Source organism: Leisingera sp. SS27 (genome assembly GCF_028368855.1).
In the GTDB taxonomy this organism is placed as follows: domain Bacteria; phylum Pseudomonadota; class Alphaproteobacteria; order Rhodobacterales; family Rhodobacteraceae; genus Leisingera.
In genome coordinates, this window is the sequence record NZ_JAQNCY010000012.1 from 54,730 (window position 1) to 109,145 (window position 54,416).

57 protein-coding genes and 1 pseudogene (2 of these 58 only partly in view) are annotated in these 54,416 nt (G+C 60.9%); 24 read left to right on the forward strand and 34 right to left on the reverse strand.

Annotated features, from left to right (window positions below; genetic code table 11):
• The 5 genes and pseudogenes from N6L27_RS19355 to N6L27_RS19375 all read left to right on the forward strand — a co-directional run.
• Positions 1 to 785 carry the 3' portion of an aspartate aminotransferase family protein gene (locus N6L27_RS19355; protein ID WP_271909022.1) on the forward strand. Its footprint begins 610 nt before the window's first position, so 785 of the gene's 1,395 nt are visible here — the last part of the coding sequence; the start codon falls outside the window, past its left edge; its stop codon occupies positions 783 to 785.
• Between the two features lie 351 nt (positions 786 to 1,136).
• Positions 1,137 to 2,237, forward strand: coding sequence for an ABC transporter ATP-binding protein (locus N6L27_RS19360; protein ID WP_271909023.1), 1,101 nt, complete (start codon positions 1,137 to 1,139; stop codon positions 2,235 to 2,237).
• 77 nt (positions 2,238 to 2,314) lie between these two features.
• The gene (locus N6L27_RS19365) at positions 2,315 to 3,415 is read left to right on the forward strand and encodes an extracellular solute-binding protein (protein WP_271909024.1); all 1,101 of its coding nucleotides are present in this window, start codon (positions 2,315 to 2,317) and stop codon (positions 3,413 to 3,415) included.
• 89 nt (positions 3,416 to 3,504) lie between these two features.
• Positions 3,505 to 4,776: an ABC transporter permease gene (locus tag N6L27_RS19370; RefSeq protein WP_271909025.1), complete on the forward strand. Its 1,272-nt coding sequence runs from the start codon at positions 3,505 to 3,507 to the stop codon at positions 4,774 to 4,776.
• 14 nt (positions 4,777 to 4,790) lie between these two features.
• A pseudogene (locus tag N6L27_RS19375) lies at positions 4,791 to 5,636 on the forward strand (ABC transporter permease); the annotation flags it as partial.
• A 121-nt stretch (positions 5,637 to 5,757) separates the two neighbouring features.
• On the opposite strand, the gene N6L27_RS19380 reads toward N6L27_RS19375, so the two are convergent.
• Positions 5,758 to 7,086 carry a lytic murein transglycosylase gene (locus N6L27_RS19380; RefSeq protein WP_271909028.1) on the reverse strand — a complete coding sequence of 443 codons (1,329 nt, stop codon included), beginning with the start codon at positions 7,084 to 7,086 and terminating at the stop codon, positions 5,758 to 5,760.
• Between the two features lie 99 nt (positions 7,087 to 7,185).
• The gene (locus N6L27_RS19385; protein WP_271909030.1) at positions 7,186 to 7,890 is read right to left on the reverse strand and encodes a helix-turn-helix transcriptional regulator; all 705 of its coding nucleotides are present in this window, start codon (positions 7,888 to 7,890) and stop codon (positions 7,186 to 7,188) included.
• A 133-nt stretch (positions 7,891 to 8,023) separates the two neighbouring features.
• Here N6L27_RS19385 and N6L27_RS19390 point away from each other — a divergent pair, with 133 nt between their 5' ends.
• Both N6L27_RS19390 and N6L27_RS19395 read left to right on the forward strand, forming a co-directional pair.
• Positions 8,024 to 8,677: a glutathione S-transferase family protein gene (locus N6L27_RS19390; RefSeq protein WP_271909031.1), complete on the forward strand. Its 654-nt coding sequence runs from the start codon at positions 8,024 to 8,026 to the stop codon at positions 8,675 to 8,677.
• A complete protein-coding gene (locus tag N6L27_RS19395; protein WP_271909033.1) occupies positions 8,674 to 9,096 on the forward strand; it encodes a DUF1801 domain-containing protein in 423 nt (140 codons plus the stop codon). The genes N6L27_RS19390 and N6L27_RS19395 overlap by 4 nt, the downstream gene beginning before the upstream one ends.
• Positions 9,097 to 9,128: 32 nt before the next feature.
• On the opposite strand, the gene rnr is transcribed toward N6L27_RS19395, so the two are convergent.
• From rnr to dapE, 4 genes are read right to left on the reverse strand one after another with little or no spacing between them, the layout of a single operon-like run.
• The gene (gene rnr / locus N6L27_RS19400) at positions 9,129 to 11,402 is read right to left on the reverse strand and encodes a ribonuclease R (protein ID WP_271909035.1); all 2,274 of its coding nucleotides are present in this window, start codon (positions 11,400 to 11,402) and stop codon (positions 9,129 to 9,131) included.
• 51 nt (positions 11,403 to 11,453) lie between these two features.
• Positions 11,454 to 12,026, reverse strand: coding sequence for a TIGR04282 family arsenosugar biosynthesis glycosyltransferase (locus N6L27_RS19405; protein WP_271909036.1), 573 nt, complete (start codon positions 12,024 to 12,026; stop codon positions 11,454 to 11,456).
• Entirely contained in the window at positions 12,023 to 12,448 is a 426-nt protein-coding gene (locus N6L27_RS19410; RefSeq protein WP_271909037.1) for a GNAT family N-acetyltransferase, read from the reverse strand. Before N6L27_RS19410 ends, N6L27_RS19405 begins: the two co-directional genes overlap by 4 nt.
• Entirely contained in the window at positions 12,445 to 13,590 is a 1,146-nt protein-coding gene (gene dapE, locus N6L27_RS19415; protein ID WP_271909038.1) for a succinyl-diaminopimelate desuccinylase, read from the reverse strand. Before dapE ends, N6L27_RS19410 begins: the two co-directional genes overlap by 4 nt.
• Before the next feature lie 318 nt (positions 13,591 to 13,908).
• Here dapE and N6L27_RS19420 point away from each other — a divergent pair, with 318 nt between their 5' ends.
• The gene (locus N6L27_RS19420; protein ID WP_442915804.1) at positions 13,909 to 14,913 is read left to right on the forward strand and encodes a transporter substrate-binding domain-containing protein; all 1,005 of its coding nucleotides are present in this window, start codon (positions 13,909 to 13,911) and stop codon (positions 14,911 to 14,913) included.
• 9 nt (positions 14,914 to 14,922) lie between these two features.
• On the opposite strand, the gene N6L27_RS19425 is transcribed toward N6L27_RS19420, so the two are convergent.
• Positions 14,923 to 15,270, reverse strand: a complete 348-nt coding sequence (locus tag N6L27_RS19425; protein WP_271909125.1) for a hypothetical protein — start codon at positions 15,268 to 15,270, stop codon at positions 14,923 to 14,925.
• Positions 15,271 to 15,415: 145 nt separating this feature from the next.
• Here N6L27_RS19425 and N6L27_RS19430 point away from each other — a divergent pair, with 145 nt between their 5' ends.
• Positions 15,416 to 15,949, forward strand: a complete 534-nt coding sequence (locus tag N6L27_RS19430) for a HutD/Ves family protein (RefSeq protein WP_271909039.1) — start codon at positions 15,416 to 15,418, stop codon at positions 15,947 to 15,949.
• On the opposite strand, the gene N6L27_RS19435 is transcribed toward N6L27_RS19430, so the two are convergent.
• From N6L27_RS19435 to N6L27_RS19450, 4 genes are all read right to left on the reverse strand, one after another.
• On the reverse strand, positions 15,946 to 17,313 hold the full coding sequence (locus tag N6L27_RS19435; protein ID WP_271909040.1) for a formimidoylglutamate deiminase: 1,368 nt from the start codon (positions 17,311 to 17,313) through the stop codon (positions 15,946 to 15,948). The genes N6L27_RS19430 and N6L27_RS19435 overlap by 4 nt on opposite strands.
• Before the next feature lie 239 nt (positions 17,314 to 17,552).
• The gene (gene dapD, locus N6L27_RS19440; RefSeq protein WP_271909042.1) at positions 17,553 to 18,380 is read right to left on the reverse strand and encodes a 2,3,4,5-tetrahydropyridine-2,6-dicarboxylate N-succinyltransferase; all 828 of its coding nucleotides are present in this window, start codon (positions 18,378 to 18,380) and stop codon (positions 17,553 to 17,555) included.
• A 118-nt stretch (positions 18,381 to 18,498) separates the two neighbouring features.
• Entirely contained in the window at positions 18,499 to 19,098 is a 600-nt protein-coding gene (locus tag N6L27_RS19445; RefSeq protein ID WP_271909044.1) for a GntR family transcriptional regulator, read from the reverse strand.
• Positions 19,099 to 19,136: 38 nt separating this feature from the next.
• Complete coding sequence (locus tag N6L27_RS19450; protein WP_271909045.1) at positions 19,137 to 20,057, reverse strand: threonine/serine dehydratase; 921 nt, start codon at positions 20,055 to 20,057, stop codon at positions 19,137 to 19,139.
• Between the two features lie 148 nt (positions 20,058 to 20,205).
• Here N6L27_RS19450 and N6L27_RS19455 point away from each other — a divergent pair, with 148 nt between their 5' ends.
• Entirely contained in the window at positions 20,206 to 21,054 is an 849-nt protein-coding gene (locus tag N6L27_RS19455; protein WP_271909046.1) for a TIGR00730 family Rossman fold protein, read from the forward strand.
• Between the two features lie 25 nt (positions 21,055 to 21,079).
• Here the strand turns inward: N6L27_RS19455 and N6L27_RS19460 are convergent, their stop codons facing one another.
• The gene (locus N6L27_RS19460) at positions 21,080 to 21,280 is read right to left on the reverse strand and encodes a hypothetical protein (protein ID WP_334312510.1); all 201 of its coding nucleotides are present in this window, start codon (positions 21,278 to 21,280) and stop codon (positions 21,080 to 21,082) included.
• Positions 21,281 to 21,612: 332 nt separating this feature from the next.
• Between N6L27_RS19460 and N6L27_RS19465 the strand changes: the two genes are divergently transcribed.
• Positions 21,613 to 22,854, forward strand: a complete 1,242-nt coding sequence (locus N6L27_RS19465; RefSeq protein WP_271909050.1) for a reprolysin-like metallopeptidase — start codon at positions 21,613 to 21,615, stop codon at positions 22,852 to 22,854.
• A 39-nt stretch (positions 22,855 to 22,893) separates the two neighbouring features.
• Here N6L27_RS19465 and rlmN read toward each other — a convergent pair whose 3' ends face one another.
• The 3 genes from rlmN to N6L27_RS19480 all read right to left on the reverse strand — a co-directional run bounded on the left by rlmN (position 22,894) and on the right by N6L27_RS19480 (position 25,214).
• The gene (rlmN, locus tag N6L27_RS19470) at positions 22,894 to 24,081 is read right to left on the reverse strand and encodes a 23S rRNA (adenine(2503)-C(2))-methyltransferase RlmN (RefSeq protein WP_271909051.1); all 1,188 of its coding nucleotides are present in this window, start codon (positions 24,079 to 24,081) and stop codon (positions 22,894 to 22,896) included.
• A 106-nt stretch (positions 24,082 to 24,187) separates the two neighbouring features.
• Positions 24,188 to 24,583: a lysozyme inhibitor LprI family protein gene (locus N6L27_RS19475; RefSeq protein WP_271909052.1), complete on the reverse strand. Its 396-nt coding sequence runs from the start codon at positions 24,581 to 24,583 to the stop codon at positions 24,188 to 24,190.
• A 100-nt stretch (positions 24,584 to 24,683) separates the two neighbouring features.
• Complete coding sequence (locus N6L27_RS19480) at positions 24,684 to 25,214, reverse strand: invasion associated locus B family protein (RefSeq protein WP_271909054.1); 531 nt, start codon at positions 25,212 to 25,214, stop codon at positions 24,684 to 24,686.
• A gap of 180 nt (positions 25,215 to 25,394) precedes the next feature.
• Between N6L27_RS19480 and N6L27_RS19485 the strand changes: the two genes are divergently transcribed.
• Complete coding sequence (locus N6L27_RS19485) at positions 25,395 to 26,393, forward strand: asparaginase (protein WP_271909055.1); 999 nt, start codon at positions 25,395 to 25,397, stop codon at positions 26,391 to 26,393.
• A 35-nt stretch (positions 26,394 to 26,428) separates the two neighbouring features.
• Here the strand turns inward: N6L27_RS19485 and N6L27_RS19490 are convergent, their stop codons facing one another.
• The 5 genes from N6L27_RS19490 to serB form a co-directional block, all read right to left on the reverse strand.
• Positions 26,429 to 26,749, reverse strand: a complete 321-nt coding sequence (locus N6L27_RS19490) for a YciI family protein (RefSeq protein WP_271909056.1) — start codon at positions 26,747 to 26,749, stop codon at positions 26,429 to 26,431.
• Between the two features lie 29 nt (positions 26,750 to 26,778).
• Positions 26,779 to 27,216: an SRPBCC family protein gene (locus tag N6L27_RS19495; RefSeq protein WP_271909057.1), complete on the reverse strand. Its 438-nt coding sequence runs from the start codon at positions 27,214 to 27,216 to the stop codon at positions 26,779 to 26,781.
• A complete protein-coding gene (locus tag N6L27_RS19500) occupies positions 27,213 to 27,533 on the reverse strand; it encodes an ArsR/SmtB family transcription factor (RefSeq protein ID WP_065268574.1) in 321 nt (106 codons plus the stop codon). Before N6L27_RS19500 ends, N6L27_RS19495 begins: the two co-directional genes overlap by 4 nt.
• A 65-nt stretch (positions 27,534 to 27,598) precedes the next feature.
• Positions 27,599 to 28,357, reverse strand: a complete 759-nt coding sequence (locus tag N6L27_RS19505) for a TSUP family transporter (protein WP_271909060.1) — start codon at positions 28,355 to 28,357, stop codon at positions 27,599 to 27,601.
• Positions 28,358 to 28,364: 7 nt separating this feature from the next.
• Positions 28,365 to 29,240 (reverse strand): phosphoserine phosphatase SerB, encoded by an 876-nt coding sequence (serB, locus tag N6L27_RS19510; RefSeq protein ID WP_271909127.1) that lies wholly within the window; start codon positions 29,238 to 29,240, stop codon positions 28,365 to 28,367.
• Between the two features lie 279 nt (positions 29,241 to 29,519).
• Here serB and N6L27_RS19515 point away from each other — a divergent pair, with 279 nt between their 5' ends.
• Together N6L27_RS19515 and serA are read left to right on the forward strand one after the other, a co-directional pair.
• Positions 29,520 to 30,674 (forward strand): phosphoserine transaminase, encoded by a 1,155-nt coding sequence (locus N6L27_RS19515; protein WP_271909062.1) that lies wholly within the window; start codon positions 29,520 to 29,522, stop codon positions 30,672 to 30,674.
• 63 nt (positions 30,675 to 30,737) lie between these two features.
• Entirely contained in the window at positions 30,738 to 32,333 is a 1,596-nt protein-coding gene (serA, locus tag N6L27_RS19520) for a phosphoglycerate dehydrogenase (RefSeq protein WP_271909064.1), read from the forward strand.
• Positions 32,334 to 32,393: 60 nt separating this feature from the next.
• Here the strand turns inward: serA and N6L27_RS19525 are convergent, their stop codons facing one another.
• On the reverse strand, positions 32,394 to 32,786 hold the full coding sequence (locus N6L27_RS19525) for a hypothetical protein (protein WP_271909066.1): 393 nt from the start codon (positions 32,784 to 32,786) through the stop codon (positions 32,394 to 32,396).
• A 178-nt stretch (positions 32,787 to 32,964) separates the two neighbouring features.
• Between N6L27_RS19525 and N6L27_RS19530 the strand changes: the two genes are divergently transcribed.
• Entirely contained in the window at positions 32,965 to 33,693 is a 729-nt protein-coding gene (locus N6L27_RS19530) for a metallophosphoesterase family protein (protein WP_271909068.1), read from the forward strand.
• An 83-nt stretch (positions 33,694 to 33,776) separates the two neighbouring features.
• Here N6L27_RS19530 and tdh read toward each other — a convergent pair whose 3' ends face one another.
• Both tdh and N6L27_RS19540 read right to left on the reverse strand, forming a co-directional pair.
• Positions 33,777 to 34,805, reverse strand: a complete 1,029-nt coding sequence (tdh, locus tag N6L27_RS19535; protein ID WP_271909129.1) for an L-threonine 3-dehydrogenase — start codon at positions 34,803 to 34,805, stop codon at positions 33,777 to 33,779.
• Between the two features lie 14 nt (positions 34,806 to 34,819).
• Positions 34,820 to 36,007 carry a glycine C-acetyltransferase gene (locus N6L27_RS19540; protein WP_271909069.1) on the reverse strand — a complete coding sequence of 396 codons (1,188 nt, stop codon included), beginning with the start codon at positions 36,005 to 36,007 and terminating at the stop codon, positions 34,820 to 34,822.
• 163 nt (positions 36,008 to 36,170) lie between these two features.
• Here N6L27_RS19540 and N6L27_RS19545 point away from each other — a divergent pair, with 163 nt between their 5' ends.
• Positions 36,171 to 36,572: a VOC family protein gene (locus N6L27_RS19545; RefSeq protein WP_271909070.1), complete on the forward strand. Its 402-nt coding sequence runs from the start codon at positions 36,171 to 36,173 to the stop codon at positions 36,570 to 36,572.
• Between the two features lie 63 nt (positions 36,573 to 36,635).
• Here the strand turns inward: N6L27_RS19545 and N6L27_RS19550 are convergent, their stop codons facing one another.
• Positions 36,636 to 36,842, reverse strand: coding sequence for a cold-shock protein (locus N6L27_RS19550; RefSeq protein ID WP_271909071.1), 207 nt, complete (start codon positions 36,840 to 36,842; stop codon positions 36,636 to 36,638).
• A 245-nt stretch (positions 36,843 to 37,087) separates the two neighbouring features.
• Positions 37,088 to 37,654 carry a helix-turn-helix domain-containing protein gene (locus N6L27_RS19555; protein ID WP_271909072.1) on the reverse strand — a complete coding sequence of 189 codons (567 nt, stop codon included), beginning with the start codon at positions 37,652 to 37,654 and terminating at the stop codon, positions 37,088 to 37,090.
• Between the two features lie 198 nt (positions 37,655 to 37,852).
• Here N6L27_RS19555 and N6L27_RS19560 point away from each other — a divergent pair, with 198 nt between their 5' ends.
• Both N6L27_RS19560 and N6L27_RS19565 read left to right on the forward strand, forming a co-directional pair.
• Positions 37,853 to 39,028: an acetyl-CoA C-acyltransferase family protein gene (locus N6L27_RS19560; protein ID WP_271909074.1), complete on the forward strand. Its 1,176-nt coding sequence runs from the start codon at positions 37,853 to 37,855 to the stop codon at positions 39,026 to 39,028.
• 277 nt (positions 39,029 to 39,305) lie between these two features.
• Positions 39,306 to 39,692: a response regulator gene (locus N6L27_RS19565; protein WP_271909076.1), complete on the forward strand. Its 387-nt coding sequence runs from the start codon at positions 39,306 to 39,308 to the stop codon at positions 39,690 to 39,692.
• 12 nt (positions 39,693 to 39,704) lie between these two features.
• Here N6L27_RS19565 and N6L27_RS19570 read toward each other — a convergent pair whose 3' ends face one another.
• The 7 genes from N6L27_RS19570 to ubiE all read right to left on the reverse strand — a co-directional run bounded on the left by N6L27_RS19570 (position 39,705) and on the right by ubiE (position 47,248).
• Positions 39,705 to 40,583 (reverse strand): sensor histidine kinase, encoded by an 879-nt coding sequence (locus tag N6L27_RS19570; RefSeq protein WP_271909078.1) that lies wholly within the window; start codon positions 40,581 to 40,583, stop codon positions 39,705 to 39,707.
• 376 nt (positions 40,584 to 40,959) lie between these two features.
• A complete protein-coding gene (locus N6L27_RS19575; protein ID WP_271909079.1) occupies positions 40,960 to 41,325 on the reverse strand; it encodes a PAS domain-containing protein in 366 nt (121 codons plus the stop codon).
• Positions 41,326 to 41,366: 41 nt separating this feature from the next.
• A complete protein-coding gene (locus N6L27_RS19580) occupies positions 41,367 to 43,589 on the reverse strand; it encodes a CheR family methyltransferase (RefSeq protein WP_271909080.1) in 2,223 nt (740 codons plus the stop codon).
• A 99-nt stretch (positions 43,590 to 43,688) separates the two neighbouring features.
• The gene (locus N6L27_RS19585; protein ID WP_271909082.1) at positions 43,689 to 44,174 is read right to left on the reverse strand and encodes a chemotaxis protein CheB; all 486 of its coding nucleotides are present in this window, start codon (positions 44,172 to 44,174) and stop codon (positions 43,689 to 43,691) included.
• A gap of 28 nt (positions 44,175 to 44,202) precedes the next feature.
• On the reverse strand, positions 44,203 to 44,640 hold the full coding sequence (locus tag N6L27_RS19590) for a response regulator (RefSeq protein ID WP_271909083.1): 438 nt from the start codon (positions 44,638 to 44,640) through the stop codon (positions 44,203 to 44,205).
• A 322-nt stretch (positions 44,641 to 44,962) separates the two neighbouring features.
• Complete coding sequence (ubiB, locus tag N6L27_RS19595) at positions 44,963 to 46,492, reverse strand: 2-polyprenylphenol 6-hydroxylase (RefSeq protein WP_271909084.1); 1,530 nt, start codon at positions 46,490 to 46,492, stop codon at positions 44,963 to 44,965.
• 3 nt (positions 46,493 to 46,495) lie between these two features.
• Entirely contained in the window at positions 46,496 to 47,248 is a 753-nt protein-coding gene (gene ubiE, locus N6L27_RS19600; protein ID WP_271909085.1) for a bifunctional demethylmenaquinone methyltransferase/2-methoxy-6-polyprenyl-1,4-benzoquinol methylase UbiE, read from the reverse strand.
• 86 nt (positions 47,249 to 47,334) lie between these two features.
• On the opposite strand from ubiE, the gene mutM reads away from it, so the two are divergent.
• From mutM to rarD, 5 genes are all read left to right on the forward strand, one after another.
• A complete protein-coding gene (gene mutM, locus N6L27_RS19605; RefSeq protein WP_271909086.1) occupies positions 47,335 to 48,186 on the forward strand; it encodes a bifunctional DNA-formamidopyrimidine glycosylase/DNA-(apurinic or apyrimidinic site) lyase in 852 nt (283 codons plus the stop codon).
• 63 nt (positions 48,187 to 48,249) lie between these two features.
• Positions 48,250 to 49,026: an enoyl-CoA hydratase gene (locus N6L27_RS19610; RefSeq protein WP_271909088.1), complete on the forward strand. Its 777-nt coding sequence runs from the start codon at positions 48,250 to 48,252 to the stop codon at positions 49,024 to 49,026.
• A 212-nt stretch (positions 49,027 to 49,238) separates the two neighbouring features.
• On the forward strand, positions 49,239 to 49,502 hold the full coding sequence (gene rpsT / locus N6L27_RS19615) for a 30S ribosomal protein S20 (protein WP_019295144.1): 264 nt from the start codon (positions 49,239 to 49,241) through the stop codon (positions 49,500 to 49,502).
• 546 nt (positions 49,503 to 50,048) lie between these two features.
• Positions 50,049 to 51,452: a chromosomal replication initiator protein DnaA gene (dnaA, locus tag N6L27_RS19620; protein ID WP_271909091.1), complete on the forward strand. Its 1,404-nt coding sequence runs from the start codon at positions 50,049 to 50,051 to the stop codon at positions 51,450 to 51,452.
• A gap of 184 nt (positions 51,453 to 51,636) precedes the next feature.
• Complete coding sequence (rarD, locus tag N6L27_RS19625) at positions 51,637 to 52,539, forward strand: EamA family transporter RarD (RefSeq protein WP_271909093.1); 903 nt, start codon at positions 51,637 to 51,639, stop codon at positions 52,537 to 52,539.
• A gap of 7 nt (positions 52,540 to 52,546) precedes the next feature.
• Here the strand turns inward: rarD and N6L27_RS19630 are convergent, their stop codons facing one another.
• Both N6L27_RS19630 and rbfA read right to left on the reverse strand, forming a co-directional pair.
• Complete coding sequence (locus N6L27_RS19630; protein ID WP_271909096.1) at positions 52,547 to 53,296, reverse strand: phosphodiester glycosidase family protein; 750 nt, start codon at positions 53,294 to 53,296, stop codon at positions 52,547 to 52,549.
• On the reverse strand, positions 53,293 to 53,688 hold the full coding sequence (gene rbfA, locus N6L27_RS19635) for a 30S ribosome-binding factor RbfA (protein WP_019295139.1): 396 nt from the start codon (positions 53,686 to 53,688) through the stop codon (positions 53,293 to 53,295). The genes N6L27_RS19630 and rbfA overlap by 4 nt, the downstream gene beginning before the upstream one ends.
• Before the next feature lie 86 nt (positions 53,689 to 53,774).
• Here rbfA and dapB point away from each other — a divergent pair, with 86 nt between their 5' ends.
• A protein-coding gene (dapB, locus tag N6L27_RS19640; protein ID WP_271909098.1) for a 4-hydroxy-tetrahydrodipicolinate reductase crosses the window boundary here: on the forward strand, positions 53,775 to 54,416 show its 5' portion. The gene runs 168 nt beyond the window's last position; 642 of the gene's 810 nt are visible here — the first part of the coding sequence; its start codon is at positions 53,775 to 53,777; the stop codon falls past the right edge of the window.

Genomic DNA, 54,416 nt, shown 5'->3' on the forward strand with positions numbered 1-54,416 from the left:
GTCTGCAGCGTGCGCGAGAGCTGGAAGAGGCAATCCTGGAACTCGGCGAAGACCGTGTCGCGGCCTTCATTGCAGAGCCGGTGCAGGGTGCTGGCGGCGTCATCGTGGCGCCGGACAGTTACTGGCCAGAGATCCAGCGGATTTGCGACAAGTATGAAATCCTGCTGATCGCGGACGAGGTAATCTGCGGCTTCGGGCGCACGGGCAACTGGTTTGGCTGCGAAACCTTGAACATCCGCCCTGACATCATGACCATCGCCAAAGGTCTAAGTTCCGGCTATGCGCCGATCGGCGGGTCGATTGTCAGCGATGAGGTTGCGTCAGTGATCGCGGGCGACGAGTTCAACCACGGCTACACCTACTCTGGCCACCCGGTGGCGGCAGCTGTTGCGCTGGAAAACCTACGTATCCTGGAGGAGGAGAACATCCTTGGCCATGTGCGCGACGTGGCGGCGCCATATCTGAAGCAGAAGTGGGAGGCGCTGACCGATCACCCGCTGGTCGGTGAGGCCAAGATTGTTGGTATGATGGGCTCGATTGCATTGACCCCCAACAAGGAAACCCGGGCCGCCTTCGCCTCTGATGCCGGAACCGTCGGATACATTTGCCGGGAGCGCTGCTTTGCCAACAATCTGGTGATGCGCCATGTGGGCGACCGGATGATTATCTCGCCGCCGCTGGTGATTACTCAGGAACAGATCGATGTGCTGATCGAGCGGGCCGTGAATTCGCTGGATGAGTGCCATGCAGAGCTTAAGAAGCAGGACCTGCTGCACAGCGCCTGAAGCAATCACTGGTTTGGATTGAGGTGCGACTCATCAAAGCCCGGCAATATTTTTGCCGGGCTTTTCTTCGGTTATGATGTTTGAAGGGTCGGTTTTTGACCTCTCATAAGTATCATGAGGCGTAAAATGTCATAGAGGCGTCGCAAATTGTCCGATCATGCAATGCAGAACAGGACTAGGCTTCCCCAAGGGTATTCTTTTCCGGCTGGAGAGGGCCGAAGTATGAAATTCGTACGTTCATCGGTGAAAGAATATTTTTTTCATATCTAGCGCTTGGTAGCGTGGGTGTGATTAACTTCGAATAAGTGCAGAGCAAATCTGCCGAAATGACAAAACTACGGGGAGCCTGCTTTGGCTGATGCGTCAAACGTTGATGCGTTCGTTGAATTCGAACGTGTCCAAAAGAGCTATGATGGCGAAAATCTCGTCGTTAAAGATCTCAACCTCACCATGCCCAAAGGTGAATTTCTGACCATGCTTGGCCCGTCCGGGTCCGGGAAAACCACCTGTCTGATGATGCTGGCTGGTTTCGAAACCGCAACCCATGGCGATATCCGTTTGGACGGGACCTCCATCAACAATATCCCGCCGCACAAGCGCGGTATCGGCATGGTGTTTCAGAATTACGCGCTGTTCCCGCATATGACCATCGCGGAAAACCTCTCTTTCCCGCTGGAAGTCCGCAAGATGGGCAAGTCCGAGCGGGAGGAAAAGGTGAAGCGGGCATTGGACATGGTGGAAATGGGAGCCTTTGGCGGCCGCCGTCCGTCACAGCTTTCAGGGGGGCAGCAGCAGCGGATCGCTTTGGCCCGTGCGCTGGTATTTGAACCAGAACTGGTTCTGATGGACGAACCGCTGGGCGCGCTCGACAAGCAATTGCGCGAGAAGATGCAGTTCGAGATCACTCATCTCGCCCACCGTCTGGGAATCACTGTGGTCTATGTGACCCATGACCAGACCGAAGCGCTTACCATGTCCGATCGCGTTGCCGTGTTCGACGATGGCCGCATCCAGCAGATCGCACCGCCGGACCAGCTCTATGAAAGCCCGGAAAACAGCTTCGTGGCCCAGTTTATCGGCGAAAACAACACGCTCGAAGGCACCGTCAAGGAAATCAATAACGGCATCGCGCTGGTGCAGCTGGACGATGGCGAGCTGATTGACTGCAAACCGGTCAATGTTTCGCGCCCTGGAGAGCGCACCCGCGTGTCAATCCGCCCTGAACGGGTGGAATACAACAAGGACCGCCTGCAGGAAGGCGTGCACACGCTCAAGGCGGAAGTGCTCGAGTTCATCTACATGGGCGACATCTTCCGTACCCGTCTGCGGGTGGCCGGGAATGATGAGTTCATCATCAAGACCCGGAACGCCCCGGACCAAGTCCGTCTCCAGCCCGGTCAGCAGATCGAAATCGGCTGGCTGCCGGAAGACTGCCGCGCGCTGGACGCCTGATCCACGCGCGCTGAACCCCCGGCAGAAGAACGACCGGGGGCCTCACTTATGTGAATTTCAACAAGGAGAGACTCTCTATGAAACTCAGCAAACTGTCTGCACTGGCGGTAACAACCGCGCTTTGCGCTCCCTCGGCATTCGCCGAGGAGATGGCCAATGAGCTGACCCTGGTATCCTGGGGCGGAGCTTATGAAAACAGCCAGCACAAAGCCTATGTAGAGCCTTATCTGGCGGCAAACCCCGACGTGAAAATCACCTGGGACCAAAGCGCTGCCGAGGCCGTTGCGAAAATCCGGGCTATGAACGAAGCCGGCAACGTGACTTGGGACCTGGTGGACGTTGTGGCGTCCGACTCCATGCGCTTGTGCGACGAAGGCCTGGCAGAAGAGCTGGATCACGACGGGATTCTGGCAGCAGCGCCCGACGGAACCCCGGCGACCGAAGACTTTGGCGATCTGATCGTCAGCGACTGCTTTGTGCCGCAGATCGTGTATTCGACCACCTTCGGCTACCGCACCGACCTGATCGATCAGCCGGATTCGGTTTGCGCGATCTTTGACACCGAAAAATACCCGGGCAAGCGCTCGCTGCAGAAGCGCCCGATCGACAACATGGAATGGGCGCTGTTCTGCGACGGCGTGGCCAAGGACGAGATTTATGACGTTCTGGGCACCGATGAAGGTGTTGCCCAGGCACTGGCCAAGCTCGACACAATCAAGAACGACGTGGTCTGGTGGACCGCAGGCGCGGAAACCCCGCAGCTGCTGGCCGACGGCGAAGTCGTAATGGGTTCGACCTTCAACGGCCGCCTGTTCTCTGCAATTGCAGAGCAGGGCCAGCCGATCGGCATGCTCTGGGACATGCAGTCCTTCGACCTTGACGGCTGGATCATTCCCGCTGGTCTGCCGGCAGACCGCAAGGCGCGTGTTCTGGACTTCCTGAAGTTCGCCACCGATACCCAGCGTCTGGCCGACCAGGCCAAATACATCTCCTACGGTCCGGCCCGTGCCTCCTCGGCGCCGCTGGTTGGAAAACACGCCGAACTGGGCATCGACATGGCACCGCATATGCCGACCGACCCGGCCAACGCGGGTAACGTGCACGTCTATGACTACGAATGGTGGGCAGACAACCGCGACGATCTGGACGCCAAATTCCAGGCATGGCTGGCCAAGTAATCTGACCTTTCACCCAAGTTGAAAGGCCCGGCGGGGGCCGCGATACGCAGGCCCCCGCCCCAAAAATATAAGACCCGACGGGGAACCCCATGAGTGATATTAGCCAATCCGGCCCGGTGCTGGCGGCAGACGGCACGCCGCTGAAGCGCAGCCTGTCGCGTGCGCTGCGGATGCAGAAGATGCGTGCGCTGCTGCTGATCGCGCCACTGCTTCTGTTCATCCTTCTGACCTTCATCCTGCCGGTGGCGGATATGCTGTACCGGTCGGTGGACAACCGTATCGTCCAGGATGTTCTGCCGCGCACCGTTCAGGCTCTGGAGAGTTGGGATCCTGCGTCAAACCAGCTGCCGGAAGAGGCTGCCTTTGCGGCTCTGGCAGCGGATTTGAAAGAGGCCGCTGAGGCCAAGACCCACACCAAGGTCGCCAAGCGTCTGAATTACGAAAATCCCGGTATCGCTTCGGTCTTCCGGAAATCGGGCCGCAAGGTCAAGAAATGGGATATCGATGCTGATGGTCCCTTCCGGGAAAGACTGATCGAACTCAACAAGGGCTGGGGCGACGTCGAGCTGTGGAAGACGATCAAGACTTACTCCGGCATACGAACCACCGGTTACTTCCTCAACGCAGTTGATATGCAACTGGGCGCAGACGGCGCCGAGATGCGACCCGAGAACGAGCGCATCTACAACACCATGCTGATCCGCACCATGCGGATGTCGCTGATCATCACCTTCAGCTGCATTCTGTTGGGCTACCCGGTGGCCTGGCTGCTGGCTAACTTGCCATCGAGCAAGGCAAACCTTCTGATGATCCTGGTGCTGTTGCCGTTCTGGACATCGCTTCTGGTGCGTACTTCGGCCTGGAAAATCCTGTTGCAGCAGCAGGGTGTGATCAACGACACACTGGTATGGATAGGGCTGGTCGATGACACCAACCGTCTGGTTCTGATCAACAACGAACTGGGCACCATTATTGCTATGACGCACATCCTGCTGCCCTTCATGATCCTGCCTATGTATTCGGTGATGCAGACCATCAACCCGACCTACATGCGCGCGGCCAAATCCATGGGCGCCACCGATTGGACAGCCTTCTGGCGGGTCTATTTCCCGCAGTCGGTGCCAGGCATCGGCGCAGGGTCGATCCTAGTCTTCATCCTGGCTGTGGGCTACTACATCACGCCCGCACTGGTCGGCGGCACCAAAGGCACCTTTATCTCCAACCTGATCGCCTACCATATCTCGACATCGGGTAACTGGGGCCTGGGTGCAGCGCTTGGCGCCATCCTGCTGGCGGTCGTCCTGGTTCTGTACTGGGTCTATGACAAAATTGTCGGCATCGACAACGTGAAGCTGGGGTAACGGACATGAGCGCACTTCCTCCTTATGCAAGCACCGGTCAGCGTGCCTGGTACTATTCCTTCAGAGTGATCTGCGGGCTGATCTTCTTCTTCCTGATTGCGCCGATCGTGGTGATCATTCCCCTAAGTTTCAACGCACAGGACTTCTTTACTTTCACTCCGGAAATGCTGCGACTGGACCCCGAAGGCTTCTCGCTGAAGCATTACAGGAATTTCTTTGGTGATGATTCCTGGCAGACCTCTATGTGGAACTCATTGAAGATCGCACCGATGGCGACCATTGTTTCGGTTACCTTCGGAACCCTGGCTGCCATCGGCCTCAGCCAGCCGCATGTGCCGTTCCGACGGGCGATCATGGCGATTCTGATTTCGCCGATGATTGTGCCGCTGATCATCTCCGCAGCCGGTATGTATTTCTTCTACAGCCGTATCGGCCTGCAGGGGACCTACATGGGCGTTGTGCTTGCGCATGCGGCACTCGGCATCCCGTTTGTGATCATCACAGTGACCGCAACTCTGGTGGGTTTCGACCGCTCGCTGACCCGCGCCGCAGCCAACATGGGGGCTGATCCGGTCACCACCTTCTTCAGGGTGCAGATGCCGCTGATCATGCCTGGCGTGATCTCCGGCGGGCTGTTTGCCTTCATCACCTCCTTTGATGAAGTCGTCGTGGTGCTGTTTGTCGGCTCGGCCGGCCAGCGGACGCTGCCGTGGCAGATGTTCACCGGTCTGCGCGAGCAGATCTCTCCCACCATCCTGGCAGTGGCAACGCTTCTGGTGGCGATCTCCATCATGCTGCTGGCCACAGTGGAAATGCTGCGCCGCCGCTCCGAGCGCCTTCGCGGGATGTCTCCCAGCTGATTGCCGCAAGGTTCACTGAACAAGAAAAGGCCCCGCAATGCGGGGCCTTCCTTTTTTGGCGACAATACTCTGCGACCGAATTATCCTTATCCCATAGGGGGACGGGCGGCCTCCACCGGCGCTACCGCAATCGCTGCAGCAGCCGCAGCGAGGCGTAGCCATCCGGCGTCAGCCCGTTTGCAACCTGATAGGCGCGCACTGCTCCGATGGTCTTTGGCCCGATCTTTCCGTCGACCCCATCAGTGTCAAAACCTGCACGGGTCAGGCGCTCTTGCATCTCTTCCCGTTCGGATAGGGACAGTGCCCGGTCGCCCCTGGGCCAGCTGCTCTGGATCGGCGCACCGCCCTTGATCCGGTCGGCCAGGTGACCGACACCGATCACATAAGCGTCCGCTGTGTTGTAGCGTTCAAGCACTGCAAAATTCCGGAAGATCATGAAGGCCGCACCTTCGCTGCCAGCGGGCAGCAGGATCGAGGCAGGCCCGTGATCCTGCACTGCATTGCCGTCCAGGCCGGTGATGCCTGCTGATGCCCACTCCGACGGCATTTTCTCGATCTCACGATCAGCCAGAGTGTAGTCGAAGCCTTGGGGCAAGGTCACTTCCACCCCCCATGGCTGTCCTTTTACCCAGCCAAACTGGGCAAGATAGGCTGCGGTGGACGCCAGCGCATCAGCCGGATTATCCGACCAGATATCACGCTTGCCGTCACCAGTGAAATCCACTGCATAGTCCAGATAGGACGTTGGAATGAACTGAGTGTGCCCCATCGCCCCGGCCCAGCTGCCGGTCATCTTTCGGGCGGCCACATCGCCTGCCTGCAGGATCTTCAGCGCGGCAACCAGCTGCCCTTCAAAGAACGCGCCGCGCCGCCCGTCAAAGGCCAGGGTCGCCAGAGAGCGGATCACATCCATCTTGCCGCGGAATGTTCCAAAGCTGCTTTCCAGCCCCCAGATTGCGACGACGATTTCCTTCTCAACACCGTATTCCGCTTCGATCTGATCCAGCCGTGCCTGCTGATCGCGCAATGCGGACTTGCCGTTCTTCACCCGCAAATCCGATGCCGCGCTGTCCAGGTAGTCCCAGATCGTCTTCGTGAATTCCGATTGGTTGCGGTCGCGGCGGATTACTTCGGCATCGTAGCTCACCCCTGCAAAGGCATTCTCCAGAACCTCCGCGTTGATCCCTTGGGCCGTTGCACGAGCCTTGAACCCGGATATCCACCCGTCAAAGCCCGCTTCAGCCGCAGCCTGTTCCACTGCGATTCCCTGAAGCGAAACTGGCCTCGCTACTGGTCTCAAGGATGTGGCCAAGGCCAGTTGAAAACTATCACTCTGCTCCTCCTGCCGAACGGCCCCGGACGGGCTTACAGTATCCGGAGAGCTTTCCGGCGCTGCCTCCGCCGTCATTGCACTGCCTGCCACAAGCGATACCGCAACCCATTTGCGCATGATGCACCTCGTTATTCACTGCTCTGTACCAGTCTAACTGCGGATCGGTTCGGGTAAAGAGGCCTGTAAACCCATGTGCGGGGTGCCGCTTGTCTGCATTTACTGCCTGTGCTCGTGTTTGTGTTCACTGCGCAGCAGTTCCAAGGCATCCCGCAGCATTGGCACCCGATGCGGGCGAAAGCTTTGTTCCGTCACTTCCAGCCCGCGCATCCGGTCCAGACGGAAGACCCGCACCGCCTGGCGCAGGCAGCACCAGGCAATCAGAACAGTTGAGCGGTCGAAATACACCACACTCAGCGGTTTCACCTGCCGCTCTGTGACCGCACCGTATCCGTCGGTATAACCGAAACGCACTTCGACCTCGTCCCAGGCAGCCTGGCGCAGATCTTGCGCCGGGATTGCTGGAGGGATTGGGCGCTCGAAGCGGTATGGCGCCAGCACCGCGTGGCGCAGCCGGTGTGCCTGCCGGGGCGGAAGCCGCGCCTGCAGTTTGCGCAATGCTTCAGAGGCCGCAGTGGCCAATTCAGGGTCGCCAATTAGCTCCACCTCACGCAGACCTAGAACCAGCGCTTCCAGCTCGGTGTCGCGAAACCCCATCGGCGGCAGCGCATTATCCTCGATGAGGGTAAAGCCGTATCCTGCCTCGCCATCGATCACAGCGCCCATCTCGCGCAAAGTTGCGATATCGCGATGGATGCTGCGGGCCGACACGCCCAGTTCCTCCCCCAGCCGCGCCGCGGTATGCGGGCCGGGCCCCAGGCGCAGGGCCTGCATCAGCTGGAAGAGGCGGTGAGTTCGGGACATGCCTGATCATCCTATGCACTAATGACATTAATTGTCATCAGGCGGGCGTAGAGAAAGGAGAGCAAACACAACAAACAGGATTTCAGCAATGCTTTCCCTCCTCACATTCCCCAGCGGATTCGGTTTGTTCAGCATGAGTCCCTTCTGCATCAAATCCGCCTTGATGCTGGAGCTGTCCGGCCAGCCCTGGCAGCGCAGCGACATGCTGGACCCAACCGAAATGCCGCACCGGAAGCTGCCGGTTCTTGCGACGCCTGACGGACAGATTGCCGACAGTGACGGCATCCGCGACTGGCTTGAAGAGCAGGGGGCCGATTTCGACGCAGGTCTGAACACCGCAGAGCGCGCCCACGCCCGCGCCTGGGTTCGGCTGGCGGAATACCACCTGGGTCTGCACCTTCTGCAAATGCGCTGGAATGACGATACGGTATGGCCCGAGGTTCGGGATCAGATCTTCCAGCCCGTTCCCGAACCCATGCGCGAAGAGATCAGCGCTCCAGTCAGGAAGGAAATCCAGAACGGGCTGCAGTGGCAGGGCCTCGCCCGTTATAGTGAAGCGGAGCGTATGCACCGGCTTGAACAGGATTTGGAACCGATTGCCGCACTTGCCGCGGACAGCCCGTTCCTGATGGGCGAGCAGATTACCTCAGCGGACCTGAGCGTCGCGCCGTTCCTAGCCTCCATGCTGTACACTTCTGAGACCTCAGTCGTCAGCAAACGCTTGCGGGATGACAAGGTTCTGTGTGCTTATCTGAGCCGTGTGTTCGAAACGGTGCCTCTGCCATGACGACTGCCTTTGCTTCTCCAGAGATCGAGGCCGCCTTTGCGGTCTCTGATCCGCTGGTGCGGGAAGGGTTGCTGCGGCTCCGCCAGTTGGTGTTTGAGACCGCCGCCGCAACGCCAGAGGCCGGGCGGGTGGAGGAAGTGCTGCGCTGGGGACAGCCGTCTTACGTTACACCTGAGACCAAGACGGGTTCTACCGTCCGGCTGGGGGTGCCGAAGGGCGCGCGCTTTGCGCTCTTTGTGCATTGCCAAAGCCGCTTGATTCCGGAGTTTGCCTCGGCATTCCCTGCCTGGGACCGGTTTGAGGGGACTCGCGCCGTGCTGTTTGACGACCCGCAGGACGTGGAGCCGCTGCGTCACGGCTGGCTGATCAAGCGGGCGCTGACCTACAAGATCCGCGCACCGCTGGATATCTCGGCGTAGACCCGGTCAGGTCTGCCCCATCGGGGCAGACTCTATTTGCGCCGCTTGCGCTCCACTTTACGCTTCACCTTGGCAGCCTGGTGCTTGGACTTGGCCGCCTTCCGCTTCACCGTGCGTCCTGCCGGGCTGCGGCGGCCGCGCTGGCCTCCGCCAGCGGGCATCGGGACCTCTTCCAGCGCCAGCAGTTCCAGCTCCAGCCCGCCGGTGACAGGCGCCGCCTGGGTCAGCCGCACCGTCACCCGCTGTCCGATGGTGATGGTCATGCCTGTATCCGCTCCGGTCAGCGTTCCGGACTGAGCGTCAAAATGGAAGAACTCCCGCCCGATGGAGCGTACCGGCACCAAGCCGTCGGCGCCGGTCTCGTCCAGCTTCACAAAGGCGCCAAAGCGGGCAATGCCGCTGATCCGGCCTTCGAATTCATTGCCCACACGCTCACTGAGGTAGGAGGCCAAATAGCGGTCGGTGGTGTCCCGCTCCGCAATCATCGAGCGCCGCTCGGTGTCGGAAATATGGGTGGCAGTGTCTTCCAGCCGCTCGATCTGAGCTTCATCGAGCCCGTCACCCCCCCAGCCGTGCGAGGAGATCAGCGAGCGGTGCACGATCAGGTCAGCGTAACGGCGGATCGGCGAGGTGAAATGCGCGTAGTTTCTGAGCGCCAGGCCGAAATGCCCGAAGTTTTCCGGGTTGTAGTAGGCCTGCTGCATTGAGCGCAGGGTGGAGATGTTGATCAGCTCCGCGTCATCCGTTCCTGCGGCCTGGTTCAGCAGCGCATTCAGGTGCCGGGTCTGCAGAACCTGACCCTTGGCCAGGCTGAGGCCCGCTGCCTGCGCAGTTTCACGCAGGCTTTCCAGTTTCTCCTGTGCCGGTTCCTCGTGCACCCGGAACAACAGCGGCGAGCGTTTTTTGATCAGCGTTTCGGCTGCGGCCACATTGGCGAGGATCATGAACTCCTCGATCAGCTTGTGCGCATCCAGCCGGTCGCGGAAGGCGACCGAGGTGACATTACCTTCGTCATCCAGCACGATCTTGCGTTCCGGCAGGTCCAGGTCCAGCGGCTCACGTGCGGCCAGGGCCTTTGTTAGAGCCTTGTAGGCAGCAAACAAGGGTTTGATGACATCGTCCAGCAGCGGTGCGGTTTTGTCGTTTGCATTGCCGTCCTGCGCCTCTTGCACCTCGGCGTAGTTGAGCGAAGCGACAGACTGCATCAGCCCACGCACGAATGTGTGGGCAATCTTGTTGCCCTCGGCGTCCACCTGCATCCGAACGGCGATACAGGCCCGCGGCACGCCTTCGTGCAAGGAGCACAGATCGCCAGACAGCCGGTCCGGCAGCATTGGCACCACCCGGTCGGGGAAATAGCTGGAGTTGCCGCGCTTCTTCGCCTCGCGGTCCAGTGCTGAACCTGGGCGCACGTAGGCAGCGACATCTGCAATCGCCACCCAGATCACATGACCGCCGGGGTTCTTCGGGTCGTCATCGGCATGGGCATAGCAGGCGTCGTCGTGGTCGCGCGCGTCCGCAGGGTCAATGGTGACCAGCGGCAGTTCTCGCAAATCCTCGCGGCCCTTGAGGCCCACGGGTTTGGCGGCATCAGCCTCTGCCATTACCGGATCGGGGAAATGGTCGGGAATGCCATGCTGGTGAATGGCAATGAGCGACACGGCCTTGGGCGCCGTCGGGTCGCCCAGCCGTCCCACGATGCGCGCGCGCGGCAGGCCCATGCGGCCCTTGGGTCCGGCCTGCTCGGCTTCGACCAGTTCGCCGTCCCGGGCACCATTGACGGCGTCTTGCGTCACCATCCACTCATTCGACGCCGCCTTGTCGATCGGCACAATCCGTCCGCCCTCGGATCCTTTGCGGAAGATACCCAGGACCCGCTTGGGGTTGGTTCCGATGCGCCGGATCAGGCGGGCTTCGTAATTGTGGTCCTGGTCGGGGACCATCTGCAGCTTCACCAGAACCTTATCGCCTTCACCAAGGGCCGGGTCTGAGGGCTTGGCCAGGATCAGGATAATCGGTTCTACACCCTCGCCGTGCCATTCCAGCGGACGTCCGTACAGGTCGCCATCCTCATTCGGCGCCTTCACCTGCAGGACCGTTACCGGCGGCAGCTGGTCCGGGTCACGGTAGGTCTTCTTACGCTTCTGCAAATGCCCTTCGGCCTCCAGCTCCTTCAGGATGCGCTTGAGGTCGATGCGGTCGGCGCCTTTGATGCCAAAGGCCTTGGCAATGTCGCGCTTGGAGGTGTGGGTCGGGTTGGCGGAGATCCAGTCGAGGATTTCGGCCTTGGAGGGAATGCGGCTCATACTTCCCGCGTAACATGGCGCGGGGGCGGCGTCATGGTGAAAAGCGAAGCGTCAGCGCCGCGGCAGATCCGCGGCGGTGTCGACATCCTGCAGGGTATCGGTCAGCGCGGTACGCCAGCCGGGCAGGGTGTTGAGCGTATCGGCCAGAGCATATTCACTGGACCAGCGGACCCCCTTGAACATGTCTTTTGGCAGGCGGGATGGATGCTTGGCACCCACCAGCCAATAGCCGCCGTCCGCCGCCGGACCGAATACCGCGTCATGATCGCCAAGGGCTGCAAAGGCGCGGGCGATATGGGTGCGGGAAATGCCGGGAATGTCTGCGCCGATCAGGCAGATAGGGCCTGTCGCGGATTGAAGCATCCGCTTCATGCGTGCTCCCAGATCGCCTGGCCCTTGCGGCCAGCGCGGCAAATCAGCAGGCCAGACCTTGGAGCGCACTGCCAGGTCCGGCGCCACTGCCAGCACGATCTGCCAGCGCGGATCGCTCAGCCGCCGGATCAGCCGGGCGGACTGATGGCGGAACCACCAAGTCGCAGGGATCACGCCAATATCGCGGCCCAGACGTGTCTTGACCCTTCCGGGGCGCGGTTCCTTGACCATGATGATCAGTGTGCGTTTCACGTGAAATCGCGCACCATGTCCCGATGGTCGATGCCGGCATCGTCATAGACCGGGCCAAAGGCGATGAAGCCAAGCTTTTCATAGAACCCGAGCGCATGGATCTGCGCGCCAAGCTTGGCCTTGGTTACGCCGGGATGTGCCCGTGCGGTATCCACTGCAGCCTCAATCAGCTTGGCGCCAAGCCCGGTGCCGCGGGTAGAGGACAGCACGCAGACCCGGCCGATCTTGGCGGTGTTCCCATTGAACACAATCCGTGCCGTTCCAACCGGGATGCTGTCCTGTTGCGCCAGAAGATGAGTGGCAGAGGCGTCCAGGTCGTCCTGCTCCTCCTCCACCGGCACACCTTGCTCCTCGACAAACACACGGTGGCGCAAGGCAAAGCATGTCTTTAGATCCTCGGTGACCGAGATGCTCAGGCTCATGCGAAATAGTCCTGCAGGATGCGGGTATAGATGGCTTTCAGCTGGTGGATCTGGGCGACCTCGACCCGCTCATCCACCTGATGCATGGTCTTGCCAACCAGGCCGAATTCCACCACGGGGCAGTGGTTTTTCACAAAGCGTGCATCCGATGTGCCGCCGGTGGTCGACAGCTCAGGCTTGCGGCCGGTTTCTGCTTCGACCGCTTTTGAAACCAGATCAGAGAGCGCCCCGGGCGGGGTAATGAAGCTCTCTCCTGAGATCTTCACCTTCATCCCGATATCAACGCCGAATTCAGCAGCCACTTTGTCCGCCTCGCATTGCAGCCAATCTGAGAGGCCGGCACCTGTATGGGCGTCGTTGAAGCGGATGTTGACGGCAGAAGTCGCCTGCGCAGGGATCACATTGGTGGCGGTGTTGCCGGTGTCGATGGTGACGACGGCCAGGGTGGAGGCGTCAAAGTGTTCAGTGCCCTGGTCCAGTTCATGGCTTGCCAGCCGGTCCATCAGCCGCGCCATTGCATTCAGCGGATTGTTGGCACGGTGCGGGTAAGCCGAATGCCCCTGCACACCGGTGACCGTGAACCAGGCGGTCATCGACCCCCGGCGGCCGATCTTGATCATCTCGCCCATCTCGTTGGGGCAAGTAGGCTCGCCCACAAGGCAGACCGACATCTGTTCGCCCGCATCTGCCATGTAGTCCAGAAGCGCGGTGGTTCCGTCGACGGCATCGCCTTCCTCATCGCCAGTGATTGTCAGGATGATGGCGCCATCCGGCGGGGTGTCCTGCACGAGGTCCACAGCGGCCGCGGCAAAGGCGGCAACCCCGGACTTCATGTCGGTGGCGCCGCGGCCGTACATGAAGCCGTCCTTCTCCTCGGCGCCAAAGGGAGGCATGGTCCAGGCAGCTTCATCCCCCAGCGGCACCACGTCGGTATGACCGTTGAAGCCAAAGGTTTTGGTGTGGCCTTTGGCGCCCCAGCGGGCAAACAGGTTGCTGACTTCGCCGCGGTCGGCGCGCGTACAGGTGAAACCAGCCTGGCTCAGCAGTTTTTCCAGCAGAACCAGCGCGCCGCCCTCCTCAGGCGTGACCGACGGGCAGCGGATCAGGTCGGCGGTCAGGCGGGCGGGATCGGTTTGCGGCATCGTCTGGCTCCTCAGGTTCCGGTTGGCACAGGCCTAGCCCGTATCGCGGCGCAGCGCAATTCACAGCACAGGCACTGAAACTGGCAAGATCTCGACGGACAGCACCTCACCTGCAGCGGCGGCCAAACAGCTCAAAACTGCCGCTTCGGCTGCCTGCCGGACACAGTTCCGGCGGCAATTCTGCCTCTGTTGCCAAAGCGCTTGCTTGAAAAACGTGATCCGCCTAAGGACGTTGAAACTCTGTCAGAGGCCAAACCGAGCGTTTCCGTGCTGTACTCCCGCCTGATCACCGCTGCCCTATTCATGCTTTGGGGGCAAATGCTCTCTGCGCAGGTTCTGACGGTCAACACCGTGACCCGCCCGCCGTTCTCCATGGTCGAAGAGGGTGGCGACACCGGATTTTCGCTGGAACTGTTCAAGATCCTGGCTGAGCGGCTGGATTTGGAGTACCGCATCAACCGCACCGGCAGTTTTGCAGAGATGCTGGACGGTGTCCGCAACGGCGAGGCGGATCTGGCAGCGGCCAATATCTCGATCACGGCCTCCCGTGAAATCCAGATGGATTTCAGCCATCCGATCTTCGAAAGCGGCCTTCAGATCATGGTGCAGGCCGATGATATCCGCGAGCCGTCTCTGTTGCGGGCGCTGCTGTCCTGGGACCTGGCCGCCGCCATCGGCATCGCCTTTCTGCTGCTGTTCGGGGGCGGCATGATGATGTGGGCGTTTGAACGCCGCGCCCAGCCCTATTTCGACCGCCCCCTGAAGGAGGCGTGGTTTCCCTCTTTCTGGTGGGCGTTGAATCTGGTGGTGAATGGCGGGTTTGAAGAGAGGGTGCCACGCACGCCCGTCGGGCGCATGTTCGGCGTTCTGCTGGTGATCTCCTCGCTCTTCATCGTCTCCATCTTTGTTGCCAAGATCACTGCGGTGATGACAGTGGAAGCCATCAGCGGTTCAGTGAACTCTGTCAATGACCTCTACGGCAGATCTGTCGGCACCATCGGCGGCTCAACCGCTGCGGGGTTCCTCGACCGGCGCGAGATCGACTATGCCGCCTTTGCAGGCCTGGAAGAGATGCTCGCCGCGTTTGAGGCGTCTGAGATCAAGGCGGTGGTCTTTGATGCGCCGGTGCTGAAGTTCTACGAGCAGCAGGGCGGGCACAAATACGGGCAGACTATCGGCCAGCCGTTCCTGCGGGAAAATTACGGGCTGGTCTTCCCGGCCGGATCGCCGCTGGTAGAGGATGTGAATCAGGTGCTTCTGACGATGCAGGAGGACGGCAGCTATGACGCCCTCTACCGCAAATGGTTCGGCAGTCAGAACTGACGTCTTCTGCTAGTGGAAAACCGGCTCTTCGCCGTCGAAGAACGGGGTCATCTGAGCGACAATCACCGCGTTTTCCTCCAGTGCCCGTTGCATCAGATCACGTTCTTCGTCACCGATTTCATTACCTTCGGCCTCGCGCTCTTCCAAGGTGCCATATCCGGTCACGTCCAATGGCGCGGTATCGGCCTGTTTCAGGATCGCCACGGTTTCCCGCACCGCCTCAGCTTCATCAATGCCAGACGCATAAATCATCAGCGCAGCACCGGTGGCGCCATCAGGCAGGCCGTCCCCCTCCTTGCGTCCGATCTGGACAAGCAGGGTATAGACTTGCTGGCGGGAGGGTTTCTTCTTTTCCATGGCGCCGCCATAGCGCCGGGGCAGGGGGATGGTCAATCAAATTGCGCGGGCGGCGCAGGCCGGGTGAGCGGGAAACGGAAACCTTGCGGTTCCAGGCATCCCAGATTTATGGCTGTGCTGAAAAACTCTCTGCAAGGATCCTGAAATGCGCTTCTCTGCTCTGACTGCCCAGCCGGTTCCGTGGAAGAACGGCGGCGGCGTGACCCGGGAACTGGCGTCTCATGCTGTAGATGGAAAGCTGGCGTGGCGTCTGAGCTTGGCGGACATCACCCGGAACGGCCCGTTTTCCGCATTCCCGGGCCTCGCCCGTATCCATTGCATCGTCGAAGGGGCCGGGCACACTCTGTCGAATGAAACCACGCGGCTGGAGGCCCGGCCGCTTGATCCGCTGTGCTTTGATGGCGAAGCAACGCTGGACTGCCAGTTGCGCGATGGGCCCTGCAAGGCCTTCAATGTGATATATGATCCGGTACTGGTGACGGCAAAGCCCAGTATTCTCGCTGACGGTCCGGTGCCGGAGGCCCAAGGTCTGCGCGTGCTATTTGTGGTTTCAGGCGGCCTGGAGGCGGCAGGCACAGGCCGGCTTGGCCCCGGCGAAGGGGTTGTTACACAAGGCTTCGGCGCCGCGGTGGTCACCGGCGGCGGCACCGTCGTCCAAGTGCGGATATTGCCAGTTTAGAGACTGTTCAGCAGTTCCTTGATTGCTGTCTTGTAGCCTGCAACCACGCTGTCCCGGGCGATATGGCGGCCTTGCTGAACCACATGGCGGCCGGCGCTCCAGACATCCGTGACAGTGTCGTCACCTGCCGCAAAGCAGAGACCGTCCAGCATTTGTTCTGGTTTCAGTGCGCAAAGAGCCGGCACGCCGCCGTCTATTGCCACCAGATCAGCCAGCGCGCCTTCCTCGATCCGCCCTGCATCGCGGCCCAGGGCCTTTGCCCCGCCGCTCGCCGCGCCCAAATACAACGTCTCTCCTACGGAGCCCTCTCCCGGCACTAGAACATTGCGCGCCAGGTCTCGCAGGCGCTGGGAATACTCCAGAGTGCGCAGCTCCTCCGGCAGCGATATCCGCACGTTAGAGTCTGATCCAACGCCGAACGCTCCCTCATGCGCCAGGTATTCCACGCCGTTGAACGGGCCGTCGCCCAGATTGGCCTCGGTGATCGGGCAGAGGCCCGCAACGGCACCGGATCGTGCCATTCCGATTGTCTCGGTGCTGGTCATATGGGTGGCGTGGATCAGGCACCACTTGCCATCAACAGCTGCGTTGTCCAGCAGCCACTCAACAGGCCGCGCGCCCAGCCAGGCGCTGATGTCGGCCACTTCCTTGGGCTGCTCCGAAATGTGGATATGCACCGGCAGCCCGTTCTGGATCTGCAGCACCTCGGCCAGATCTTCCGGGCATGTGGCGCGCAGCGAATGCGGTGCGATGCCGACGCAGGCGTCCTGGGGCAGGTCCCGCGCGGCAATATCACGGGCGCGTTCAACCAGTTCGGAAAACGCGCCAACCGAGTTGCCAAACCGCTGCTGCCCCCCGTTCAGAGCCTGTTTTTCGGCACCGCCATAGGTGTAGAGCACCGGCAGGTGCGTCAGGCCGATACCGGTCTGGCTGGCCGCAGAAAACACTCGCTCGCTGAGCTCTGTCACTGACGCAAAACGCGCCCCGCCGGGTTGGTGGTGGACGTAGTGAAACTCGCCGACAGATGCGTACCCGGCCTCCAGCATCTCCATGAACACCAGCGCGGCAATGGCCTCGTACTGCTCAGGCGTGATGCGGTCCATAAAGCGGTACATCAGCTCGCGCCAAGTCCAGAAACTGTCCTTCCCGGCTGCGCGGTACTCGGTCATCCCGGCCATGGCGCGCTGAAAGCTGTGCGAATGCAGATTGCCCAGCGATGGCAGCAGCACGTCCACTTTGGCATCCCCTGCCTCCGGCGCGGCACCGGTTTCCAGAGACGAAATCCGGCCGTTCTCAACCGACAGCCGGAGGTTCTCAGCCCATCCCTTAGACAGGCGGGCGCGCTGGGCAAATATGGTCTGCATCTGACTCTCTTATGTATAGATGTAATATCATTAGCGCCATGTTTATTGGGCGGCAAGGGTTTTGCACAGAAGGGGCGGCGCCCCTCGGCCTGTTGGCCTCACCCCGGGATACTTGCGGCCAGAAGAATAGGGGATCCAGTCTTCATCTGGCTGCAAACATCCTGGGGTTTGGGGCAAAGCCCCAATAAAAAACGCGCCCGGCCAGGGCGCGTTCGGTTGCTTCAGCGATGCGGTGCAGGTCAGTCGCGCAGCAGCTCGTTGATGCCGGTCTTGGAACGGGTCTTCTCATCAACGCGCTTCACAATCACCGCGCAGTAGAGGCTGATGTTGTTCTTTGACGGCATCGAACCTGCAACAACAACAGAGTAGGGCGGCACTTCGCCGTACATCACTTCACCGGTCTCGCGGTCGACGATCTTGGTCGACTTGCCGATGAACACGCCCATGCCTAGAACTGAGCCTTCGCGCACGATGCAGCCTTCGACAACCTCGGAGCGGGCGCCGATGAAGCAGTTGTCCTCAATGATGGTCGGGCCGGCCTGCATCGGCTCCAGCACGCCGCCGATGCCGACGCCGCCGGACAGGTGCACGTTCTTGCCGATCTGGGCGCAGGAGCCGACGGTGGCCCAGGTGTCGACCATTGTGCCCTCGTCGACGTATGCGCCTAGGTTCACGAAAGAGGGCATCAGCACCGCACCGGGCGCGACATAGGCGGATTTGCGGACCACGCAGTTCGGCACTGCGCGGAAGCCCGCGGATTTCCAGTCAGCTTCGCCCCAGCCGTTGAACTTGCTGTCAACCTTGTCCCACCAGCCGCCAGCCTGCGGGCCGCCTTCGTGGATTTCCATGTCCTTGATGCGGAAGCCCAGCAGCACGGCCTTCTTGGCCCACTGGTTCACATGCCATTCGCCGTTCTCCAGCTTTTCGGCAACCCGCAGGGACCCGGAGTCCAGCGCATTCAGAGTGTCTTCAATAGCTTCACGCTGTTCGCCGGTGGTGGCGGGGGTGATGGTGTCGCGCGCCTCCCAGGCGGCTTCGATTGCTGCTTCCAGCTGGGCGTTGGACATGGATGTTCCTCCGGCATCGGTTAGATTCGGAGCTTCATACCGGCAAACTGCCTGCAGGTCATGTCCGGATTGCGTCCAAATTGCCGCCCCCGACGGCGTTTTGCCGGGTTCCGGCCGGTCAGCGCACCCGGCGCAAGTGCCGGCGCAGAATCTCGCAGGCCCCAGCAGCATCACGCCGCGCCATCGCCTGGACGATGGCAGCGTGATCGGAATCCGCGCGGCGGGTCCACTGATGCTGCCAATTGGCGAACAGGTGCCGGGCGGCGGCGATATGCAGATCGCTGATCGCCGACAGCAGTCGCGGCATGGCGCAGGGCGCTAGAATCACCTGGTGAAAGGCACGGTTCAGCCTTTCCCAGCTGGCCATGTCCTCAGCTGCATCGCAGGCCAGGCGGGCGGCGTCGGCTGCTACTATGTCTTCTTGTGACAGCCGGGGAAAGGCATGGGTCAAGGCCAGCACTTCAAGCGAGACCCGCATCTCGATCACTTCGCGGATCTCGGCGGGGTTCAAGGCGCTGACCCTTGTGCCGCGGCGGGGTTCGGATACCGCCAGCCCGTGCGCCTCCAGCCGCAACAGTGCCTCGCGCACCGGCACATGGCTGGCCGCGAACTCCCGCGCGATATGGTCCTGGCGCAGTTTTTCACCCGCAGGCAGGCTGCCGGTTATGATGCGCTCGCTTAACGCTTGGTAGATCGTATCAGCAATGGTTGCGGACATGGTATTGCGATAGGGCGGCCTGCCAGTTGCTGCAAGGATTATCCCAGCGGATCAGGGGCAATGTTGCCGCCGCAGATCAGCACTGCCACACGCTCTCCAGCGGCGGGACGGTAAGCGCCGCACATAAGCGCCGCCAGTGCGGTGGCGCCCGCGGGCTCCACCAGGATCCGCCGTTCGCGCCAGAGCACTGTCTGGGCCTGCGTGATGGCACTGTCCGGCACGGTGAGGGATGTGACACCCTGCGCCGCGGCCAGTTCAAAGCAGATGCTGCCGATGCGTTTTGCCCCCAGCGCGTTGGCTGCCACGCCAGAGACCTCGACATCCACCGGCTGCCCGGCTGCCAGCGCTGCGTTCAGCGCACAGGAGGTCTCCGGTTCCACCGCGACGATTTTGCGCGTGCCCGAGAACCAGGCCAGCGCGCCGCCGATCAGCCCGCCGCCGCCCACTGCAATCAGCAGGGTATCGGCTTGCAGCCCCTGTGCCTGCCACTCGGAGAAACAGGTGCCCTGGCCCGCCACGGTGGCAGGCGCGTCATAGGCATGGACCTGCATGGCGCCAGTCTCTTGCTCGTATGCCTGCGCCAATTCCAGCGCATTGGCATAGGCGCCGGGCACAACCTGCAGATCTGCGCCGGTGCGTTCGATCAGGGAAATCTTGGCGGGGCCTGCCATCTCGGGCACATAGATCCGCGCCTTGTGGCCCAGCTGATGCGCGGCATAGGCAACGGCCGCCCCGTGATTGCCGCCGGATGCTGCAACCAGGCCGCCGTCGGGCACTTCCTGGCTCAGCAGCGTGTTGAAGGCGCCGCGGGCCTTGAAACTGCCGGTGTGCTGCATGTGCTCCAGCTTCAGCTCCACGGGGTAGTCCAGCCCGAACCCGCGGGTCTGAATCACCGGGGTTTGCTGCACGTAAGGGCGGATGCGCTCTGCTGCTGCTTCGATTTCACCCTGCCAGTGCATGTGCGTTCCTCCCTGCCTGCCTGGCCGGAACCTTAGCCGCGCCGGGGCGGGGCGCAAGCGGAACGGCGCGTTTCCTGCTTTCTTGATTGGCGCTAACGGCCAAGGAGGGTTACAAAGGAAGTCCTGTTATTTCTTACCTGGATTGCCAATGACCGAAGATCGACACAGCCGTTTCCGCGACGCACATTCAGACCGGGATCGGGCCGAACATGTGCCCGCCACGCCGCAGACGCAGGCAGCTGCCTACCGGCTGGCCTTTGCGGATGACGAGTTTCTGTGCCGGGATGAACTGCGCCCGGTACGCCTGCAGCTGGAGCTGTTGAAGCCGGAGCTGATGCTGAACGAGCATGGCATCGAAAGCACCATCGTGATGTTCGGCGGCGCCCGCATTCCGGATCCAGAGTATAAAGACAAGGCACGCACTCAGACGCTGGCCGATCTCTCGCATTTCTACGATGAGGCGCGTGAGTTCGCCCGGCTGATGACCGAAAAGTCAAAGGAGAGCGGTGGCCGTCACAATGTCGTGGTGACCGGAGGCGGTCCCGGCGTGATGGAAGCGGGAAACCGCGGTGCAAAGGATGCAGGCGGTCATTCCGTTGGCCTGTCAATCGTGCTGCCGCATGAGCAGGCGCCCAACGGCTATGTGACGCCGGATCTCAGCTTCAACTTCCACTATTTCGCCATCCGCAAGATGCATTTCCTGATGCGGGCGCGGGCGATCACCGTGTTCCCGGGCGGCTTTGGCACCCTGGATGAGCTGTTCGAAAGCCTGACGCTGATCCAGACCGGCCGTATGGAGCGGGTGCCGTTCCTGCTGTTCGGCAAGGAGTTCTGGAACAAGATCGTCAACTGGGAGGCGCTGGCCGATGCCGGCACCATCTCCGATCAGGATCTGGACTTGTTCCGTGTGGTCGACACCGCACAAGAAGCGGTGGGAATCATTGATAACTGGGAGCCTGCACCACCACGCGACAGCCTTCCTGGCCGCGAACGCTGACCGCCGCCAGAAGATGCCGCCGGGATCAGGAAAATTCCGGTGGCAGCGTTCCCATTTCCACACCCGTCGTCAGCCGGGTCAGGATCTGAGTGCCGCCCACACGCTTCACGGCAAAGCCATAACCGCGCAGGCGGAACTTCCATTCCCGCGGGCTAAGCGCTTTTTGGCGTTCACTGCGGATTAAATCCAGAACACTGGGGTCAATCGCGGCGCTGTTTTGTTGCATCGGAGCCATCTGCCTTCCCTTCTGAAAATTTGATTGTCCGTAATTAGGAAACTGTTTGCCCGAAGCGGCGGAATTTGAGCTGGATTAAGGAAAGAATGCGGCAGGTGGCGCGGCCGCCAGTTCTGTAGCGGTTTTGCAACAGAGCCTGCAGTTGCCAGACAGAAGCTGCAGGACAGGCGGGCGGATTTCTGCTTGTGCAGTGCCTTGAATGCGCGAAAGCCCGCCATTTGCAGGAAATTGCTACTGTTTGTGCCGGTTGCGTCAATAAGCCGGCCAATCTTGGCCACATTTGCTAACACATACTTGTTGCGGTGGACGAGTGGAGAGACCGGATGGCTGAGGTTACAGACTACACAGCGCTTTTAGCTTATACTTCAAACAGTTATTACCGCTGGAACAGCCAGACTGATTTGGGCACCCAATCCGTCGTGACATACAGTTTTACCAGTAGCAGCAATTTGGGCGACGTTGCCCAAGACCCTTATGGAGCAACCGGCTACTGGTCCTTTAACACCACCCAGCGCGACTATTTCCGGCAGGCCCTTGCTGAATTCGAACAGGCAGCGGGTGTGCGTTTTGTCGAAATCGACGGTCCTGCGATGATCAATGTCTTCGGCTATGACGGCGGCTCAGCCGCCGGCTGGGCGAATTATGCCTGGGCCAGCCAGTACTCGACCGGTGCGGGGCAACTGGCGATTGAGGGTGGAAATATCGCCCCTGGTTCTTACGGCTACGAAACAGTGCTGCACGAAATCGGTCATTCGCTTGGCTTGAAGCATCCTCATGACGGCGATCCGACCCTGGCGGATCATCTGGATGACCAGGAACACACCGTCATGACCTACACCTATGGCGGCTACAATGTCACCGAGCTTGGCACGTTTGATGTTCAGGCGCTGGAGCACATCTATGGGAGTGCCGGCGGCACCAGCGGCTGGAAGGTGTCATACAGCTATGACCGGCATGTGGTGATCGCCGGCAGCGCCCGCTCGGAAACGATGCTGGCTGCGGGCCAAAGATCCAAAATCTACGCCGGAGATGGTGATGACAACGTCCTTGGCCGCGAGGGAAATGACAAACTCTATGGCGGTAACGGCGACGATACCGTCACGGGCAGCTATGGCACTGATCGGATCTACGGGGGCAAAGGGCATGACATTCTGATCGGTGGCATCGACGAGAGCACCTATTCCGGTCAGGCTGACGAGGGCGACAGGCTCTTTGCGTCCTGGGGCCGTGACACGCTTTATGGCGGACGCGGCGACGACATCCTAAAAGCCGGTGGCGGGGCTGACAGGCTGGTTGGCGGCGACGGGTCCGACGTGCTGACCGGTGGGGCCCATGCGGACGTCTTTGTCTTTGAAAACGCAGACTATTGGGAAAATGAAATCATCACTGACTTCGGTAATGGCAATGACAGGATCGAGTTCTCCGGCACCGTGATCAACAGCTTCAGCGACCTGACCATCACGCAGCAGAACGGCAATACCCAGATCAGCTACTACGGCAACCACGACATAGAACTGACCGGCTACACCGGCAGCCTGTCGTCAGACGATTTCATCTTCAGTTAAGGCAGCCGGGGACCCTGCCGCAGCGGGGCCGGAGCCGGGTCACTTCATTCCGGCTTCGGCCTCAATCTGCTTGAGGCTCTTGCGGGCGCGCTCGGTGGCTGATTTCAGCTGGCCGCAGGCCGCCATGATGTCATCGCCGCGGGTCTTGCGGATCGGCGAGGCATAGCCCGCCTGATAAATGATATTGGCAAAGGCCCGGATGCGGTTGTTGGAGGACCGCTTGTACGGGCTGCCCGGCCATTCGTTGAACGGGATCAGGTTGATCTTGGCCGGGATGCTGTAGCGCTTGATGTGGTCGATCAGCCGGTGCGCGTCCTCGTCCGAGTCGTTCACCCCGTCCAGCATCACGTATTCAAAAGTGATCCGCTCAGAGTTAGACGCCTTCGGATAGTCCGCCAGCGCCTGCAGCAATTCGTCGATGTTCCAGCGCTTGTTGATCGGCACCAGCACATCGCGGGTCTCATTGGTGGTGGCATGGAAGGAAATTGCCAGCAGGCAGCCGATTTCCTCAGCTGTTCGGGCAATTTCCGGCACCACGCCGGAGGTCGACAGCGTGATCCGGCGGCGGGACAGCGAAATGCCCTCCGGGTCCATCGCAATCTTCATCGCGTCGCGCACGTTGTCGAAATTATAGAGCGGCTCACCCATGCCCATCAGCACGATGTTCGACAGCAGCCGCGTCTCATCCTTGGGGGCGCCCGGCACCGGCCATTCCTCCAGATCGTCGCGCGCCATCATCACCTGGCCGACAATCTCCGCCGGGGTCAGGTTGCGCACCAGCTTCTGGGTGCCGGTGTGGCAGAAGGAGCAGGTCAGGGTGCAGCCCACCTGGCTGGAGATGCACAGGGTGCCGCGGTCATCCTCGGGGATATAGACCACCTCGACCTCATGGCCGCCATTGATCCGCACTAGGTATTTGCGGGTACCGTCGGTCGACACCTGCTTGCTCACCACTTCCGGAATGCGGATCTCAAAGGTTTCCGCCAGCTGCGCGCGGTAGGCCTTGGCCAGGTTGGTCATGTCGGCAAAGTCGCGCTTGCCCCATTGGTAGATCCACTGCCAGATCTGGCCGACCCGCATCTTGGCCTGCTTTTCCGGCGTACCGTGTTCAATCAGAACCTCACGCATGCGCTCGCGGGTCAGGCCGACAAGATTGATCTTGCCGCCCTCGGGCTCCTTGCGGGGCAGGGTCATAACGTCCTGGGTGATCGGCGCGCTGGCGGTCATGGCAAAAGCCTCGGGTGATGGTGGGCGGATGCGGCTCTATATAGGATTTCGCGCGGAGATCAAAAGGAATCGGCGGAAATCGGGTTTCACATCAGTTTCCGGGCGGTCACTGGCTCAGCCGCACCAGTTCGCCGACCCGCGCCCGTCCCAAGGTTGTCCAGCAGGCCCGGGTGGCAATTCCAGCGTCTTCCGGAACCGGATGCGCAGTTCCGATATAGCTGCAATGTGCGGCGCGAAATGTTTCCCAAGCCGTCTGGCTCGCCATGAGCGCGGCTTCGGTGTCTGTCCCGCCAGTGTTGTTGTCCCGTTCCGCGGCTGCAATCATGGCAGCTTCCAGAGCGTTGAACAGCGCCGCTTCCACTCCTTCTTCGTCATCTGCCACGCAGGAGCCAACCTCCTCCTGGCTGCCCGTGCCGCATTCCAGCGCCGGATTGGCATGGGCGGGCAAGGCAAGCAGCGTGGCCGCAAGGATAGGGAGCGGAAGAAACGCAGAGTACAGCATGGCAGGCACCTCCTGCCTCAATGCTACGCCTCCCGGGGCTTTCAAACAAGAAAACCCCGGCGCGGGGCCGGGGTCTGGTGTGTTCGGATCTTTCAGAAAATCACTTGCTGCAGCGCTTTTCCGCATCTTCGATCGCTGCGGTGAATCCCAGCAGCGAGAAGGTGTCCTTGGTCTGGGTGCCGCGGGCTGAACGCGCGGTCAGCACCGCATCGGCGCCGCGCTTCATGGCGGTGACGATCTTGGCATCATCCGCCGGCGTTGCCGGCCAGGCCCATTCGCCCTCCGTGAACAGCTCAAACTCGGACTCGCCAATCGCCAGGTTCACGGTCGATCCCGGCGCAAACGGATACCCGCCGGTAAAGCTCACCTCGCCCTTCGGCGCATCGCTGCTGCGGAAGGTGACAAACAGCTGGATCTCGCTGCGGCGCACCGCCACGACACGGCCGTCGCGGGTGTTCACGGTCTCCTTCGGTGCGGAAACCCCCCAGCATTCGTTCGGATCGTTGCCCTCGAAAACGCTCCAATCGACCTTGGCCGCAACCCGGTTGTTCGACGTTTCCTGTGCAGTTGCGGTGGTTGCCAATGCTGCCAGACACAGGCCCGCAGCCACGCGGGCGAGTTTCAATGCCATTTGTCCCGACTCCAAGACTGTTCTTTCATACCTCAAATCAAGCAAAGGGCCCGCAGCGTTCAACCGCTGTCTGGTCCCGATCCCTTCGCTTGCGCTACACAAGCACACTAACGTAACTAGCACCACGGGCGAAAGTGCGTTTTGGCAGGATTTCGCCCAGAAAATATGAGGGGAGACATCATGCCGAATCCAGTGCCCATGGCCGAAGTCTGGCGCGGCCCGTTGCTGGAAAGCCTGCACCTGGGCCATGCCGTCATCTGTGACGACAGCGGTCAGGTGGTGCGCAGCTGGGGCGATCCGGACGCAGTGATCTATCCGCGCAGCTCCGCCAAGATGATCCAGGCGCTGCCGCTGATCACCTCCGGCGCTGCCGCGCGTTATGGTCTGAACCCGGAACAACTGGCGCTGGCCTGTGCGTCGCACAACGGCGCGCACATTCACACGGACCGGGTCAATGCCTGGCTGGGGCAGCTGGGCATGGGCGATGACGACTTCCGCTGCGGCCCGCAGCTGCCAGACGATATCCCCGCCCGCAATGAGCTGGTCAAGACCGACAGCAGCCCCTGCCAGGTGCACAACAACTGCTCCGGCAAGCACGCAGGCTTTCTGACCCTTAATCAGTACCTTGGCGGCAGCGCCGAATACATCGAGGTGGACCACCCGGTGCAGCAGGCCTGCCTTGCGGCGTTTGAGGAAACCACCGGCCAGGACAGCCCGGGCTATGGCATCGACGGCTGCTCAGCGCCGAACTTTGCCACCACTGTCACCGGGCTGGCGCGTTCGATGGCCTGGTTCGCCAGCGCCGCAGACCGTTCCGACCGCGCGTCTGAGGCCGCGCAGCAGCTGGTTGCCGCCATGACTGCCCATCCGGAACTAGTGGCAGGCGAAACCCGCTGCTGCACCAACCTGATGCGCGCCATGGGCGGCAAGGTGGCGATCAAGACCGGCGCCGAGGCGGTGTTCATCGCCATCCTGCCGGAGCAGAAGCTGGGCGTTGCGCTGAAGATCTCCGATGGCAGCACCCGCGCCAGCGAATGCGCGATTGCGGCGCTGATGGTCAGCCTCGGCGTGCTGGATGCTGATCACCCGGAAACCAGTAAGTACATGAACAAGATGCTCTACAGCCGCCGCGGGCTGGAATGTGGATCCATCCGCCCCGCTGCCGAACTGCTGTTCTGAAATCAAATGCCCCGGTTCAGGGCCGGGGCATTTTCTTACATTTCCATGTCGATAATTTCAGCGACTTCTACCGAGCCGCTGCCGTCTGCCACCATCGGGCAACCCTTGGCCATCTGACAGGCGGCATCCTGATCCGCAGCTTCTACCACCGAATAGCCTGACAGCGGATTGGCGCCGCCATTGTCGACCACCCCGCCGGCGCTGACGGTCTTGGACATCCCAACCGGTGCACCCGGCACCTTCAGGGCATCGCCCATACCTCCCATCCAGTCTTTCCAGGCCTGCATGACCCTCGCGCCTTCTTCCTCACTCTCCGGGGTCTTGCCGCCGTGATAGGCAAAAACGAACTGTGGCATTGGTCTACTCCCTTGGTTTCGTTGATGGTTCAGTCTTCTGCGGTCAGCTGTGCCTCTAGTTTGCGCAGGGTGGAGGTCCAGCCCTCTTCGTGGCGGGCGGCAATGCCGTCATCGCCCAGATCCCGGTGGTCGACCACCAGCATGGCGCCGTCCCCGGCTGCTGCGACGGTCAGGGTTACATGGCTCTCATCGCCGCGGCTGCCGTCGTCGCCGTGCCAGGCCCAGGTGAAGCCAACGGATTTCGGCGCATCCACATGGGTCACCTGTCCGGAGACATGAAACCGCTGGCCGTCACTGTTCTGCATGACCGAGTACCAGGGGCCGGTGCGGCTCAGGTTCAGGTCATGTTCCGGAATGGTAACCCCTTCCGGTCCCCACCATTGCAGCAGCTTGTTCGGCGTGGTCACCCAGGCAAAGAGTTTCTCCGGGCTGACCGGGAATGTCCGCTTCAGTTGCAGATCACTCATGCCTCGTCCTCCATCAGGGCTGCTTCCAGCCTGTCCAGGCTTCCTTCCCAGAAGGCACGGCGTGACTGGGTCCACTCAGCAATCATCCGCAGCCCTTCCGGGCAGGCGGAGTACAGCCGTTTGGTGCCCTCAGCGCGCTGAGTGACCAGCCCGGCCTCGCGCAAGACCTTCAGATGGCGCGAGACCGCTGGCGCCGAAATGCCTGCGCCGGGTGCCAGATCACCGGCGGGCAGTTCGCCCTCAGTAATCAGCTGATCCACGATCATCAGGCGGGTTTCGTCCGACAGCGCGGCAAAGGATTTCAGAATCGGTGTCATGCCTTTTATTAGCATGAATGTTAATTAAGGAAAATGTTAAATATGGGGTAAAGCCAGAGCCGGCCTTACATCATATCCCACAGCAGCTTGGCCGCGAGCGAGACAGAGGTCACCACCAGCAGTGGCTTGATCACCTTTGCCCCCTGTTTCCTGGCCAGCCCCGCACCCGCCCGCGCACCGGCAATCTGGGCGCAGCCCATCAGCAGGCCGGTGATCCACCAAGGGGTCGCAAAGAAGGAAAACGCCAGCAGACCGCCTGCATTGGAGGCGAAATTCAGCAGTTTGGTATGGGCGGTTGCACGCAGGATGCCGTAGCCCGCCAGCGACACAAAGGCGAGCATGTAGAAGCTGCCAGCGCCAGGCCCCAGCAGCCCGTCATAGGCCCCGCACAGCGGAACGATGAGCGCGGTGAACAGGGCAGGGGACAGGCGCCGGTGCCGGTCGAGATCATCCAGTCCCTTCTTCAGCGCAAAGAAAATGGCGATCCCGATCAGCAGTACCGGCAGAATCACCCGAATCCACTCAGTCGGCAGGTAGGCCACCAGAAACGCACCCGCAACTGCCGCGGCAAAGGCGATCAGTGCTGGCCCGATCTGCGTCTTCAGGTCTACATGCCCGGCCCGTGCATAGGTGAAGGCGGCGGTCGCTGCGCCGAACAGCCCTTGGATCTTGTTGGTCGACAGTGCCGTCACCGGATTGGCCCCTGCCAGCAGCAGCACCGGCACCGTGATCAGCCCGCCGCCGCCTGCAATTGCGTCAATGAACCCGGCGGCAAACCCCGCCGCCAGCAACAGCAGCAGGGTCTCAATACCCACTTCCAGCATGCGATGATCAGTCCTTGATTTCGTCCTGGGCATAGCCCTGGATGTACAAAAGCGCCGTCAGGTCGCCGTGATTGATGCGGATATCGCATTCCGCCGCGACTGAGGGTTTGGCATGCAGCGCCACACCTGCGCCCGCGCGCTTCAGCATGCCGAGGTCATTGGCGCCATCACCAACCGCGATCACATCCGCCTCAGCGATTCCAAGCCGGCTGGAGATCTGCTCCAGCGCCTCCACCTTGGCCTCCCGCCCCAGAATCGGCCGGCCTGCCGCGCCGGTCAGCTTACCGTCCTCTGTCAGCAGCGTGTTTGCACGGTTCTCATCAAAGCCCAGTACTTCTGCGACCCGCGCCGTGAACGCCGTGAAGCCGCCAGAAACCAGCGCCGCATAGGCACCGTCCACCTTCATCGTTGCCAGCAGCTGCTTGCCGCCGGGCATCAGCGTGATACGCTCCTCCAGCACCTTGGTGATAACCGTCTCCGGCAGCCCCTTCAACAGCCCGACCCGCTCAGTCAGCGCGCCTTCGAAATCCAGTTCGCCGTTCATCGCCCGCGCGGTGATGTCCTTCACCCGCGCGCCGACGCCTGCCTCCTCGGCCAGCTCATCAATGCACTCCTGCTGGATCATGGTGGAGTCCATGTCCGCCAGCAGCATCTTCTTCCGGCGCCCGGCGCTGGGCTGAATGACCAGGTCCACACCCATGCCCTGCAGATCTTCCCAGACGTCCCATCGGTTATCCGGCATCTGCTTCAGCGGAAACTCGGCCGCCACTCCCAGCGCCAGCCAGACCGCCTCGTCGCCGCCCCAGGCATTGCGCAGCGATTCGATCAGCGCAGGCTCCAGCACCGGTCGGGCAGGGTTGCAAAGCAGGGTGGCGGTGTACATCGGCAGGCTCCGTTCCAGCGCTGTTTGCCCTGTCATAACGCTGTCCCGGCAGAACAGCCAGACGGCAAAAAACTGCGGAAATCAGGGTGCATCATAAGGAGCGCCCCTTTGCACCATTTCAGCGCGGCTGTTTCCGATGGTGGAAATTCATGTCGCAAAAAACAGATGAACAGCCGCATTTTTCTGAAATTTCTGTTGCGTGCCGCGCTGCAGCACACTAGCTCTGATGGCGGGACACCCCTCCCCAACGAGGGGCGCTTATCTGGAAGGGTAGCATTTATGGCTATTGAACAACCTGCCGCGCGGCCGGCCAATCCGCGTTTTTCGTCCGGCCCCTGCGCCAAACCCCCTGTCTTTGATCTGAGCAAACTTGCAGGCGCGCCGCTGGGCCGCTCGCACCGCGCTGCGGTGGGCAAGGACAAGCTGAAGGCTGCGATCGAAGGCACCCGCGAGATCCTGAGCATCCCCGCTGATTACAAGATCGGCATCGTGCCCGCGTCCGACACCGGCGCGGTGGAAATGGCGATGTGGAATCTTCTGGGCGCCCGCGGCGTTGAGATGCTGGCCTGGGAAAGCTTCGGCGCCGGCTGGGTTACCGACGTTGTGAAACAGCTTAAGCTGGACGCCACTGTCAAAACCGCTGACTACGGCCAGATCGTGGACCTCTCCACCGTCGATTTCGCCAATGACGTCGTCTTCACCTGGAACGGCACCACCTCCGGCGTACGCGTCCCCAATGGCGACTGGATCCCGGCGGACCGCGAAGGCCTGACCATCTGCGACGCCACCTCCGCTGCCTTCGCGCAGTATCTGCCTTGGGACAAGCTGGATGTGACCACTTTCTCCTGGCAGAAGGTGCTGGGCGGCGAAGCGGCGCACGGCATGATCATCCTCAGCCCCCGCGCAGTGGAGCGTCTGGAGAGCTACACACCCGCATGGCCGCTGCCCAAGATCTTCCGCCTGACCAAGGGCGGCAAGCTGATCGACGGCATCTTCCAGGGCGCAACCATCAACACCCCTTCGATGCTGGCGGTGGAGGACTACCTGCTGGCGCTCGACTGGGCGCGTTCGGTGGGCGGTATGGAAGGCCTGCGCGAGCGCGCCTATGCCAACCTGGCCGCGGTGCAAAGCTTCGTCCAGGACAACCCCTGGATCGCCTTCCTGGCCGAGCAGCCGGAATACCGCTCCAACACATCTGTCTGCCTCAAGTTCTCCGACGAGCGCATCCAGGACGGCGCCGCCTTTGCCAAGGCCGTGGCCAAACGTCTGGAAGCTGAAGGCGCCGCCTATGACATCGGCGCCTACCGCGATGCGCCTCCGGGCCTGCGCATATGGTGCGGCGGCACGGTGGAGGCCGCCGACGTGGCGGCGCTGATGCCCTGGATCAAATGGGCCTTCGAGGCCGAGATCGCCGCGCAGACTGAAGCGGCCTGAGCAACCTTAAAGGCGGGCGGCAGCGCCCGCAGTCCCAGCACAGACATTCTAAGGACCACAGTCATGGCTCCCAAAGTACTCATCTCCGACAAACTGTCCGAGGCCGCCGTCCAGATCTTCCGCGACCGCGGCATCGACGTCGACTTCCTGCCCGACGTGGGTAAGGACAAGGAAAAACTGGCCGAAATCATCGGCCAGTATGACGGCCTCGCCATCCGCTCCGCCACCAAGGTGACCGAGAAGATCCTCGAGAACGCCGATAACCTCAAGGTGATCGGCCGGGCCGGCATCGGCACCGACAACATCGACAAGGAAGCCGCCTCCAAGCGCGGCGTCATTGTGATGAACACCCCCTTCGGCAACATGATCACCACCGCCGAACACGCGATTGCAATGATGTTCGCGGTTGCCCGCCAGCTGCCGGAGGCCTCCGCCTCCACTCATGCCGGCAAATGGGAAAAATCCAAGTTCATGGGGGTTGAGCTGACCGCCAAGACCCTGGGCGTGATCGGCGCGGGCAACATCGGCGGCATCGTCTGCGACCGTGCCCGCGGCCTCAAGATGAAGGTTGTGGCCTTTGACCCCTATCTGAGCCAGGAAAAGGCCGACAAGATGGGCGTCGAAAAGGTTGAGCTGGATGAGCTGCTGGCCCGCGCCGACTTCATCACCCTGCACGTGCCGCTGACCGATCAGACCCGCAACATCCTGTCCAAGGAAAACCTGGCAAAGACCAAGAAGGGCGTGCGCATCATCAACTGCGCCCGCGGCGGCCTGGTGGATGAAGGCGCACTGGCGGAACTGCTGACCTCCGGCCATGTGGCAGGCGCCGCTTTCGATGTGTTCTCGGTGGAACCGGCCAAGGAAAACGCCCTCTTCGGCCTGCCTAACGTGGTCTGCACCCCGCACCTGGGTGCCGCCACAACCGAGGCGCAGGAAAACGTCGCCCTGCAGGTGGCAGAGCAGATGTCCAACTACCTGCTGACGGGTGCCGTGGAAAACGCGCTCAACATGCCCAGCGTGACGGCTGAGGAAGCCAAGGTCATGGGCCCCTGGATCAAGCTGGCCGATCACCTGGGCAGCTTCGTCGGCCAGATGACGGATGAGCCGATCAAGGCGATCAACATCCTTTATGATGGTGTTGCCGCGGGCATGAACCTGGACGCGCTGAATTGCGCGGTGATCGCCGGTATCATGAAACGCTCCAACCCCGAGGTGAACATGGTCTCCGCGCCCGTGGTGGCCAAGGAGCGCGGCATCCAGATCTCCACCACCAATCAGGACAAGTCCGGCTCCTTCGATGGCTACGTCAAGGTGACCGCGGTGACCTCCAAGCGCGAACGCTCGGTGGCGGGCACCGTGTTCTCGGACGGCAAGCCGCGGTTCATCCAGATCAAGGGCATCAACATCGAGGCGGATGTGGGCGCGCATATGCTCTACACCACCAACGAGGATGTCCCTGGCATCATCGGCACCCTGGGCCACACCATGGGCGACCATGGCGTAAACATCGCCAATTTCACCCTCGGCCGGTCCGAGGCCGGCGGCGAAGCCATCGCGCTTCTCTATGTGGATAATGAAGTCCCGGCAGAGGTGCGCGCCAAACTGGCGGAAACCGGTCTGTTCAACCAGATCAAGCCGCTGCAGTTCGACGTCGCCTGACGACCCGTTCGGTCAGTTCCTTGCAAAAGCCCCCGCCTGTTCTGCGGGGGCTTTTACATTTTATCTCTGGTGCAGGAATGCCGCCTTCTCCGGCCGGCTGCGCAGGACAATAGCGCCGAACAGCAGCATCGACGCCAGCGCCGTCAGCGACCCTGCCTTTGCCAGCACTTCGGTTCGCTCGAGGATCGCCAGCGGAATGCCGGGTATCAGCAACCCCAGCGACAGCACTGTTGCGGCCAGATGCAGCCGCGGCAGCCGGCCTTCGCCGGCGCCGGGCACCAGATGATAATAAAAGGCATAGATCGCGCAGCTGACCCAGCCCAGCAGGTTCAGATGCCCATGCGCAGGCGACAGCAGGTGGTCCTGGCTCGCCGACATCTGGATCCCCCAAACCATGCCGCCCAAGGCGCATAGCACTGCAATCAGCATGAACGGCCGTGCAATTCCATTCATCACTTGTCCCTCCCATGACGCGGTTCCGTTTTACCGTCACCAGAACCTCGCAGATTTCGAAACGCCAGCCTAACACACTTCACTGATCTTTTGGGAAAACCGGCAGGCCGGGAGATTCTGCGGGGTTGAGGTGCAGGGCTTGATCCGGCATCAAAACAGCAGCAGCAAAGGACAGCAGATGACTTCCCCTCTCTACGCCATTGGCGATATTCACGGCCAGTCGGCAATGCTGGAACAGGCGCTGGCCTTGATCGAGACGGACGGAGGCCCGCAGGCGCGCATCGTGTTTCTCGGCGATTACACCGACCGGGGTCCGGACAGCCGCGGCGTGATGGAACGGCTGATGCAAGGCCAGGCCGCGGGCCGCAACTGGATTTTCCTCAAGGGCAATCATGACCGCATGTTTTCGATGTTCCTGGAGGAGTATCCGCGCAACGACGCCCGCCTGCTGGTCGGCTACCATTGGCTGCACGAGCGCATCGGGGGCATTGAGACTCTGCAATCCTACGGCGTGGAGGTGGCGGAGGGCGACCGCATCTACCAGACCCACGCGCGCGCCCGCGCTGCGGTGCCGCAGGCGCATCTGGATTTCCTCGCAGGCCTCAAACCCTATCACCAGGAGGCGCAGCTGCTGTTTGCTCACGCAGGCATCCGTCCAGGCCTGCCGCTGGAGAGCCAAAGCGAGGACGATCTGATCTGGATCCGGCAGGAGTTCCTGAACGACGAACGCGCCCACCCCTGGCTGGTGGTGCACGGCCATACCCCGGCAAAACAGGCCGAGCACCACGTGAACCGGATCAACCTCGACAGCGGCGCAGGCTACGGCCGTCCGCTCACCGCTGCGGTGTTTGAGGGCCGGGATTGCTGGCTTCTCACCGAAGCAGGCCGCCAGCCGCTGCTCCCGTGAAACTCCCCTTGTTCATCTGGCTGAAAATATCCTGGGGGTGAGCGCCCCGGGGCGCGAGGGGGCAAAGCCCCCTTAAACAGCCCTCAACCCCAATCAAGCACCACCTTGCCGCTGGAGCCGGATTTCATCGCCGCAAAGCCGTCGGCAAAGTCATCAACGCCGAAGCGGTGGGTGATCACCCGGCTCACATCCAGCCCGTTCTGCAGCATCGCGATCATCTTGTACCAGGTCTCGAACATCTCGCGCCCGTAGACGCCCTTGATGGTAATCGCCTTGAACACGATGCGCGACCAGTCGACCGGCGACTTGCCCGGCGGAATGCCCAACAGGGCAATCTTGCCGCCCATCACCAGTGCCTCCACCATCTGATCCAGCGCCGCCTGACTGCCGGACATTTCCAGCCCGACGTCGAACCCCTGTTTCAGGCCCAACTCGCGCACCACGTCCTGCAGGTCTTCCTGCGCCACGTTCACCGCACGCACCGCCGGCACCACATGTTCCGCCAGTGTCAGCCGGTCCGGGTTGATATCGGTGATCACCACATGCCGCGCGCCGGCATGTTTCGCCACCGCCGCCGCCATGATGCCGATCGGGCCTGCGCCGGTGATCAGCACATCTTCTCCCAGCAGGTCAAAGCTCAGCGCCGTATGCACCGCATTGCCCAGCGGGTCGAGAATGGCGCCGATCTCATCCGGAATGTCATCCGGCAGCGGCACCACGTTAAAGGCCGGCAGCTTAAGATACTGGGCAAAGGCGCCCTGCTCGTTCACCCCGATGCCGCGGGTGCCGGGGTCCAGGTGGAACTTGCCGGCCCGGCTCTGGCGCGAGTCTGTCTTGATCAGATGCCCCTCACCGGAGCAGCGCTGCCCCACCGCCAGATCGGTGACATTGCGGCCGATCTCGACGATCTCGCCCGCAAACTCATGGCCGGTGATCATCGGCACCGGCACGGTATGCGCCGCCCATTCGTCCCAGTTCCAGATGTGGATATCGGTGCCGCAGATGCCGGTCTTCTTCACCTTGATCAGCACCTCGTCGGGGCCGATCTCCGGCACCGGCGCCTGCACCATCCACAGGCCCTCCCGCGGATGGCTTTTCTCCAGCGCCTTCATCGTGTTCGGACGGCTCATGACACAATCCCCAGTTCCTTGCCCACCTTGCCAAAGGCGGCCAATGCCCGGTCCAGTTCCTCCCGCGTCAGTGCGGCATTCATCTGCGTCCGGATCCGCGCTTGGCCGCGCGGCACCACCGGGAAGAAGAAGCCGGAGACATAAACGCCCTCGTCAAACAGCCTGGCCGCCATGTCCTGCGCCAGCTGCGCCTCGCCCAGCATCACCGGGATGATCGGATGCTCACCCGGCAAGAGGTCAAAGCCAAGCTTTTCCAGCCCCGCCCGCCAGTATTTCGCATTCTCGAACAGCTGCGCCCGCAGGCCGTCCCCTTCCTCCACCAGCCGGATCGCTTCCAGCCCGGCAGCAACAATGGATGGCGGCAGCGAATTGGAGAACAGATAGGGCCGCGCCCGCTGCCGCAGCAGGTCGATCACTGGCTGCGGCCCGGCGATGTAACCGCCGATGGCCCCCCCAAGTGCTTTGCCCAATGTCCCGGTGACGATATCAACGTCCACCCCGAAATGCTCCGGCGTGCCGGCGCCCGTCGCCCCCATAAATCCGGTGGCGTGGCAGTCATCCACCATCACTACCGCATCGTATTTGTCCGCCAGCGCCCGGATCTCCGGCAGCTTGGCCAGATAACCGTCCATCGAGAACACGCCGTCGGTGGCGATCATGATATGCCGCGCCCCGTCTTCACGGGCCTGCTTCAGCCAGGCCTCCAGGTCGTTCATATCGCTGTTCAGGTAGCGGTAGCGCTTTGCCTTGCACAGCCGGATGCCGTCGATGATCGACGCATGGTTCAGACTGTCCGAAATAATCGCATCCTCCGGCCCCAACAGCGGCTCGAACAAACCGCCATTGGCGTCGAAACAGGCCGCGAACAGGATCGCGTCATCCTTGCCGAGGAACTTCGCCAGGCGGCTCTCCAGCTCCCGGTGAATGTCCTGGGTGCCGCAGATGAACCGCACTGACGCCATGCCGAACCCTTTCGGCTCCATCGCGTCCTTGGCAGCCTTGATCAGGGCGGGGTGGTCGGCCAGACCCAGATAGTTGTTGGCGCACAGGTTGATCACTTCGCGCCCGCCAACCGTGATCTCCCCCCCCTGCGGGGAGGTGATCATTCGCTCGCGCTTGTACAGCCCCTCACCCTCAATCTGGGCTAGCGTGTTGGAGATGTCGGTCAGAAAAGCAGTGGACATGCGCAAACTCCCTTGGTGTCTCGAGTCGCGTGTCTACCATAGCGGATGCGTTTCCGGAATACGGGATTTCATCATTGCGGAAAAAAATCCGTCAAACTGGACGCGGCGGCTGGAAATCCGCCAATCCGGGCTATCTGCCCAGGAAACAGCAGGGAGTGCGGCCATGGCAAAAGTGACCGGCATCGGCGGAGTGTTCATCAAGGCGCAAGGTGACGCCAAGGCGCTGGCGGCATGGTACCGTGACCACCTCGGCCTTGAGTTGGAGGAGTTCGGCGGCGCTGTCCTCAGTTGGAAGGACGACACGGCAGAGGACGGCGGCCTCACGGTCTGGGGCACTGCCGATCCGAACGGCAGCTGGTTTGCCCCCAGCACCTCCGGTTTCATGATCAACTACCGGGTCGACGATATGGACGGCATGATCGCGCAGCTCACGGACGCAGGCATACCGATCCAGCAGGGTCCTGAGGCGCACGAGAACGGGCGCTTTGCCTGGCTTATGGATCCGGAGGGCAACAAGGTAGAGTTGTGGGAACCCAAACTCTGGGACGAGAAGAACAAGGGCTGACCGCCCAAAAGAAAACGCGGCCCCCAATGGGGACCGCGCTTCCAATCAGCAAAGCTGTCTGGCTTACACCAGTTCCAGGTTCACAGCCGACTCGCGGCCGTCACGGCCGGGCTCGATGTCGAAAGTGACTTTCTGGTTGTCGGCGAGGCCGGTCAGGCCCGAACGCTCAACAGCGGAGATGTGCACGAACACATCTTTGCTGCCGCCCTCGGGTGCGATGAAGCCGTAGCCTTTGGTGGTGTTGAACCATTTTACGGTGCCGGTGGCCATATCCGTAGTCTCCTGTTTGATGCTGCCCGCGGAACTGCGGCAGCCTGGCGTAGTCGGTCTGGATCGAGAGACTGATAACGCCGCGAAAACGGGAGACAGTGGATCGACAAGAATAACGTTAGCGGTCCACATATGGGCCGGTCCCCCGAGTCGTTCAAGGGGAATGTGCATAAAAGGGCAAGGGCGGGGTATTCTTGCCGAAAATTGCCATCGGGTGTTCCCGGAGCGGGTGGTACCGGTTTGTACTACGCATTCTTCACAATCAAAAACACCCGCGCCGGCCCCTCGGGGGCGGTGATCGAATGGGCGACGTCGGCGGCATAGCGCGCGGTGTCGCCGGCCTGCAGCTGGTCCTTGGCATTGCCGGAGCTGACTGCAATCTCGCCCTCCAGCACCGTCAGTTGCTCCACCGCGCCGCGGGTGTGGGGCTGGCTGATGAGTGCGCCGCCCTGGTCGAAGCGGATGTCATAGACCTCATGCCCGCCAGCCTCCTCTGGCGGCGACAGGATGCGGATGCGGCAGCCCTGGCCCATGTTCTCGATCTTGGGCACATCCGACGCGCGAAGCACCTCGATCCGGTCCTGCATGTCGCCCGCTTCCAGCAGCCCTGCAAAATCCACCTGCAGGGCGCGCGTGAGGTTCCACAGCGTCGCAATGGTAGGGGAACTTTCGCCGCGCTCGATCTGGCTCACCATCGAGCGGCTGACGCCCGACAGGTTTGCCACCGCTTCCAGGCTCAGGCCTTGCGCGCGGCGCGCCTCTTTCAGGCGTGCAGGCAGCAGGGTCAGGATATCGTCTGTGTTTTCCGTCATGACGGATTCTCTGCGCCGGCGGGGCGGATTTGTCAAATGCTCTGGCACCATCGCCATGCTGCGCCGCGGCGGTGCACAGGGGGTGTACAAGGGGTGCACGGGGGGTGACGCCGCGTTTCCATGACGGCACGTCCCGGCAGACAGGGCCATGCTGCGGGCGCATACTGGCGTCAATGCAGGAGTTGAGGAGTAAGACCAATGACAGACATCGTGATCCTGGACGGCGCCCGTACCGCCATCGGCACCTTTGGCGGCGCGCTGGCAAATACCGCGCCGATCGACCTGGCAGCCACCGTGTCCAAGGCGGCGCTGGAGCGTTCCGGAGTGGAGGGCGGCCAGATCGGCCATGTGGTGTTCGGCCACATCATCAACACCGAACCCCGCGACATGTACCTGAGCCGGGTTGCAGCAATGCAGGCAGGCGTCCCGGATGTGGTGCCTGCGATGAACGTGAACCGGCTCTGCGGCTCTGGTGTGCAGGCAATTGTGTCTGCGTTTCAATCGCTTGCCCTTGGAGACGCAGAGTTTGCCCTGGCCGGCGGTGCCGAAAACATGTCGCGCAGCCCCTACATCATCCAGCAAAGCCGCTGGGGTGCCAAAATGGGTGATGTTAAGTCGCTGGACATGATGCTGGGCGCGCTGAACTGCCCGTTCGGCACCGGGCACATGGGGGTGACGGCAGAGAATGTTGCGGATGAGCACGGCATTACCCGCGAGCAGATGGACGAATTCGCCCTCGCCAGCCAGACCCGCGCCGCTGCGGCGATCGAAGCCGGATATTTCAAGTCCCAGATCGCACCGGTCGAGGTGAAGGTGAAGCGCGACATGGTTCCGTTTGAGGTGGATGAGCACCCCAAGCCAACCACACCAGAGGCACTGGCGGGCCTGCGCGCGGTGTTCCAGAAGGACGGCCGTGTAACTGCCGGAAATGCCAGCGGAATCAATGATGGCGCTGCGGCCATGGTGCTGGCCACGGCGGCGGCGGCTGAGCGAGCCGGGTTGAAACCCAAGGCCCGGATTCTGGGCTATGCCCATGCCGGGGTGCGGCCCGAGGTGATGGGCATCGGACCGGTTCCCGCGGTGCGCAACCTGCTGGAGAAAACCGGTCTGTCTGCCGGGGATTTCGACGTCATTGAATCAAACGAAGCCTTCGCCTCGCAGGCGCTGGCGGTGAACAAGGAGCTGGGGCTGGATCCGGCCAAGGTGAACCCGAACGGAGGCGCCATTGCGCTAGGCCATCCGGTGGGTGCAACCGGTGCCATTATCACTCTGAAAACGCTCTATGAATTAGAGCGCATCGGCGGCTCCAAAGGGTTGATCACCATGTGCATCGGCGGTGGTCAGGGCATTGCCCTGGCAATTGAGCGTCTTTGATAAAGGAAGGGCATGGGCGCCGGCAGGCAGGCCCCATGCCCGCCCTGACCGGCCAGCTGCTGCGGGTTTTGCGGACAGGTTACGGTTTTCTCGTATACAGAAAGTGCAATCCAAAGTAGTATTTTAAATATGACAAGAATCGCAATAAGTTACTCGCTTCTTGTCCTGTATGCGCTGGACTTGCCTCCGTAGGGGGTGAAATGCCAGCTAATGGCGAGGCAAGCGTGCAGTCCGCGCAGCCCGCAGCCCGCAGCCCGCGGGCCGGTAAGGGGGTTTAATGACAACTAAGGTGCTGCTTCTGGAAGATGACCAAGGTGTCCGTTTCACCTTCACAATGGCACTGCAAGATGCCGGATATGACGTGAAATCTGTTGCCAGCTGTGCCGAAGCGATTGCCGCGTTGTCAGACATCGAGGCAGGAATTCTGATCCTGGATCTGAAGATCGGAGAAGAAATGTCGCTGTCTGTGGCCGAATATGCTGCCCTCATGCGCCCGGATATGCCGGTTGTCTACATAACCGGCAGCCGGTTGTTCACCGGCGGCGAACTGTTCGGATTGAGCCGCAATATCCGCTGGGTGCTGCACAAGCCGGTCAACCTGCCAGATCTTGTTAGCATGATCGACTATGTCGCTGGCCAGATGGTCACCGCAGAGGCCTGCTGAGCCGGGTTTTCATCAGCCGAAAGAAATGGTGAAAACAGCGCCCTTGCCGGGTTCTGCATCGGCAGTGAGCAGCCAGTTGTGGCGGCGGCAGATCTCAGCGCAAGTCGACAGCCCGATGCCGCTGCCTTCTATTTCACGGTGCGCACGGTGAAAAGGCTGGAGGATCAGGTGCCGGTCTTCCGGATCAAAGCCGGTTCCGTTGTCCGCAACCGACATCTTCCACTGGTCCCGGCCGGCGCCGCTCAAATCAATCGTGATCTGCAAAGGCCGGTCAGGCTGCCGGTATTTAATCGCGTTCGACAAAAGATTTGTGAGTACCAGGTGCAGCAGTGTCGGATCTGCGTGCAGCAGGAAGCCGTCGCCGTTGATCCGGATTTGCCCGCCGCAGGCTTGCAGCTCCTGTGTCAGGCTTGTGCATGCCTCAGACACCGCGTCCTGTGCGGAGATTTCCTGAACGTTTATTCTGGCTGACGTCGACACGGAATGGTCCAGCAATTCCGTTGTCAGCCGGTCCATCTGCTGGGTAGCCCGGGTCATGTGCTGCAGGAACTCTCGCGCCGTTTCAGGCAGGCCGTCAGCGTAATGTTTCCAGAAATAGTGCAATGAACCGGAGAGGGTGCTGATCGGTGTGCGAAGGTCATGGGATGCTGCATGGGCGAAGGCTTCCATTGTCAGCAGAGTTTCCTGAAGTTTCAGGTTGGCATCCCTGGCGCTGTGCAGCTGGCTGTTCAGCCTGCTGCGCAGCTCATTCATCTGCCGGAGGGAATCTGCAGTAATTCTGAGCTGGTCATGGGTCAGCAGAATCAGCCGTTCACCCTGCGCATTGGAGCGCAGCAAGGATACACGAAATTCCGTTTCCGGAGACGCCGCCGTGCGGATGCCTGCTGTCATGGGCAGGGTCGTGGCACCCTGGGCTGTACCGTGCCGGAGTCTCTCAACGACGCGCTCGGTTTCCAGCAGCGTAAGCTTGCTGATACTGGTTCCGTTCAATGCACCGCTGCCGGGCTGGGCGCTGGGAGCAAAGCTGCGCTCTGCCCGCCTGTTGCAAACAAGAATGCGCCCGTTCCAGTCGAGGATGAAAGATGCGTAGGGAGACGCCAAATAAGCCTTCCCCAACAGTTCATCCTCTAAGGAGTCGTTTCCCGCCGGTATCTCCATCAGAGCCGGTTATCCTAAGCTTTCGGTAAGTTTAAGGTGAAGGCCCGGAGCCGTTGCCATAGCCGGGCGCAGGAGCGTTCCGGTTGGGATATTGCGAAGCATGCTCGGTTCACTCTGATCCGCTCCTGTAAAGCTTCAAACCGCCAAAGACATGAGTTGTGCGGCCCGCCTCGTCCTGAAGGGCTTGAGCAAACAGCTCGCCGTTTTCGTAGCTGCCATCAGCAGCCTCCAGTCTCACAGGATAGTGAAAAGGCTGTCCTGCCGACAGCACATCCTGCAGCCCGTCGTTAATAAAACTTCTATCTTCCGGATGGATGCACCCCAGCAGCGTCTCCACGGATGGCACGTCCTTTCCCTGAACACACCCCGTCAGGTCATACATAGGCGCATTCCAGAGCGGCACATTGTTCCTGACGTCAAAGGAGAAGGTGCCGACCGAGAAATGGTTCAGCACCGCCGCGCTGGACCCCAGCATCAGGCTGCGCTCCTCAAGTTGCGCTTTGTTCCAGCACACTCCTATAAGTTGTACTTTTCACCGTGGGAGTCCTGAACTACCATCAGGCTCCCAGCTATGCTGAGCGTTTTGCCCGCATCGTCGAAGAAACGGGCTTCATACTCAAAAGACCCTGCATCTTGCAGCAACTTGTCCAGCTGCGTTTGCAGAGCAGGCCGGTCTTCCGGATGGACCCGGCCAAGCAGTTCATCGATACCAAGACCAGATGCAGAGTCTTCGACACCCAAAATGGTGTGGGCTTCAGGGGACAGAATAGTTTCCATCGTTTGCAGGTTCTGGGTCAAGAAACCAACATTGGCGACCTTGCTGACCAGCTTCAGGACATTGTTAACAGGCTCGTTGTCGAAACGGGACACAGTGATCGAGATGCCGATCAGCTTTTGGTGAAGATCCAGCACCGGAGACAGGATCAGTGTGTAGTACTCGTTGCCTGAAAGCACTGGGATGCGCCGGGTTTCCTGCAGCCGAAGAACAGTATTTGCAATCGGCGCCAGAGCCGGGAAGCCGCTGGGCAGGTTGCAATGACTCAGGTGCAGTCCGGTTGGGAGAAGCTCGCGAATGCCAAACACCTCCTGCGCGACGCGCGACAGCCGCCGGATGATCAGGGCTTGATCCGCGAGCGCAACTGCGTAAGGCGAAGATGCCAGCATCGCTTCCAGCTCAAAGGCCAGCGCCTGGCGTTCCGCAGAGCTGATCTGCAATTCCTCGTTGACGGTCAGCAGCTCTTCGTTTGTGGATTGCAGCTCCTCATTGGAGGTTTCCAATTCCTCGTTTGTGGCCTGGAATTCCTCATTTGTGGATTGCAGTTCCTCGTTGGAAGATTGCAGCTCTTCATTCGCGGTTTGCAGCTCCTCAATCGTCTGCTGAAGCGCTTCCTGGGTGGACCGGATCTCCATTTCCATACGTTCGACATAGTCGCGCTGTTCCCGGTCGGAAATCTCGCCGAAGTTGATTTCCTTTTGTTCCTCGAACTTGGAGTTAATGGCCAGCAGGCAATGCACCTCCCCGCCTTTGTGGCTGAAGAACGGGAAGGCTTGCAGCTGGACGCGGTTGCCATTCGGCAAAGAGACGTTGTGCCAGCGCCCGTCGCGGCGTTCCTCGTTGCGGATGGAGACGGCGATTAGACTTGCAGCCTCGCTGCGCAACGGTTCAATCAGCATTTTCACGTTCAACGACGTCGACATGCCGGCCCGGATCTCGCTGTAGATGCTGATATCGCCCAAGACCTCGATGATATCGCCATTGCGGGTGCAAATCATGCCATTGGGCGCAACGGCGCGCGCCAGGGAAAGGTCGGCCTGGTCGGCCTGTTCCGCTGCCGCCTGCGCTGCCGACCGCCGCATGCTGTGGGACCGCAGATAGGCGCTGCCTGGCGTGCTGGGGGAGACTGTCAGCTCCCGTGAAATACCGCGGCGTTTTCCGAAAATCTTGTCGGCGCCTTGCCGGGCTTCGAAATAGATGCCCATTTCTCCAACGGTTTCAGACGTGCCCAGGAACAGCAGCCCGCCTGAAGCGAGGGAATAGTGCAGCCGGGTCAGCACACGTTCCTGAAGCGCCAGATTGAAATAGATCAGAACGTTGCGGATGGTGACCATATCCAGATTAATGAAGGGCGGATCCTGGAACACGTTGTGTTGCGAGAACAGTGTGACATTGCGCAGCTCCTGGCGGACAGAGATGTCGCTTTCGCCGAGGGAGAAATACTCCTTCAGATAGGAGGCGGGAATGTCCTGGGCCGCCGAAGCAGGGTAAATGCCTCTGCGCGCGATCTCGATGGCATTCTGATCGATGTCGGTGGCAAAGATCTGCACGTTGCTCTTGGTCAGTGCGTGGAGGCCGCCAAGAAGCTCTGCAATAAGAATGGCAATGGAGTAAGCTTCCTCACCAGTGGCGCAGCCGGCCACCCAAACCCGGATCGGGCCGGGGCCGCGGCTTGCCAGCTGCTTTTCCAGCTGGTCGTTCAGCTTGCGGAACTGTTCCGGGTCGCGGAAGAAACGTGTGACTGAGATCAGCAGGTCCCGGTGCAGAGCGTCGACTTCCTCAAAGTTCGATCTGCAATAATCGACATAGCTTTCGTAGTCTTCGATGCCGAGTGCCGACATCCGCCGGGCTACCCGCCGGTTGATGGTGTTTTCTTTGTAGTTGGCAAAATCAACCTGGGTTCGGGCCATCAGGATGGCAAACAGATCGCTCAGCTTGCTGGGTTCGCCTGCGCCAGGCTGCAATATCGACAGATTGCGCGGCCTTGTCAGGATCTTCTCAAAATGCTGGCCGATCTGTTCCTGCGTCAGTGTCAGGTCGATGCAGCCGCTTTCACTGATGGTTTATTTACGGCCGTTTTCAGTTCCCGATAGCACAATGCGCACGCAGTGTTCTCCGCATTCTTCGGCAATGTGCATAAACAGCGGATCAGTGGCCGGTTTCGAAAGTGAGGGGTGTTTCGAGTGTTGGCACAAGAGCAGCCTACCGCCTTCAAACACTACATCCTGGTCTTCTGGAATAACATAAATGGTTCCGGGCACTGGATCGGTTTCACTGCCTAATTCTACCACAGGCAGTGTCGTTTCGGGGGCAATCAGAGAGGCCAAGTCACCCTTCGGCGGCGAGGATGGCTGCTGGGCGATCACATAGATGGTGTTAGCCGCACTCGGGAGTTGGCTAACCAGTTTCAACAAAGACGCCAGGCCATCTGGAGAGGTAGTGATGCAGGCAAAATTGTAACTATTGTTGCCAGCACAGGTCTGAGAGCCAGCTGATTGCTGCAGCTTGACTGAAGTGCCTGCCAGAGGGTCTTGTTCCAAGTCGTTCATGCGGCCAATTGGTCTTCTTGCAAGGGTTTCAAAAAACCTTTTTTTCTGCAGTGCTTTGCCTATGTGTATTTCCAAGTTCTGCTGCGGTGCAAAATTTGTCGATCAGCCTCAAAAGTCGGCTCGGTGTCAAAGGCTTTGGGGCAAACCCATCCATGCCAATCTTCCTGACGATGGCTTGGTCGTGAAAAGCTGCGTCCGCTGTCACGGCGATAATCGGGATATTGCTCGGGGGATCCACCGGTGCTTCCCGAATCTGCTTGGCTGCGTCGATCCCCGAAAGCTGCGGCATGTGTAGATCCATCAGAACCAGCCCGTAGTCGCTTGGCGCGCTGCTGAGCATGTCGAGGCAAGACTGTCCATCTTCGGCCACACTCACTTCAACACCAAGCGTCGCAATGATGTCACGCATCATGTACCGGATGGATGCATCATTTTCCACGAGCAGAACTTTCCGCGGGTTGTTCATCAACTGCTTCCGTTATTGCTGCAGCTTGACGTCAGGAACAGAGCGTTCCTTCATGGCCCTTCTGCAAAAATGAATTGGCAGGCACGGGAATGCTCCTGCTGCATCAGATGTTTGTGCGGGAAATCATGTTCACGGCTCCCGCTGCCATCATGGTGGTGTTTGGATTGTTGGTCAACGTGTCCGGAGCGCTTGCGTTTCGCCCCTGAGGCGAGCGGCCGACAAATGTGAGGGGACTTGATTGGCGCATTTTCGGACAGACCTCCTGCAGGTTTCCAAACTTGCTCAGGAAGGTGCAACTGTGAGCGGTGAATGTTCTATGGGCTCAGAGCAGTAAGGCAATCAAGGCAAAGATGCCGGTGGCACCGGCTGCGCCCAGAACTGCGGGGGTTACCCAGCTTCGCGTGTTACGAGGCCGTACGCCATTCTGCGCGGCTTGCGCGATCAGTGCCTGTTCCACCAGCGCAGGCAGACGGGGGCCAAAGCGGGCCATCACCTTGGCAGTGTCCAGCAGGTCGGTGACAACTGCGCGGGGACCGATGGATTTCTTGATGTAATCCTCAACCACCGGCCGCGCCGCTTCCCAGATGTTGATATGCGGGTCCAGTGAACGCGCGACGCCTTCGACCACTACCATGGTGCGCTGCAGGAGGATCAGCTCGGTGCGGGTTTCCATGCCGAAGCGCTCTGTCACTTCGAACAGGTAGTTCAGCAGCCGGCCCATCGAGATCTGAGAGGCGTCCATGCCAAATATTGGTTCCCCGACCGCGCGCAGGGCGCGGGCGAATTCATCGACGTCGCGGTTGGCGGGCACATAGCCGGCCTCGAAATGCACCTCGGCCACGCGTTTGTAGTCGCGCTTGATGAAGCCATAGAGGATCTCGGCATAGACCCGGCGCGTGTATTCGTCGATGTGACCCATGATCCCAAAGTCATAGGCGATGATATCGCCGTTGGCCGCGACCTTGAGGTTGCCCTGGTGCATATCGGCGTGGAAGAAACCGTCGCGCAGCGCGTGGCGCAGGAACAGGGACAGAACCCGGTTGGCCAGCAGCCTGCGGTCGTGTCCGGCCGCATCCAGCGCATCATTGTCACCCAGCGGGATGCCGTCGGCCCAGCCCATCGTCATAACCCGGCGGGCGGAATAGGCCCAGCGGATCTCCGGCAGCTGAAAGCCTTCGTCCTTCGCAGTGTTGGCGGCAAATTCAGAGGCGGCGGCGCTTTCAAGACGCAGGTCCAATTCACCCTGCACCACACCGTCGAAATGCTCAATCACGTCCATCGGCTTCAGCCGGCGGGCGCTGGGGGCGAAGAGGTCAACGATGCGGGCTGCAAAGTAGAAAGCGTCCACGTCCTTATTGAACGCGCGCTCGATGCCAGGGCGCAACACCTTGACCGCGACTTCCTCGCCGGTCTCGGCCAAGGTTGCGCGGTGCACCTGCGCGATGGAGGCGGCGGCAACCGGGTCGCTGAAATCAGAGAATACTTCCGAAGCCGGGCGGCCCAGTTCCTTTTCCACTTCGGCCAGTGCCTCGGCGCGGGAAAATGGGGGCAGCTTGTCCTGCAGGACGCGCAGCTGGTTGGCGAGATCTTTGCCCACCACGTCCGGTCGAGTCGACAGCACTTGGCCGAACTTGATGTAAGCAGGGCCCAGCGCGTTCAGCGCACGGGTTTCGGGCGGCATCGCAGGGTCACCCTTGTAGCCCAGCCACTTGAACGGCCAGCCCAGTGTGCGGGCCAGAATGCGCAGGGGTTTTGGCGCCTCAAACGCCTCCAGCACGGAATGCATGGCGCCGGTGCGCTCGAAAGTGGCGCCTGTACGGATCAGGCGCAGGATATTATGGGGGCCGCGCATGGGTCAGATCTTCCAGCCGGAATGCAGGCAGGCGATGCCCATCGACAGGTTTCGGTACTTGGCGTTTTCGAACCCTGCCTGTTTCACCATTCCCAGGAAGGTTTCCTGATCCGGGAAGTTGCGGATTGATTCCACCAGATACTGGTAGCTGTCGTAATCATTGGCGATCAGCTGGCCCATCCGCGGGATAACGTTGAAGGAATAGAGGTCGTAAAGTTTCTGCAGCCCGTCATTGGGCAGTTGCGAGAACTCCAGTACCATCAGCCGCCCGCCGGGGCGCAGCACCCGGTAGGCCTCGTTCAGGGCTTCCTGCGGGCGGGTCACGTTCCGGATGCCGAAGGAGATGGTGTAGACGTCGAAGGTGTTGTCCTTGAACGGCAGTTTCATCGCGTCGCCAGTGACCCAGTCGAGGCTGTCGGCCATCTGCTCCGCCTCGGCGCGTTTACGGCCCTCCTCCAGCATGGGGCGGGTGAGGTCGAGCACGGTGGAATGGCCGTGGCCTGCGCGTTTCAGGAAGCGGAAGGAGATATCGCCGGTACCGCCCGCCACATCCAGGAGCCGCTGACCGGACCGCGGAGCCAGCCAGTCCATCATTGCGTCTTTCCAGACCCGGTGGATGCCGACGCTCATTACATCGTTCATGATGTCGTATTTCGAGGCGACAGAGTTGAAGACCCCCTGCACGCGGCCTGCCTTCTCCTCCTCGCGGACGGTTTCGAACCCGAAATGGGTGGTGTTGTCGCTCGTGTTGCTCATCAGGCTTGCCGTTTGCTGAGTTTCGCCCTTGTTATAAGGCGCTGTGGGGCAGGCACAATGCGGCCCGTTGGTTCAGGAGGGGTGTAATGCCAGAATTGCCCGAGGTCGAGACGGTGAAACGCGGTTTGGCGCCTGCGATGGAAGGGGCGGTGATCACAAAGGCAGCTGTGAACCGCCCGGATCTGCGCTGGCCGTTTCCGGAAAGGATGGCAGAGCGGCTGACCGGCGCGCGTGTGAATGGGCTGCGGCGGCGGTCAAAGTATATTCTGGCGGATCTTGATACCAATGAGACGCTGCTGATCCATCTCGGCATGTCCGGGCGGATGACGGTGTCCGGCGATCCGCTGGGGCAATTCGCGCATGAGCATCCCCAAGCGGAGAAGCATGACCACGTGGTGCTGGACATGGACAATGGCGCCCGCATCACCTTCAACGACCCGCGCCGGTTCGGGGCGATGGATCTGCTGGAGACCGCAACCGCCGAAAGCCACAAGCTGCTGGCAGTTCTGGGGCCGGAGCCGCTGGGCAATGATTTCCACGAGGATCACCTGGTGGCGGCCTTCCAGGGGCGCAACACGCCGGTGAAATCCGCATTACTGGATCAGGGAATCATCGCAGGTCTCGGTAACATCTACGTTTGCGAAGCGCTGTTCCGTGCGGGAATTTCGCCACGCCGCAAAGCCGGGCAGATTGCCGCGCATCGGGTGGCGGCGCTTGTGCCGATCATCCGTGATGTGCTGCAGGACGCCATTCGTGCGGGTGGATCGTCGCTTAAGGATTTTAGGCAAGCCTCTGGCGAACTTGGATATTTTCAGCACAGTTTTGATGCTTACGGGCGCGAGGGTGAAGCGTGCCGACGCGATGGTTGCGCCGGATCAATTGCCAGAATCACCCAGTCGGGGCGCTCCACCTTCTACTGTGTAAAGTGCCAAAGATAACTTGATCAGAGGGACCCTTTTGGTAAGGACTCAGGACTGAACGGAACAACCGAAAGAGAAATCATGGCCTACGAGACGATCACCGTCGATGTGCAGGACCACGTTTGCCTTATCAAGCTGAACCGCCCGGAGGCGATGAACGCTCTCAACAAGGAGCTCATTGGCGAGCTTTGCGATGCTCTGGAAGAGGCTGATGCCAGCGACAAGGTGCGCTGCATCGTGCTGACCGGGTCGGAAAAAGCCTTTGCTGCCGGTGCCGATATCAAGGAGATGTCGGAGCTGAGCTTCACCGAGGTGTTCTCCACCAATCTGTTCGCTGATGCCAATGACCGCATCTCGGCGATCCGCAAGCCGGTTATCGCTGCAGTGGCAGGCTATGCGCTGGGCGGCGGCTGCGAGCTGGCGATGCTGTGCGATTTCATAATTGCTGCCGAGACCGCCAAGTTCGGCCAGCCGGAAATCAACCTGGGCGTAGTGGCCGGTATCGGCGGCACCCAGCGCCTGACCCGGTTCGTGGGCAAGTCAAAGTCGATGGATATGAACCTGACCGGCCGTTTCATGAATGCAGAGGAAGCTGAGCGTGCAGGCTTGGTGTCGCGTGTCGTGCCTGCGAAGAAGCTTATCGAGGAAGCCACTGCTGCAGCGCAGAAGATCGCCGAAAAATCGCAGCTGACGGCGATGGCGGTCAAGGAGGCGGTGAACCGATCCTATGAGCTGCCGCTGAACGAGGGCATTCTGTTCGAGCGCCGGGTCTTCCACTCGATGTTTGCGACCGAAGACCAGAAAGAAGGCATGGCCGCGTTCCTGGAGAAGCGCGAAGCGCAGTTTCGCGACAAGTAAGCGGCACATCAGATACCCGGAACGGCGGGCAGTTTGGCCCGCCGTTTTGCATTCCGGGCCGGGACCCTTGCATTTCCATGCAGAGTTGGATAAACGCCGCCCTCATACATGCGCGTGCAGCCCGCTCAGGCTAGAATCACACCGGTGACTGATCCGGGGCTGGCTGGCATTGCGTCCGATAGAAACAGAACCCGAAGATAAGGTCAGATACCATGGCAAATTCGCCCCAGGCCAAGAAGCGCGCACGTCAGAACGAAAAGCGCTTTGCCGTCAACAAAGCCCGTCGTTCGCGCATCCGCACCTTCCTGCGTAAAGTTGAAGAAGCTATCGCTTCCGGCGACAAGGAAGCTGCAACCGCAGCTCTGCGCGCGGCTCAGCCCGAGCTGATGCGCGGCGTCACCAAGGGTGTGTATCACAAAAACACCGCTTCCCGGAAAATCTCGCGCCTGTCCGCACGCGTGAAGGCACTGGCCTGAGATTCGCTTCGCTGATCAGGCTCACGGGCCTTTGAAAAGTTGTCAGGGCGCTGCAGATTGCAGCGCCTTGTTTTTTGGGAAAACCCTTGCCGGGACTCGCTGGGCGCAGGAGATTCTTTGCCGCCAAAGACAGAGTCAACATCATAGTTTCGTTGCCGCTGCCCCCCTCAAATTGCTACCACTGTATCAGCGATTCACTCGCTGGGGGGACAGGCTGCTCGCGGCAATCTTGACGGGCATCAAGATTGCCAGGTTGCTCGGCACAGGGCGCATCTGATGCGCTATTCTGGCCGTGATCCACTGCTGTATCGGTTATGGTCAGCAGCCTTGTCTCAATTGTGTGCGATACTGTTCGTAACGGCGAATCTGCCGCTCACTGCGGCCGTCTTTGCTGTTTCCAAGCGAACGTCTTGCCTTCGGGCGATGCGGCCACTGCTGGTCCGCACGCGGTAACCCTGTGCGTGAATGCCCCCCGGGTGGTTGGGGGAAGAATAGAATTGGCCCGGCAAAGGGGCCGCTGCTTTTTGGGGATGCGTGAGGCGCAGCATGACAGAAGAAAAATGGGGACAGCTCAGAAACCGGCTGTTGAAGACGGTCGGCCAGAACAATTTCACGACCTGGATTGAGCCGCTTGAATTTGACGCCGTGGACGGTGGGGTTGCCGTCTTCAAAGTGCCGACCAATTTCATGGGAAATTACGTCAGCCAGAACTTTGCAGATCTGATTCTGCATGAACTGACGATGTCCGGCGAACAGGTGCAACGCCTTGCCTTCCGCGTGGCGGCGAACAGCCCGGCCCGCCCGGCAGAACCCGCCGCTGCAGCTGAGGCCTATGCTAGCACTGACGGCGATGTGGCCGTGATGACTGCACCCGCGGCCTCTTCCGCTGGCAAGGACACTTTGGAGGCGCTTCAGGCCGCGCCGCTCGACCCGCGCTTTACCTTCGACAGCTTTGTTGTCGGCAAGCCGAACGAGCTGGCCCACGCTGCCGCACGCCGTGTTGGCGAAGGCGGTCCGGTCACCTTCAACCCGCTGGTGCTGTATGGCGGTGTCGGTCTGGGTAAAACCCACCTGATGCACGCCATCGCCTGGGAGTTGAAGGAAAAGAACCCGCATCTGAATGTGCTCTATCTGTCCGCGGAACAGTTCATGTACCGTTTTGTGCAGGCTCTGCGCGAACGCAAGATGATGGATTTCAAACACCTGTTCCGCTCGGTCGACGTGCTGATGGTGGATGATGTTCAGTTCATCGCGGGCAAGGATTCGACCCAGGAAGAGTTTTTCCACACCTTCAATGCGCTGGTGGATCAGAACAAGCAGATCATCATCTCTGCGGACCGCGCGCCGGGTGAGATCAAAGATCTGGAGGAGCGGGTGAAATCGCGTCTGCAGTGCGGCCTGGTGGTGGATTTGCACCCGACCGATTACGAACTGCGTCTGGGCATTCTGCAGACCAAGGTGCAGCAGCAGCGCGAGACATATCCGGATCTGCGTATCGCCGACGGTGTGCTGGAGTTCCTGGCGCATCGGATCTCGACCAACGTTCGCGTTCTCGAAGGCGCCTTGACCCGCCTGTTTGCCTTTGCCTCGCTGGTGGGCCGCGAGATCGACATGGATCTGACCCAGGACTGCCTGGCGGATGTTCTGCGCGCCTCGGAGCGCAAGATCACGGTCGAGGAAATCCAGCGCAAGGTGTCCGAGTACTACAACATCCGCATGTCCGATATCATCGGCCCCAAGCGCCTGCGCTCCTATGCGCGTCCGCGCCAGGTGGCGATGTACCTCTGCAAACAGCTGACCAGCCGTTCTCTGCCCGAAATCGGCCGCCGCTTCGGCGGGCGTGACCACACCACCGTGATGCATGGCGTGAAGCGCATCGAGGAACTGAAGCTGACAGACGGCCAGATCGCCGAGGATGTTGAAATGCTGCGCCGGTCGCTGGAAGCCTGACGCGCAAATAGCTGAAGCTGCAAACCCCAAATTGCACTGCGGCCCCGGTTTCCGGGGCCGTTTTTTGTTGGCTTCATGGCCGCCCGAAAAACCCATAACAGTGGTGAATGCCCGGTATCACAGAAAACGAAGTTTCAAGGCCCGCAAAACCGGTCATAACGGCGCCCTGGATGAGGAGCGCGGCATGACAGATCAGACGTCTGAGAACATGGACACCCCCCGCGGGCTGGCCTTTGCTGTCGCTGCTTACCTCATGTGGGGATTCCTACCGCTTTATATGAAGGCGCTGTCGCACATTCCTGCGGCTGAAGTTGTTACGCACAGAGTGATCTGGTCGGTGCCAGTGGCCGGCGCACTGCTGATCGTGTTGCGCCGTACCAAAGATCTACAGGCGGCACTGAAGAATCCCCGCATGCTCGGCATGGCTTGCATCACCGCGGCGCTGATTTCGGTCAACTGGGGCATCTACGTCTGGTCTATCGCGGCCGGACGGGCGCTGGATGCGGCGCTTGGCTACTACATCAACCCGCTATTCAGCATTGCGCTTGGCGCCATGCTGCTGCGCGAACCGCTGGGAAAGGCGCAGATGGCGGCTGTTGCGCTCGCTGCCGCTGCAGTGCTGGTGCTGACGCTGGAGGCGGGGCGGGTGCCCTGGGTGGCAGTTGGGCTTACCCTTTCCTGGGGGTTTTATGCCTTCTTCAAGAAATCTCTGCCGATCGGACCCAATCAGGGATTTCTGCTTGAAGTGCTGATCCTTCTGGTGCCGGCTCTAGGTTATTTCGCTTATCTGACAGGTGTCGGCAGCAGCAGCTTTGGTGCCTCTGTGACGGATACCTGGCTGCTCTTGGGCTGCGGCGTGGTGACCGCCGTTCCGCTGATCGTCTATGCCAACGGTGCCAAGCTGGTGCGGCTCTCGACCATGGGAATCCTGCAATACATTGCCCCGACGATGATCATGCTTGCGGCGGTGTTGTTGTTCGGCGAAGAGTTCGGCCGCGCCCGGATGATTGCCTTCCCGATGATTTGGGCCGCGCTGGTGATCTACTCAGTGCCGATGATCCGGCAGATGCGCAAGCGTCCCGGCTGAAGGAGATTCAGCCGTCTGGCTGGGCGCCTTCAACCACGCCCACAATCGGCCCCATCATGAAGCCGGCATCGCTGCGGCCTAGCTGCGGCGCGTGCAGCCGCGAGATGTTTCCGTCGAAGTACAAGGCGCTGGGCAGTTTCAGATAGTCGCGGAACAGGCTGCCGAACTGGTGAAACGTCACCGCGTTGCGCGAGATTGCAAAGACCGCGCGCGTGCCATCTGCCGAGGTGCCGACACCGTTGCGGATGTAGTAACTATCCGAGTCGGGCAGGAACCGCGGATGCAGCTCGCCGTCGATAACCAGCATTGGGCCGGATTGGGTTGCATAAGTGCAGGAAGGCGCTTTCTGCTCGAAAGCCAGGGTTTCAAACACATCCGCCCGGCCGTCACTGATGCACAGCACGCCGTTCGGTAGCAGGCCGAAATTACCGGGACCGGCGTTGGTCACCAGCCGCATCTCCTGACCGCTTTCATCGACATAGAGGCCGACGGGGGAGCGGTCGCTGTGGTACATGCCTGCGTTGGTTGCAAAGGCCAAGGTCTTGCCGTCCCCCGCCAGCGCTTCCTCCAGTGTGGAGAAATGCCCGAAGACCTGCCCTTCGCTATCCTTCAGGAACAGCTGCAGCTGTTCCTGTGCGGTGTCGACTTCGCAGATCGAATAGCGGTTGCCCTCATAGGCCGCATCGCTGCACTCGACCGCGCCGGCCGCGGGTGCGGTCCACAGCGCTGTCAGCAGCAAGGCGGCCTTGCGGATCACTCTTCCACGTCGCGGCGCACCGCGTCCTGGCTCAGCATGCGGCGGGTTTCGTCCATCTGGTCGAAAGTTTCATCCAGCCGAAACCGCAGGTCCGGGGTGAACTTAAGGCCCAGCTTCTTGCCTACCATTCGCCGCAGCTCGCTCTTGTTGCGGGCCAGCAGCTTCAGCACATCCTCCTGCCCCTTGCCGCCCAGGGGCAGCACAAAGGCGGTTGCGATTTTCAGATCGGGGGAGGTGCGCACCTCCCCCACGGTGATTGACATGCGGTTCAGGTCCGGGTCATGCACATCGCCGCGCGCCAGCACTTCGGAGAGCGAGCGGCGGATTAGTTCGCCGACGCGAAGCTGGCGCTGGGAGGGGCCGGGGCCATCGTGAAATTTGTTCTTTGCCATAGTTCCGATCTATGCCGGATCGCAGGCTTTGCCAAGCGCTGCCCGGCGATGTAGGACAAAACCAGCTTGAACAAGGAAATGGGCCAATGACTCACAAACCAGGGATCGTGATTACCGGCGCATCGGGCCGTATGGGGCAGATGCTGATCAAAACGGTGCTGGAGAGCGATAAGGCCACACTGGCCGGAGCCGTTGAGCGTGAGGGCCACGACTGGGTCGGCCGCGACGTGGGCGAAGCCATGGGCGGCGCACCGGTTGGCGTCACCGTGACGTCGGATGCGCTGGAAGCATTTTCCAAGGCACAGGCGGTGATCGACTTCACAGCGCCGGAAGCAACGCTGGCCTTTTCCAAACTAGCAGCGCAGGCCCGCGCGATTCATGTGATCGGCACCACCGGCATGACTGATGAGCAAATTGCCCAGCTGGAACCGGCCTCGCGCCACGCGGTGATCATTCGCGCAGGCAATATGAGCCTGGGCGTGAACCTGCTGGTGCAGCTGACCAAAAAGGTTGCTGCCGCGCTGGATGAGGATTTCGACATTGAAGTGATCGAGGCGCATCACCACCACAAGGTGGATGCGCCATCAGGCACTGCGCTGATGCTGGGAGAGGCCGCTGCCGAAGGCCGTGGTGTCAAGCTGGCGGATGTGCGTGATTCCGGCCGTGATGGCATCACCGGCGCCCGCAAGCGCGGCGACATCGGCTTCACTGCCATCCGCGGCGGCGAC

What these genes read in the sequence shown, in the direction of transcription:
- ubiE (WP_271909085.1), bottom strand. Translation starts at nt 47,248, where the DNA reads ATGAGCAACACGAGCGACAACACCACCCATTTCGGGTTCGAAACCGTC.
- N6L27_RS19540 (WP_271909069.1), bottom strand. Translation starts at nt 36,007, where the DNA reads ATGTCCACTGCTTTTCTGACCGACATCTCCAACACGCTAGCCCAGATT.
- rlmN (WP_271909051.1), bottom strand. Translation starts at nt 24,081, where the DNA reads ATGACCGCCAGCGCGCCGATCACCCAGGACGTTATGACCCTGCCCCGC.
- N6L27_RS19570 (WP_271909078.1), bottom strand. Translation starts at nt 40,583, where the DNA reads ATGACAGCAGGCATCCGCACGGCGGCGTCTCCGGAAACGGAATTTCGT.
- N6L27_RS19485 (WP_271909055.1), top strand. Translation starts at nt 25,395, where the DNA reads ATGCCGAATCCAGTGCCCATGGCCGAAGTCTGGCGCGGCCCGTTGCTG.
- rbfA (WP_019295139.1), bottom strand. Translation starts at nt 53,688, where the DNA reads ATGGCAAAGAACAAATTTCACGATGGCCCCGGCCCCTCCCAGCGCCAG.
- serB (WP_271909127.1), bottom strand. Translation starts at nt 29,240, where the DNA reads ATGTACACCGCCACCCTGCTTTGCAACCCTGCCCGACCGGTGCTGGAG.
- N6L27_RS19505 (WP_271909060.1), bottom strand. Translation starts at nt 28,357, where the DNA reads ATGCTGGAAGTGGGTATTGAGACCCTGCTGCTGTTGCTGGCGGCGGGG.
- rpsT (WP_019295144.1), top strand. Translation starts at nt 49,239, where the DNA reads ATGGCAAATTCGCCCCAGGCCAAGAAGCGCGCACGTCAGAACGAAAAG.
- N6L27_RS19550 (WP_271909071.1), bottom strand. Translation starts at nt 36,842, where the DNA reads ATGGCCACCGGCACCGTAAAATGGTTCAACACCACCAAAGGCTACGGC.
- N6L27_RS19555 (WP_271909072.1), bottom strand. Translation starts at nt 37,654, where the DNA reads ATGACGGAAAACACAGACGATATCCTGACCCTGCTGCCTGCACGCCTG.
- ubiB (WP_271909084.1), bottom strand. Translation starts at nt 46,492, where the DNA reads ATGCGCGGCCCCCATAATATCCTGCGCCTGATCCGTACAGGCGCCACT.
- dapD (WP_271909042.1), bottom strand. Translation starts at nt 18,380, where the DNA reads ATGTCCAACGCCCAGCTGGAAGCAGCAATCGAAGCCGCCTGGGAGGCG.
- N6L27_RS19370 (WP_271909025.1), top strand. Translation starts at nt 3,505, where the DNA reads ATGAGTGATATTAGCCAATCCGGCCCGGTGCTGGCGGCAGACGGCACG.
- N6L27_RS19460 (WP_334312510.1), bottom strand. Translation starts at nt 21,280, where the DNA reads ATGCAACAAAACAGCGCCGCGATTGACCCCAGTGTTCTGGATTTAATC.
- N6L27_RS19480 (WP_271909054.1), bottom strand. Translation starts at nt 25,214, where the DNA reads ATGGCATTGAAACTCGCCCGCGTGGCTGCGGGCCTGTGTCTGGCAGCA.
- N6L27_RS19425 (WP_271909125.1), bottom strand. Translation starts at nt 15,270, where the DNA reads ATGGAAAAGAAGAAACCCTCCCGCCAGCAAGTCTATACCCTGCTTGTC.
- N6L27_RS19495 (WP_271909057.1), bottom strand. Translation starts at nt 27,216, where the DNA reads ATGAGTGATCTGCAACTGAAGCGGACATTCCCGGTCAGCCCGGAGAAA.
- N6L27_RS19385 (WP_271909030.1), bottom strand. Translation starts at nt 7,890, where the DNA reads ATGTCCCGAACTCACCGCCTCTTCCAGCTGATGCAGGCCCTGCGCCTG.
- rnr (WP_271909035.1), bottom strand. Translation starts at nt 11,402, where the DNA reads ATGAGCCGCATTCCCTCCAAGGCCGAAATCCTCGACTGGATCTCCGCC.
- N6L27_RS19590 (WP_271909083.1), bottom strand. Translation starts at nt 44,640, where the DNA reads ATGAACAACCCGCGGAAAGTTCTGCTCGTGGAAAATGATGCATCCATC.
- N6L27_RS19445 (WP_271909044.1), bottom strand. Translation starts at nt 19,098, where the DNA reads ATGTCCGCAACCATTGCTGATACGATCTACCAAGCGTTAAGCGAGCGC.
- N6L27_RS19515 (WP_271909062.1), top strand. Translation starts at nt 29,520, where the DNA reads ATGGCTATTGAACAACCTGCCGCGCGGCCGGCCAATCCGCGTTTTTCG.
- N6L27_RS19430 (WP_271909039.1), top strand. Translation starts at nt 15,416, where the DNA reads ATGCGCTTCTCTGCTCTGACTGCCCAGCCGGTTCCGTGGAAGAACGGC.
- N6L27_RS19565 (WP_271909076.1), top strand. Translation starts at nt 39,306, where the DNA reads ATGACAACTAAGGTGCTGCTTCTGGAAGATGACCAAGGTGTCCGTTTC.
- N6L27_RS19455 (WP_271909046.1), top strand. Translation starts at nt 20,206, where the DNA reads ATGACCGAAGATCGACACAGCCGTTTCCGCGACGCACATTCAGACCGG.
- N6L27_RS19410 (WP_271909037.1), bottom strand. Translation starts at nt 12,448, where the DNA reads ATGAGCCTGAGCATCTCGGTCACCGAGGATCTAAAGACATGCTTTGCC.
- N6L27_RS19560 (WP_271909074.1), top strand. Translation starts at nt 37,853, where the DNA reads ATGACAGACATCGTGATCCTGGACGGCGCCCGTACCGCCATCGGCACC.
- N6L27_RS19475 (WP_271909052.1), bottom strand. Translation starts at nt 24,583, where the DNA reads ATGCTGTACTCTGCGTTTCTTCCGCTCCCTATCCTTGCGGCCACGCTG.
- N6L27_RS19365 (WP_271909024.1), top strand. Translation starts at nt 2,315, where the DNA reads ATGAAACTCAGCAAACTGTCTGCACTGGCGGTAACAACCGCGCTTTGC.
- N6L27_RS19435 (WP_271909040.1), bottom strand. Translation starts at nt 17,313, where the DNA reads ATGCAGACCATATTTGCCCAGCGCGCCCGCCTGTCTAAGGGATGGGCT.
- N6L27_RS19530 (WP_271909068.1), top strand. Translation starts at nt 32,965, where the DNA reads ATGACTTCCCCTCTCTACGCCATTGGCGATATTCACGGCCAGTCGGCA.
- N6L27_RS19420 (WP_442915804.1), top strand. Translation starts at nt 13,909, where the DNA reads ATGCTCTCTGCGCAGGTTCTGACGGTCAACACCGTGACCCGCCCGCCG.
- N6L27_RS19450 (WP_271909045.1), bottom strand. Translation starts at nt 20,057, where the DNA reads ATGCACTGGCAGGGTGAAATCGAAGCAGCAGCAGAGCGCATCCGCCCT.
- mutM (WP_271909086.1), top strand. Translation starts at nt 47,335, where the DNA reads ATGCCAGAATTGCCCGAGGTCGAGACGGTGAAACGCGGTTTGGCGCCT.
- N6L27_RS19465 (WP_271909050.1), top strand. Translation starts at nt 21,613, where the DNA reads ATGGCTGAGGTTACAGACTACACAGCGCTTTTAGCTTATACTTCAAAC.
- N6L27_RS19390 (WP_271909031.1), top strand. Translation starts at nt 8,024, where the DNA reads ATGAGTCCCTTCTGCATCAAATCCGCCTTGATGCTGGAGCTGTCCGGC.
- N6L27_RS19500 (WP_065268574.1), bottom strand. Translation starts at nt 27,533, where the DNA reads ATGACACCGATTCTGAAATCCTTTGCCGCGCTGTCGGACGAAACCCGC.
- serA (WP_271909064.1), top strand. Translation starts at nt 30,738, where the DNA reads ATGGCTCCCAAAGTACTCATCTCCGACAAACTGTCCGAGGCCGCCGTC.
- dapE (WP_271909038.1), bottom strand. Translation starts at nt 13,590, where the DNA reads ATGCCGCAAACCGATCCCGCCCGCCTGACCGCCGACCTGATCCGCTGC.
- rarD (WP_271909093.1), top strand. Translation starts at nt 51,637, where the DNA reads ATGACAGATCAGACGTCTGAGAACATGGACACCCCCCGCGGGCTGGCC.
- N6L27_RS19575 (WP_271909079.1), bottom strand. Translation starts at nt 41,325, where the DNA reads ATGCTGGGGTCCAGCGCGGCGGTGCTGAACCATTTCTCGGTCGGCACC.
- dnaA (WP_271909091.1), top strand. Translation starts at nt 50,049, where the DNA reads ATGACAGAAGAAAAATGGGGACAGCTCAGAAACCGGCTGTTGAAGACG.
- N6L27_RS19490 (WP_271909056.1), bottom strand. Translation starts at nt 26,749, where the DNA reads ATGCCACAGTTCGTTTTTGCCTATCACGGCGGCAAGACCCCGGAGAGT.
- N6L27_RS19545 (WP_271909070.1), top strand. Translation starts at nt 36,171, where the DNA reads ATGGCAAAAGTGACCGGCATCGGCGGAGTGTTCATCAAGGCGCAAGGT.
- N6L27_RS19395 (WP_271909033.1), top strand. Translation starts at nt 8,674, where the DNA reads ATGACGACTGCCTTTGCTTCTCCAGAGATCGAGGCCGCCTTTGCGGTC.
- N6L27_RS19525 (WP_271909066.1), bottom strand. Translation starts at nt 32,786, where the DNA reads ATGAATGGAATTGCACGGCCGTTCATGCTGATTGCAGTGCTATGCGCC.
- tdh (WP_271909129.1), bottom strand. Translation starts at nt 34,805, where the DNA reads ATGAAGGCGCTGGAGAAAAGCCATCCGCGGGAGGGCCTGTGGATGGTG.
- N6L27_RS19610 (WP_271909088.1), top strand. Translation starts at nt 48,250, where the DNA reads ATGGCCTACGAGACGATCACCGTCGATGTGCAGGACCACGTTTGCCTT.
- N6L27_RS19585 (WP_271909082.1), bottom strand. Translation starts at nt 44,174, where the DNA reads ATGAACGACTTGGAACAAGACCCTCTGGCAGGCACTTCAGTCAAGCTG.
- N6L27_RS19380 (WP_271909028.1), bottom strand. Translation starts at nt 7,086, where the DNA reads ATGCGCAAATGGGTTGCGGTATCGCTTGTGGCAGGCAGTGCAATGACG.